The organism is Rothia sp. HMSC075F09 (genome assembly GCF_001810515.1).
Taxonomy (GTDB): domain Bacteria; phylum Actinomycetota; class Actinomycetes; order Actinomycetales; family Micrococcaceae; genus Rothia.
The window spans coordinates 383,514-427,834 of the sequence record NZ_KV801780.1; the positions used below are offsets into that span (position 1 = coordinate 383,514).

The window sequence follows — 44,321 nt, forward strand, 5'->3', positions numbered from 1 at the left end:
TATTGAGAACGTCCGCCAGCACGACCCTGCTGCGCGCGGCGCTGTCGAGATTGCGCTGAACTATTCGGGTATGCACGCGATTTGGGTTCACCGTCTGACCCATAAGCTCTGGCAGAAGGATGAGACGAAGGCTCTGGCTCGTACTCTCTCGCAGTTTGCTCGTTTTCTGACCGGTGTGGAGATTCACCCCGGTGCGACCATTGGCCGCCGTTTCTTCATTGATCACGGCATGGGCATTGTCATTGGTGAGACCGCTGAGGTTGGTGACGACGTGATGCTGTACCACGGCGTGACCTTGGGCGGTCGCTCCCTGGAGAAGGTGAAGCGTCACCCCACCATTGGTGACCGTGTGACCATTGGTGCAGGTGCTAAGGTGCTGGGCCCGGTGGAGATTGGTGCCGATAGCGCTATTGGTGCGAACGCCGTGGTCGTCAACGATCACCCCGCCGATTCGATTATTACCGGCATTCCGGCGAAGCACCGCCCGCGTACCCCGGAGAAGAAGAAGCCGCTGGTGGACGCTGTGGAGTACATTGACCCCGCCATGTGGATTTAGCGCTTGGCAAGCGTTTTGACCCCGTAGAGGCGCACCTGGCGGCTCCTCATGAGGCTCCAAGCTCCTCACCGGGCTCCGCAGGTCTTCTCCCCTGCTATACGCCCCTCAAGATACCCCTGAGGCATCTCGGGGGTGCCCCATCAAGACATAACGAAAGCCCGCCTTCGACCGGATTCTCATCCAGCCGAAGGCGGGCTTTGACGTATTCAGCTACGTGAGCTTAGTGAACGTGAATGTCCGCTGCGTTCACCTCGGAGCGGTCACCACTCCACATGGTGTGGAAGGCGCCCTCTTCGTCAATACGACCGTAGGTGTGCGCACCGAAGAAGTCACGCTGGCCCTGAATCAGGGATGCGGGCAGGCGGTCGCGGCGCAGACCGTCGTAGTAGGACAGTGCGGAAGCAAACACCGGCACGGGGATGCCCAGTGCGGTCGCCTTAGCCACCACGCGACGCCAGGAAGGAACGAGCTCCTCCATGAGGTTCTTGAAGGCGGGTGCCAGCAGCATGTTCGCGGGTGCTTCGCCTGCGTAGGCAGCCATGATGTCGCCCAGCAGCTCGGCGCGGATGATGCAACCTGCACGCCACAGCGATGCGATGGTGTCCAGCTTCAGGTCCCAACCATATTCCTTGCCTGCGCGGGTGAGCAGGTCCATGCCCTGTGCGTACGCAACGAGCTTGGATGCGAAGAGTGCACGGCGCACATCCTCAACGAACTCGGGGTCACCTGCACCGATGCCGGTGGTTGCAATCAGACCTGCGGGCAGTTCGCGCTGTGCCTGCTCGCGCTGCTCACGCTCAGAGGAGGAGAGGGCGCGTGCGAACACGGACTCTGCGATAGCGGAGACGGGGGAACCGAGGTCCAGGCCAGCCTTAGCGGTCCACAGGCCGGTACCCTTCTGGCCCGCTGCGTCAACGATAACGTCGACCAGGGGCTTGCCGGTCTTTGCGTCTACCTGTGCGAGCACCTCTGCGGTGATTTCGATCAGGTAGGAGCTCAGGTCGCCTTCGTTCCAGGTCTTGAAGATTTCTGCCTGCTCGGCGGGCTCAATGCCTGCCACGGAGCGGAGAATGTCGTAGGCCTCGCCGATCACCTGCATGTCGGCGTACTCGATGCCGTTGTGGACCATCTTCACGAAGTGACCCGCACCGTCGGTGGAGATCCATGCGCAGCAGGGTGCGCCGTCCTGCGGTGCCTTCGCTGCGATCTTTTCGAGCAGCGGGCCCAGGTGCTTGTAGGACTCTGCGGAGCCGCCGGGCATCATGGAGGGGCCCCAGAGAGCGCCCTCTTCGCCGCCGGAGACGCCAACGCCCACGAAGTGCAGGCCCTTTTCAGCCAGGGCGTGCTCGCGACGGATGGTGTCGGGGAAGTGGGAGTTACCGCCGTCAATAATGATGTCGCCCTCATCGAGCATGGGGGTGAGCTGCTCGATAACAGCGTCGACGGGTGCGCCCGCCTTGACCATAATCAGGATGCGGCGGGGAGACTCGAGGGAGTCGACGAGTTCCTGCAGGGACTCGGTGCGGATGAAGTCGCCGTCTGCGCCGTGCTCAGCCAGCAGTGCGTCGGTCTTCTCTACGGAACGGTTGTGCAGTGCCACGGTGTAGCCGTTACGTGCCAGGTTGCGGGCGAGGTTTGCGCCCATGACAGCAAGGCCGGTGACACCAATCTGTGCCTTCTTGTTTTCAGTCATGTATATAAGGATACGCGCTGAGGACAGGCTATATACAGGTAGAGTGTACTTTTATACCCTGATGGACTGTTCTTCTCACTCTTGGAGAAATGCACCGGGACACGCATCGGGATACTCGCGGGGGAATACGGCCCGGGTGGGTAAACCGCTGAGGGTAAACAAAAACCCCGGTACCGTGCGGTACCGGGGTAATCGGTGGGTCCTACCGGGATCGAACCGATGACATCCACGGTGTAAACGTGGCGCTCTACCAGCTGAGCTAAAGACCCGTAGTTCTCACTGTTTCGTTTCCATTCCAGTGACGAACACAAGAAACAACTATACGGGCTTTTGAGGTGCCACGCAAATCCAGAACACGTGTTCTATGTCTCAATATTTTTTTCATTTTCCCACCGCACCCAACATCAAGCCACACCAAGCCACAGCTACCCTCCCCCTCAGAAACAAGCCACACCCTCTCATTCCGCGCCATTCCGCCAACCCCGCCATTCCGCGCCATTTAGGTGCAAAAAGACCCTAACTAGTACTTTTGATGCGCATTTTTTCCACTCAGATAGTCACAATGCGAAACCCACATCACAAAAACCCCCATTTGAGACCAAGAGAGGCACCTTTAGGTCTAAGATAGTAGAGATAAGAAGCGAAGTGGGTCTTACAGACCTATAGCGCTTAAACACAAAGATTGTTCGACAACGCAACAACGCGCGGCGGGCGATCTCACAACCGCACAGAAGAGAGGTTGGATTAGTTTGGCTAACGTACCGAACGAGCACTCCCTGAGCACCCTTCTCGATGGCTTCAAGGACATCGACGTAGAAGAGACCCAGGAGTGGGCCGAGTCCCTCGAGGACCTTATCAAGACTCACGGCACCGAGCGTGCAGAGTACATCCTTCGCGCACTGCTCAAGGAGGCTGGCGCAAAGGGTGTTAAGGTCCCGACTCTGGTCAAGACCGACTACATCAACACCATCCCCGTCGACCAGCAGCCCGAGTACCCCGGTGATGAGGAACTCGAGCGCCAGTACCGCGCATGGATTCGTTGGAACGCAGCAATCATGGTTCAGCGTGCCCAGAAGAAGGGCATCGGCGTTGGCGGTCACATCTCCACCTTCGCAGGTGTGGCTGACCTCTACGAAATGGGCCAGAACCACTTCTTCCGCGGCCGTAACCACCCCGGTGGCGGTGACCAGGTCTTCTTCCAGGGTCACTCCTCCCCCGGTGTCTACTCCCGCGCATTCGTTGAGGGCGTCCTGACCGAAGAGCAGATGGACGGCTTCCGCCAGGAGAAGACCAAGGGCGCAAACGGTATTCCTTCGTACCCGCACCCCCGTTGCATGCCCGAGTTCTGGCAGTTCCCGACCGTTTCCATGGGTCTGGGCCCCCTGAACGCAATCCACCAGGCATCCTTCAACAAGTACCTGCACAACCACAAGATCAAGGACACCTCCGAGCAGCACGTCTGGGCATTCCTGGGCGACGGCGAAATGGACGAGCCCGAGTCGCGTGGTGCACTGCAGCTGGCTGCAAACGAGCACCTGGACAACCTGACCTTCGTCGTCAACTGCAACCTGCAGCGTCTGGACGGCCCCGTTCGCGGTAACGGCAAGATCGTTCAGGAGCTCGAGGCATTCTTCCGCGGCGCAGGCTGGCACGTCATCAAGGTCCTGTGGGGCTCCGACTACGACGAGCTGCTCAAGAAGGACAAGAGCGGCAAGCTCATCCAGCTGATGAACGAGACCCTCGACGGTGACTACCAGACCTTCCGTGGCGAAGACGGTGGCTACATCCGCGAGCACTTCTTCGGCAAGTACCCCGAAACCAAGGAACTGGTTGCAGACCTGACCGACGAGCAGATCTTCAACCTGCGCCTGGGTGGCCACGACGACAAGAAGCTCTACGCAGCCTACAAGGAAGCTATGGAGACCAAGGGCAAGCCCACCGTCATCCTGGCACAGTCCATTAAGGGTGCGGAGCTCGGCCCCTACTTCGAGGCACGTAACTCCACCCACCAGATCAAGAAGTTCACCATGGAAGCACTGAAGGGCTTCCGTGACCACCTGAACATCCCCATCTCCGACGAGGAGCTGGAGAAGGATCTGTACAACCCGCCGTACTACGTGCCCGAGGCAAGCCACCCGGCACTGCAGTACATGCACGCACGCCGTAAGGAACTCGGCGGTTACATCCCCGGCCGTGCAAACACCCAGCCTGAGATTATCCTGCCCGAGTCCAAGGTCTACGCACAGACCAAGAAGGGCTCCGGCAAGCAGACCGCTGCTACCACCATGGCGTTCGTCCGCCTGATGAAGGACCTCATGCGTGTGAAGGGCTTCGGTCACCGTATCGCTCCCATCACCCCCGATGAGGCACGTACCTTCGGTATGGACTCCTTCTTCCCCTCGGCTAAGCTGTACAACCCCAACGGCCAGAACTACGTGCCCGTTGACCACCAGCTCATGCTCACCTACACCGAGTCCCCCGAGGGCCAGATCGTTCACGTGGGTATTAACGAGGCAGGCGCAACCGCTGCGTTCATCGCACTGGGCTCCTCCTACGACACCCACGGCGAGCCGATGATCCCGATTTACATCTTCTACTCGATGTTCGGCTTCCAGCGCACTGGCGACGGCTTCTGGGCTGCTGCCGACCAGCTGTGCCGCGGCTTCGTCATCGGTGCAACCGCAGGTCGTACCACCCTGTCCGGTGAGGGTCTGCAGCACAACGATGGCCACTCCCCGATTCTGGCGTCCACCAACCCGGCGTTCAAGATCTACGACCCGGCTTACGGCTACGAGATCGCTCACATCGTGGAGCGCGGTATCGAGCAGATGTACGGTACCAAGGACGAAGACCACAACGTCATGTACTACCTGACCGTGTACAACGAGCCGATTCACCAGCCTGCTGAGCCGGCAAACGTTGACGTTGAGGGCATCATCAAGGGTATCCACAAGATTAGCGAGTCCCCGCTGACCTCCGGCCCCAAGGCACAGCTGCTGGCATCCGGCGTTGCTGTTCCGTGGGCTGAGAAGGCTCAGCAGCTGCTGGCTGAGGACTGGGGCGTCTCCGCAGACGTCTGGTCTGTCACCTCGTGGACCGAGCTGCGCCGCGACGGTATTGCCGCTGAGGAAGAGGCTCTGCTGAACCCGAACCAGCCCGCTCGCGTTCCTTACGTGACCCAGAAGCTGGCTGGCGCTGCTGGCCCGATCGTCGCGACCACCGACTTCGCTTCGGATGTTCCCGACCAGATCCGCCAGTTCGTTCCGAACGACTTCGCAACCCTGGGTGCTGACGGCTTCGGCTTCGCAGACACCCGCCCGGGTGCACGTCGCTTCTTCCACATCGATGCAGAGTCGGTTGTTGTCCGCACCCTGCAGATGCTGGCAAAGCGCGGCGAGGTTGCAGCAGACGTTCCCGCGAAGGCATTCGCTAAGTACGACCTGCTCAACGTGAACGCTAACTCCGAGCTGGAGCAGCACTAAGCATTTAGCTGTAGAACCCCGGTTCTGCGTTAGACGCTAAACGATGCCCCCGGTTGATGATTCATCAACCGGGGGCATTCGTGTTTTAACTGTGAAGGGGTGCAGGATACCCGAGCTGATTCCTGTCGATATGCTCGTTGACTATGCGTTTCTCATGTAATAAATCAGACGTGACCGGAGTTTTGGTTGCCTGGTGCGTCTAGCCGGCGAAGTGGCCGGTCACCTCCGCCAAACGCGCCGGATTCACCAAATCAGGGTGCGTACCCTCCAGCAGCACCGAACGGAACGACGACGCATGCGCCGCCCAACCCGCCGCATCCAGGTACGGCTGATCCTCATGCGGCACACCCACCAGCAACACGTCACCATCAAAGAACGCCTGCTCAGCACCACGCATCAACGCCGCCGAAGCACGCATACTACCCAAGCACACGCCCAACTTCTCCTCCGGTAGGTAACCCATCGCCGAGCCTGCCCTCTGCAGGCGTTCCAGGGTACCCGGCAGGTCAAGCTGCTCACCAGCCGCAGGCTCCGGCAAACCGCCCATACGCAGCAGCGCACGGAAGCTCTCCTGCTCATCCGGCGCAGGCACGCCCTGCCACTGCTCCGAAGGATACGCATCCAACAGGATGACACGCTCAACCTGCGCACCCGCAGCCTGCGCCAACGCCGCAACCTGCACCGCGGCAGTACCGCCCACAGACCAGCCCATCAGGGCAAAACGACGCGGCAGCGAACGCTCCGCCAGGGTCTTCTCAATCTGTGCCAGGTAGCCCTCAGCCAACTCCTGCAGGCTCGACGCAAACCCAGCCTGCGGGTCAGAGAACGCCTCAGCCTGCACAGCATACACACCCTGCTGAGCCGGAAGATGCGAAAGGTACCCCGCATAGCACCAGCCCAAACCACCCGCAGGCGGCAGGATAAACAGCGGCGCGGGGGCATCGGTAGCGTCATGCGCGGTAGGTTGTTCTCGCAGCGGCAGAACCGGCGCGAACTCCGCACCCTCGCCACGCTCGCCCGCAATAGACGCCGCCAAAGCCTGCACGGTCGGATGCGCAAAAAGCGCACCAATGCTCACGCTCAGACCCAGCTGCTCCTCAACCGCGGCAATCACCTCAAGAGCCGCCAGCGAATGACCACCCGAGGCAAAGAAATCCTCATCCACGCCGAAACGCTCACGACCCAGCACACCGGCAATAATCGAGCACAGCTGCTGCTCCAGCAGGCCGTGCGGACCCTCAGCATCAGAAGTCTGAGGGGTCAGGTCCAGGGACGCCAACAGCTTGCGATCAGCCTTACCGGAGGGGCTCACCGGCAGAGCAGGTAGAGTATGCCACAGGGTCGGCACCATGTAGTCCGGCAGAACCTGCGCACAATGCTCGCGCGCCGCCTCCACCAGCTGCTCGGCACGTTCAGCGGGCACGTCGCCGACCTCCAGCACCGCCGCCAGGGCAGGCTCACGCAGACCGCGGTACAGCAGAGCCACCGAAGCGCTCACGCCCTCAACCGCGGCAAGAGCCATCTCAATATCGCCCAGTTCCAAGCGCTGACCGCGCACCTTAATCTGGTAGTCCGTGCGGCCGCGGTAGCCAATGACGGCGCGACCATCGGGAAGAATCTCCCAGCACGCCAAATCGCCCGTGCGGTACAGGCGCTGACTCTCACCATTCAGCAGCGCGAGCGCACCGGCGGGAGCCTGCTCCACGAAAGCCGCCGCGGTCGCCTGCGGGTTGTTCTTGTAGCCGCGCGCCAGCTGCACACCCGACAGGTGCAACTCACCCGTCACGCCCACCGGCACGGGGTGGCCGGTCGGGTCAAGAATCAGGGTGCCGGTGTTCCAGACCGGCTCGCCAATGGGCACGCTCTCGCGCTGCGGGTCGTTGGACGTCTCCCAGAAGGTCACGTCCACCGCCGCCTCGGTCGGGCCGTAGAGGTTCAGCGGGTACACGCCCAGAACCTCGCCCGCAGCCTGCACCTGGTCCTTCTGCAGCGCCTCACCCGAGCAGACCACGTAGCGCAGGGGCTGCTCTCGGTCCTGACCGAAGCCGGCATCAGCCAGGATGCGGCGCGCCGCCGGCGAAGAGGTCAGCGCCGACAGCATGGTCGGCACAAAGTGCACCGCCGTGACGGACTGCTCGGCAATCACGCGCGCCAGGTAGGCGGGGTCGCGGTGACCCTCCGGGGCGGCAATGACCACGGCGGCACCCTCGGCGAGAGGCCAGTACAGCTCCCACACGTGCACGTCAAAGGAGATGGGAGTCTTGTGCAGAACGCGGTCGCCCTCCCCCACCGGAATCTGGTGCTGCTGCCAGCGCAGGCGGTTATCAATCGCGCGGTGGCTGATGGCAACGCCCTTAGGCCTGCCCGTGGAGCCGGAGGTGAAGAGCACGTAAGCGTCCTCGTCCAGGCCGGTTTTCATGCCCGGAAGCTCCTCTGCGGCGGGTGCTGAGGAGTGTTCCCCGTTGGGTTCCTCATCGCTCAGTAGGGGCAGAGTATGCTGGGGCAGGTTCGCGTGACGCTGCGGTTCCTGCGGGTTCAGCTCTTCCGCGCTCAGCGGCTGCAGACCGGGGCCGTGCAGAAGCAGGGAGCACTCGGCGTCCTCCATCATCACGCCCACACGCTCGGCGGGCAGATCAGGAAGCACCGGAACGTAGGTGGCGCCAGCGTACAGCAGGGCGTACAGCGCCACGTACTGCTCGGCGCCGCGGTGCACACGCAGACCCACTGCGTCGGAAGGGCGAACACCCCAGTCCAGCAGCTGCGCGGCAAGCGCACGGGCGCGCTCGTCCAGTTCGGCGTAGGTGAGGGCACGGTCAAAAGCGTAGGCGCGATCCGACTCAGGGGTGAGCACCTCACCGGGCGCGGGGGCAGAATCCAGCACCGCGAGCGCCTGCGGATGCGCCGCCACCGCGTCACGGAAGCGACCCAGCAGGGTCTTATACTCCATCGGATGCTCGGTAAGCGCCGGGGCGGTCAGCTCGCGCAGGGTCGCCAGTTCAGCCTCGGTCGCCAAGCCGAGATTGTTCAGGGAAGCGCCCTCGCGCTGCGCCTCCGCCGCGTAGGCGGGTAGCCACTCGCTCAGGCGGGCGGCGTGACGTTCCAGCTCCTCGGCGGTGTAGAGCGCCGGGTTCATGTCAATCTCGCAGGAGATGCTGTTGCCGCGGCCGGGCATGCCGCGCAGGGTGAAGGTCGCGTCGGCAACGGGACCGGCAGAGATATTGTGAATACGCGCGGTCGGTACCGCGGTTCCGGACTCGTCCTTGGAGGGTGCCGCCAGCGGCAGCACCGCGTCAAAGGGCACCACGTTAATCTGCGCACCAAACAGCCTTGACTGGGCGTTACGCGCGGTACGTTCGAGGTCTTCCTGACGAGCCAGCGGATGCTCGGCGTTACGGGCGTACTGCTCCTTCACCGAGTGCAGGGACTCCGCGATGGGGCCGGTCGCCGCAACCTGCACCGGCAGAACGTTCACCGCGGTACAGCCGGTCTGAGCGCTCACCGTGCCCAGGGCGCGGGTCGCCTCCGGCAGAGTGCGGGCGAACATGCGGTTCATCTGCGGCACGCCGAACGAAGCCTGCGGGTAGCCGCCCACACGCGCCAGGTACGAGCCGACGGCGGCGGTCGCCAGCACGGGCCAGGAGACGGCGTGCTGCTTTGCCGCATCCAGCAGGGCCTGCTGGGTGGGCACATCAATGCTGAACGCCAGGCGCACAGACTGCGCCGACGGGGAGGCGGTACGACCCGCCAGGGAGGTATCTTCCTGTTCCAGGGCGCCGCTCGCCTCCCAGAAGGCGACGTCTTCTTCACGGGCGGTGGAGGCGGCATCGTCGGCATCGAGCAGCTGCTGCAGGCTCATGCGGCGGGTTGCCGGAACCGGCTGACCGGCGGACAGGGCGCGGTATATCGCCGCCACGCGGGAGAGGCCGTTGAACGCGGCGAACCCGTCTGCAACCACGTGGGAGAAGGAGTGGTAGACCCAGAGGAAGCCGCCGTAACGCACCACTGCGCTGCGCACGGTCACGCCCTCATCGGTGGCGAGAGGCTGGGCAAGCAGGCGCTGTGCCCAGGCGCGTACCGGCGCGGGCAAATCAGAGTCAGGCAGGGCTGATTCAGGCAGGTCAGAGGCGTTCTCCTCCCCCGCCTCGGCAGTGTCGCTCAGCTCGTCCTCATCCACGAGCAGGTCAATACCCTCAAGGAACACCTCAAGCGGCAGAATCTGCTGGGATGCGGAACCATCGGCAATGCGGGTGCGCACGCGGAAGCCCTCGTTCTCGCGGTAGAGCTGTTCAAAAGCCTCGCGCAGCAGAGCGAGGTCGGTGTCTGCGGGGCATTGCAGAACCTCCGCGGTGTTGTAGCAGGGGTTCGTGGGGTCAATCGCGGCGGCAAAGTAGATACCGCGTGCGTTAGTGGTTAGCGGCAGCCAGGGGCTGTCAGCGCTGTGCTGTGCGGAGGGGTTCGCGGCGGTGCGAAGGTCGGAAGCAGTCCCGAAGCTAGCGGGTGCGGTAGTATCAGCTACGCCCATGGTGGCCTCTCTCAAGGTCTGGATCAGGGATCTGGATTAGGGATGAGGTGTGTGTGAAGGGTCGGGCTACTCCCCCGCCGTTTCGCGCTGGCAGAAGTGCACTAACAGAAGTGCGCTGACAAGTGCAAACGCAGCTACACAACACGGCGTAAAACCGGCGCACAGAAAAACGAGGCGAGTAGCAAACACCCCGGGCGCCCGTCTGCATTCGCGGCAGGCGGGCACTCGGGGTGCGGTAACGCTTAGCCCAGGCGGGAGGCGATGAACTCCACGGTCGGGTTCTCCACCAGCTCGGTAAACTCAATCACGGCGCCCTCAGCGGCAAGGTCGTCGAGCAGGGCGAATGCGCCCATAGAGTCCATGCCTAGGGAGAACAGGTCGGTGGTCGGCTCGTCAAAAGCGGTCTGCAGGGAGTCGGGCTCGACGATGTACTTCTCCATGATGGGGCGCAGGGTCTCAAATGCGGACATTTTTCTCCTCAATAGGGGTAGGAATAAGGGCGTACGGTTTAGCCGAAAATGGTCAGCTCAAAGGGTTTAGCCGAAAATTTCGGCAAGCTTGGCGCGCAGCTCGCGGCGGGAAATCTTACCCACGTTCGTGGTGGGCAGCTCCTGCAGAACCTGCACGCGCTCGGGGATCTTGAAGTCGGCGAGCTTCTTCGAGGTGAAGAACTCGTGCATCGTGCGGCGCGGGTTTTCGCCCAGGTCGGCGCCTTCCTTTGGCACAATGACCAGGCCCACGCGCTCGCCCACGGTTTCGTCCGGGATACCCAGAACCACGGCGTCAAAAACGTCGGGGTGGGTCAGCGCCAGCTCTTCGATTTCGTCCACGGCAATCTTCTCGCCGTTGCGGTTAATCTGGTCCTTCGCGCGGCCGGTCACCTCAAGGTACTTGCCTGCGACCAGTCGCACAATGTCGCCGGTGCGGTAGAAGCCGTCCTCGGTGAATCCGTAACGGTTTGCGTTCTCCTCCAGGTAGTAGCCGCGAATCGTGTACGGGCCGCGGGTGAGCAGGTGGCCGCTCTCGCCGCGCTTGACCGGCTGATCCTGATCATCAACAATCAGGATTTCGTCGTCGGGGCTGATCGGGTAGCCCTGAGTCCTCAGACGCATCTCAATCGGGTCGGTCGAGCGGGTGTAGTTCACCAGACCCTCAGCCATGCCGAACACCTGCTGAACGGTGCAACCGAGCACCGACTCAATCTTGCCCGCAACCGCCGGGGCCAGCTTCGAACCGCCCACCTGCAGGGTCTGCAGGGACGGCAGGGACACGCCGCGCTTCTCCGCGGAGGCGACCCACGCCTGAGCCAGCGGCGGCACCAGCGCGGAAGTGGTCACACCCTCCATCTCAATGAGGTGGAACGCAGTCTGCGGGGACGGATCCGCCGCAAACACGAGCTTGCCGGAGGCACACATGACGCCCAGAATACCGGGCGAGCTCATCGTGAAGTTGTGGGCGGCGGGCAGCACCACGAGCATGGTCGTGTTGTTGTTCAGCTTGCAGATGTCGACCGAGCCGCGCACCGAGTACAGGTAGGCGGCGTGGGTGCGAGGAATCAGCTTCGAAATGCCGGTGGTACCGCCGGAGAGCTGCAGGAACGCCACCTGCTCGCTCGCGCGGGTCTTCTCGGTGTTCTGGATGACGCCGGGCACGAACTCTTCAGCGAGCTCTTCTTCGGTCAGCGGGGTCAGCGGCTCCGCAACATCAATAGCAACCGGCGGCTCCAGGGAGTTCTTGCGCAGCTCGGCGGCAACGTCCTCGTGCAGGGCGGCGAAATCTGCGCCGGGGGTCAGCGAAGAGAACACGTGCGCCGCAGCGTCGGTGCGGGTCGCAAAGTGAACCAGCTCGGTGGTGCGGTGCTGCGGCAGGCAGAACACCGGCAGAGCCGCCGCCCAGAAAATACCCAGCAGGTACACCAAGTACTCGGCGGTGTTACCCAGCTGCAGCAGCACGCGGTCACCGGGCTGCACACCAGCCTGAACGAGGCGCGCCGCAGCGGCACGACCTGCCGCCTCCAGCTCACCGTAGGAGAGGCGAATCTGCTGGGGCTTGCCGTCCTCATCGAGCTGCGCGTGCGAAAGCGCCACCAGCGCCGGGAAGTGCGGCTTTGCGCGGCAGGCATCCAGCAGGAACTCGGGGATGGTCTGGTCAATCCAGTAGCCGGCTTCGCGGTACTTCGAGGCAAAAGACTCGGGGATGAGCGGCGTGGGGGCCAGGGGGCTACGTTCTACGGTCATCTTCTCTCGATTTCTGTGTCGTTTGCGGTTTCTATAGCGCTCACGTTGTGTTCGCAGCGTGATGCCATCTCGTCAATGAGGGCGGGTGCGCAGCCTACGCCGGGTACCCTTCGGTACCCCTCGCGGCGCGGTAGTGTTGCACTTCTCTTAGGCTGTACTTCTCTAGGATACGGGCGCGGCGGTGTTTACCCTAACGGGAACCCCGCACGCCCACCATGCGGGGCGTGCTCTACCGTGCGGGAGCCCTAAGCAGCCTCTCGCAGGTCCTCTGCAAAGCCCAGCTCAGTGCGTTCAGCCTCCCGGCTGGCAGCAATAATACGCTCCAGGGTCGGCACAATCGCACCGCGCCAGCACGCATAATCATGACCGCCGTTGAAGGTCGTGCAGCGCGCTCTCTCCAGGCCCAGCTTTTCCAGGCGCTCCTTCAGCTCACGGTGAGGAGGCACCAGAACCCACTCCTGCTCCCCCACCTCAATCTCAAGGTACAGGTGGCGCAGACGGTCAATCTCGCCCGCCGCCTCCAGCTCGTCCAGGCGGTCCATGACCTGCGGTTGCCACAGCGACGAAGACTGCGCAATCGCGCCACCAAACGCCTCCGGACGGCTCAGCACCGCCAGCAGGGAGGACAGGCCACCCAGCGACTGACCGTTAATCACAATGTTCTGCGGGTCGGTCTTAATGCCGTGCACCGCTTCCAGGTGCGGGAACGCAATCTCCACCAGGTAGTCGGCAATCGGATTGTCGCCGTTCAGTTCCTTCCAGCGGTTCTCGCGGCCGCCGGAGTGCAGGAAGAACACGTGCATCGCCGGAATACGGCCCGCCTCATGGGCGCGGTTGAGGGTCTGCTCCATACCCTGGCTGAACCACATCTCACCGTCGAACTGGATGAACAGCGGCGCATCCGGGGCGGGGTCACCCACGCGGCCAAGCACGTACTGGTGACCGTCAGAGGTCTGCATCCACTCGGGGGCGGGCAGCGCGTCAATCTCTTCCTGAGTCAGGATGAACTCCTGCACCGGCGCGTGCTCAAGCTGCACCACACCCATGCAACGACCGATGCGGTTGCACACGGTCTCGGGGTTCAGCGGGTCACCCTCGCCAGAATCCAGGGCGGCGCGCAGGCGCACCTGGTCGTCATCGCCCAACCAGGCGGGGCGCTCGCCGGGCAGCGCCGGCAAGAAGTTGTAGGAGGCACGCCAGGTGGTTTCCATCTGTATGCTCAGCTGCCACCAGCCAGTGCCCTCGATGCGGGCCATAAGGGAACGGTCAAGGTTCTTCTCATCGGTCAGGCGGTTGATGAACATGAGCACCTGCTCCGCCTGCTCGTTGCGGTAGAGGAAGGTGACGATGCGCTCGTTCTCACTGATGCTACCGTCTTCGCGGTGCACCGGCTCGATAATGGGGGTGCCTTCGGAGACGATCTCAAGGATGCGGGCGTTCAGCTCTTCGGGGCTGACCGCATCGGCGATAATGGCGCTGATGAGGGGGCTGTCCACGCGCGGTGCCGGTACGGGGCGCGGGATCTTGGGAGGGGCCGGGCGCACGGCTGGCGCAACGGTACGCGGCTGCGCCGAAATAGCCTGTTCAAACGCAACCTGTTCAGAAGTGTTCTGTGCAGAAATACTCTGCGCGGGAACGGTCGCGGTGGGTTCGTGCTCGCCCAACGGTTCCTCCTTGGTCTGTGGAAACACTCAATCGGTGAGAATCGGTGAGGAGGCGCATTATTGTTAGTTAGCCTCTACTACCTCACTCTATGGTATCCCTTACCCAAACTCCAGCCAAAGGGAAAAACGAAAGAACCAAAAGATGACATTCATGACAGCGAACACACGCTGCTAAAACCCAAGCACGAAGCCGCCGCAGCCCCGCCCAGACCGGCACAGCCCCGCCCAGACCGGCTCAGAGCAACCCAGCCCAGCCCCGCCCAGACCAGCTCATCCCAGCCCGGCTCAGAAGTTAAAAGAGATGAGGCACCGAGACCGTGCATCAAACCTCTCAAGTCGCAACTTTCAAAGTCTCATGCGGCAGTCTCGGTGCCTCATCTACGGGTTCCCAAAATGGAACCTACCCAGTGCTCGGATCCGTTCATGCGTCAAAGACGGGCGAGCACCGGGTAGGCGCCCTACGCGCAGGGGATCCTGGGTCCCTCAGATCCTAACGTTCGCTGCTCGGCGCAATGCCAAACTTTTCCACCCGTACTGAGACGGTTGGTGCAAACTCCCACGCGGCTTAGGGGCGAAAACTATTCGCTTTCGCGGGCCGCCGAAATAGCGTCAGCGGCAATATGAATTGTTTGGTTCTCCTTCGGAATAACCAAAGGGGTACCAGTGCATGGATCAGGAATAATGACCGATTGCAGGTCAAAAACTTCCTGAATGAGTTCCGGTGTAATTATCGCACGCGGATCGCCCTGAGCGATAATCCGGCCCTGCTTCATTAACACAACATGAGTAGCATACCTGAAAGCGAGGTTCAGGTCATGCAAAACCACGGCTACCGTTCGCCCTTCGGAATGCAATTTCTTCGTCAGGTTCAGCACCTCAATCTGGTGCGTGATATCCAGGTAAGTGGTCGGCTCATCCAGCAGAATCAGCGGGGTCTGCTGCGCCAGGGTCATGGCAATCCACACACGCTGACGCTGACCGCCCGAGAGCGCCTCAATGGGACGCTCAGCAAGCTCCAGCACGTTCGCCGCCTGCATCGCCTCCACGCAGGCGCGCTCGTCCTCATCAGACCAGGAACGCAGCAGCGACTGGTGCGGGTAGCGGCCGCGCGCCACCACATCCGCCACGGTCACGCCGCTAGGCGCCTCCGGGGTCTGCGGCAGCATCGCCAGGATCTTGGCGATAGCGCGGGACTTCATCTGCGGCAGCGGGGTGCCGTCCAGGCGAACCTCACCCTCCTTGAGCGGGTTCACGCGGGCAAGAGCCTTCAAGGTGGTCGACTTACCGCAGGCGTTCGGGCCCAGGATAACGGTCAGCTCCCCCTCCGGCACCTGAAAATCTACCCCGTTGAGCACCGTATGCTCACCGTAGGCAACCACCATGTTCTCGCCTTCAAGGCGGGTCGTCACACTAGCGTTCACTAGCTCTTCTTCCTTTCGAGGTAAATCAGGTAAATCAGGTACAGGCCGCCAATCGCGCCGGTCACCACACCCACCTGAATGATGCGTCCGGGAACAGCGAATCGGCCAATCAGGTCAGAGCCGAGCACCATGAGCGCACCCATAAGTGCCGCGGAGGTGAAACCCACCCCGCCACTGCGAGACAGGGTCTTCGCGATGTGCGGTGCCGCCAAGGCGACAAAAGCAATCGGGCCGGTCGTCGCGGTCGCCAGCGAAACCAGAAGCACACCAATAAACAGAGCCGCCACACGGTACGCATTCACGCTCACACCCAAACCGGATGCCACCTGGTCACCAAAACGAATCGCGCCCAGCGGGCGGACCAGCATCAGCAGCAGCGGAGTCACCACGAGCAGCAGACCCAGCAGTGCGTAGGTGCGCTCCCACGTGATGTCGTTCAGCGAACCGGCAAGCCAAGACGCCGCGGTCTGCGCCTGAGTCAGCGAAGCACGCACCACCAGCAGCGCATTGAACGCCGCCAGGGTCGAACCCACACCAATACCGACCAGCACCAGGCGGAAGCCATGCAAACCCGTACGGCGCGTCAACAACCACACCAGCACCGAAGTCGCCAAGCCACCAACCACAGCGCCCAGAGCAACCTCAACGGGACCGGAATTGAAGACAATAATCTGCAACAGCGCACCGGTCGCGGCACCATTCGTGAAACCGATAATATCCGGCGAACCCAGGGCATTACCCGAAATCACCTGGAAAATCGCACCCGACAGACCAAGCGCCGCACCCACCAGAAGCGCCGCCACAATACGCGCCGCACGCTGCTGAGCGAAAGTCACAGCAATCTGCTTACCCTCACCCATCAACGCCGGAATGACCTTCTCCGGGGCGATCTTGTAGTCACCCTGCAACATGCCCCAAAACGCCAGCGCCGCAATCAGCACCACCAACGCCACATTCAGGATCAGCACACGCCACGGCACCTGAGCACTCAGCGGACCGCGCACAGTCAACACCGGGCGGCCGCCCAAATCGCGGCCGCGACGACGTGCAGAACGATTAGCGGGGCTGGTGGCAGTTGCCGTCGAAAGAGCGGAAGAATTCGACATTAGAGAGCCTCCACCTTACGACGAGTCATCAAGAACAAGAACACCGGGGCACCGGCAAGAGTCGCCACAATACCCACCTGAGTCTCCTGCGGAGCCACCAGCACACGCGCCAACACGTCAGCACACAGCAGCCACACCGGACCCAACAGTGCCGAACCATAATTCACCCAGCGCACATCATTACCGAGCAAAGCACGCACCACAAACGGCACCGCCAAACCCACAAAACCAATCGGACCCACCGCAGCAGTCGCCGCACCGGCAAGCACCGTCACCGCCAGCAACGTCAAGTTCTGGGTCGTACGCACGCTCACGCCGAGGCTGGTCGCCGCCTCCTCGCCCATACTCAGAGCATTAATCGCAGGAGCCACAAAGAACGCCACCAGCATACCCAGCAGAATCACCGGACCCACCGTCGACGCGATATCCATACCGCGGCCCTCCAGCGAACCGGCAACCCACACACGGAACTCGTTATATGCATCCTGATCAGCCAAAATCAGGCCCTGCGCAATCGCCGACAGCGCCGCAGAAATCGCCACACCCGCCAGAGCGAGCTTCACAATCGACCCGTCACGACCACGACCCAGCGTGTACACCAGCACCGCAGCCAACGCGCCACCAATCGTCGCAGCAACCATGTACTGCCAAATACCCATCACGCCAAAAACCACCACGGAAGCAATCACAGCCACCGCAGCACCGGCATTCACACCCATCAGGCCGGGCTCAGCCAGCGGGTTACGAGTCAACGACTGCATCAAAGAACCGGCAACCGCCAACGCCGCACCCGCCGCAAGACCCACCAAGGTACGCGGAATGCGCTGCTCCATCACAATCGTCTGCGCCTGCTCAGAAGCAGTGCCATTGAAAACAGCCAGAACCTGATCCGGCGGAAGATTATTCGACCCGAACAGCAAAGAAGCAGCCACAGCCCCCACCAAAAGCACCGCAAACAAGAACAGAAAAGCCAGGCGCTTACCCAACTTCTGCCCCTGAATCACAGAACCCTGACGGGACGTACTCTCCTGCTGAACATCTCGGGACAATGAGCTCGTGAAGGCCACTATGCTCCTTATGCTCGATACAAGAAAACAGGGAGGCACACCCGGCGCACCCACACCACACGAGGGGCACCCGGCACACCGGTAGATAATGAGAGAAACGCCGGAGCGGGCGGGTTACTCCCCCACCCGCATCCGACGTTAAGTCTTAGCGCTTACGGGTCAGCAGCAGCGCAGCGGCACCCACAATGCTTACGCCCAGAACCACCACGCCAATCCACGGGAACGCAGCACCGTAAGTCACGGTCTGAACGGTGGATGCGGTGTTAGCCGCGCCCGAAGCTGAAGCGCTCGGGTTCGACGCAGTACCGCGCGCAGAAGACGAAGAAGATGCGCTCGCCGAAGCGGTCGCCTTCTTCTGGGCATTTGCAGAAGCCGAAGCAGCAGGCGCAGCGGAAGAGCCAGAGGTACCGGAGGTACCGGAAGAGTCAGCTGCCGCGTTCAGGCGGTCGTACTCCTCCTTGGTGATGGTGTTGCCGTCAGCATCGGTGTACACGGTCTCAGCCTCAGCCGCGCCACCTGCAGAACCATTCGAGGAGCCGTTCGAACCACCATTGGACGAGGACTCGTTGGAATCGTTAGAGCCCTGAGCCTCGTCTGCAGAGTCTGAGTTGTTAGAGTTCGAGCCGCCATTCGAGGAACCACCGTTGCTCTTCGAGCTGGAAGAGCCGCGGTTCGAGGAAGAACCCGAAGAATTCGAGGAGGAATTATCCGAACCGCCCTCGCCCACCACGGTGAACTCGGGGCTACGGTTGCTGTACGCCTCGGTGCCCAGGTACTTGCCGTCCTTGTCACGCTTCTCACCAGTTGCAAGGAAACGCAGAGTGTGAGTGCCAGCGCCAACATCCGGCAGAACGAAGGAACCGGAGACGTTACCGTTGCCATCGGTCTTCTGCTGGTGCACCACGCAAGCGCCCTGTGCCGCATCGGAGGGGCACAGGTTACCGTCGTCCACCTTCACGGACACCACAGTGTTTGCGGGGAAGCCGCTCACGCTAAAGGAAATCACGCCGTGCTCGCTCACAGAGGAGGAAACAGTCGAAGAGGTGCCGGGGGTAGATGCCTTCGCACCGCCCGGAGGCAGAGCGGATGCAGTGCCAACGCCCAAGCCCAGCGCCAGGGTTGCGGCAGCACAGGCGGTCAGCGCCTTAGAGGTCAGGGATGCCTTCGGGGCTCCCGAAAAAGGTGCACGCATGGTGGTCCTTTCAAAATTACCGGGGTCGAAGCTGAACGCTACCGGGTTCGTGGAGGTGCAGTTCAGTAGGTCGGTGCAGTTCAGTAGGTTGCGACCCGAGTGGTTAGTGGGGCATCCGGCCCACGCCCCTGTTCAAGGGTGCGGGGCCAAGAGTGGGGGGCGTGAGCCGGTGCCGATATGAATGTGTGGTCAGAGCTTACTTCTTGAGAGAGCTTACTTCTTGGAGGTGCGCAGCAGCAGAGCCGCAGCCAAAACCACCAGGCCAGCCGCCGAAAGCAGCAGGTTATTGGCGTTGTTGACCAGCCACTTGGTCAGACCGGTCAGCTCAGTACCCTCAATGACCGGGCCCTGCGCCTTCGTACCTGCGGCGGATTTCTGCGAGTTCTGCGTGTTCTGCGAGTTCTGCGAACCGGCGGCAGCCTTCACTGCCTTCTTTGCGTTAGCTTCGGTCTTCTGCAGGTTGGATGCCAAGGTCTTCTGCGCGCTCTGAACCTTCGCCTTAGCCTGCACGCGGTTCACGACCGGAGCGGTGCTCTGCGAGAGCGCGGCGAGGGATGCGTCCACGTCGGTGGCGCGGGTGCTGATGCGGCCGCCCGCGTTACGCATGGGAACCGGCGCTGTAGAGGTGCTGGTTGCGGGGTTCTCGTTCAGCTCTTCAACCAGCTGGTCGGTGGCGTCCTGCTCATCACGGGAAACGTCCTGACGAGGGGTAACAGCACGTTCCACGGTCATGTCAGCAAAACCGAGCACCGCATTGTCAGCGCCCTGGTTGCCGTTGTGCACAACCACACGGTAGGTGGCGGCGGGCATGCTCACGCTGGTTTCGTAGCTGAAGCTACGGTTACCGTCCAGACGCTTCCAGCCGGAGCCGTAGAGGGTCTGCGGGGAGTTGCCCAGGTAGGTCGCGGCGTACACCCAAGTGCCCGGTTCAGCATTCGGCACGGTCACGGTCACGGTGGAACCGTCACGGCTCACCTGCACGCCATTACCCGCGGTCAGCTCGGAGGCGTTGACCGGCTCGGGCGCGTCACCGGGGGCGTACTCACCGATGGTGAAGGTGGTGTTGATGCCGCCCTGGCTGTTGGCGCCGCCGTAGGTTCCGGATCGGTCGCCCTCACGCAGGCTACCGGTCAGCAGGCGCAGGGTGTGCTCACCGGAGGCGTACTTGGCGGCGTCTTCGTCATTCTTGAAGGCTGCGTTGTCGCGGGTGGGCAGGTCAATCCAGGCGTCGATATGGCCGTTCTCATCGGGGGTGATGACAGCCCAGATGGTGCGGTTGTCGTTGACCGCGGTGGCGTCGTTACGGGATACCTTGCCGTCGTCAATCTTCAGACCGATAACGGATGCCTTCTTGTCTTCAGGGTTGCACCAGCCGTCACCGGTCAGGTGCAGCTTGCCGCCCTGAACCGCCTTGGGGTTCTCGATGCTCAGGCGCGGGGTGAAGGAGCCGTCAGCGGGGGTGCAGGTTTTCGAGTCTTCGCTGGGTGCCGGGGTGGGGTCTGCAGTAGGTGCCGGGGTGGGTTCTGCGGTAGCAGAGGGATCCGCGGTAGGCTCGGCAGTCGCAGAAGGCTCAGCGGTAGCAGAGGGCTCCGCAGTAGGCTCGGCAGTCGCAGAAGGCTCTACAGTTGCGCTGGGCTCAGCGGTAGCAGAGGGATCCGCGGTCGGTGCCGGGCTCGGAGCCGGGTCGCTCAACGTAATATTCTGCGACACAGATGCACGACGGTCGTAGGTGTTGCCGTCCGCATCCGTACCGCCCAGGGAACCGGAAAGCACCTGAATACGGTGGCTGGTGCCTTCCACGGTCCAGCCCTTGTTCTTGAGCTGTTCAGCGGTCAGACCAGTGTTTTCGGGGGTCGGCAGGGAGACCTCAACCTCGAAGGTGCCGTCCTCCTTGGCGATTGCCATGAAGTTCGCGGGCGAGTTGCCGCCCTGCTTGGTGAGCGGGTTAATCGCCTGGTGCGCTTCATCCGGCAGGGCGTCGAGGAACTTCACTGCGAACACTGCGCCGCGACCGGGTGCGGTGCTGGTAAAGCCGGTGCCGCGCAGCACGAGCTTACCTTCGCGCCACTTCTCGGTGGAGATGGTCACGGCAGCCTTAGCTTCCTGCTGGGTGGCGGCGGGGGTATCCGCGAATGCGAGAGTGGTGCCGGTCAGCGCTGCTCCGGGGGTGATGAGCGCGCCGGCGAGAGCCACGACGGCACCGTAGCGGGCTGCGGTGCGCACGGGTCGAGTTTCGGTCATGGTGGTCCTTGAGGATGGTGTGGTGGGTCGTGCATCCCCTTCCCGCCGCGGTTTTTAGGTCGCGGTGGGAAGGGTGGCGGAAGCTTCAGCGGGTGATTGCTTCACAGGGTATTTAGAGCGGGGCGTTTAGAGCGGAAGCGCCTTCTTGACGTCTTCGATAATGCCCTCGAGCAGCAGCGGGCCGCCGGTGGAGGTCCACTTGGAGCCGTCCACGAGAATCACGTGGTCGTCCTTGACTGCCTTCAGGTTGGTGAAGCCGGAGGTTTCCTTCGCCTTATTCAGTGCTTCTTCAGCGCCCTGCAGACCTGCGGTACCCTGTGCGTTCGGGTTCTTCTGGCTTGCGCCGCCGAGGGTGCCGAGGAACATGTAGTCCGCGTCGATGGTTGCCAGGTTCTCCAGAGAGACCGGTTCGGAGTGGCCCTGGCCGTTGCGGTCCTGCGCCTCGGGGCGCTTGAGGCCCAGGTCGTTGAGTACCTGGCCGGCAGGCAGTTCCTTGAGGATCAGGGCGGGGCCGTTGCCTGCCCAGCGGACGATGGAGAAGGTCTTGTCGCCGTACTTGGGGGCGAGCTGATCCTTCAGCGCTGCGGCGTTTGACTCGTATGCCTTGATGACTTCTTCGCCCTTGTCGACCATGTTCATAGCGTTGGCGACGTTGCGGAAGTTGATGCGCCAGTCGCCGCCCGCGTAGCCGCAGTAGACGACGGGAGCGATCTTCTTGAGGGTTTCGAAGGCCTCAGAGCGCTTGTCTACGCCGGTGGAGTCGACCAGAATCAGGTCGGGATCAAGGTTGCCAATCTGCTCGTAGTTGACCTGGGCGACGGTGCCGATAATCTGCACGCCCTTGGCGCGGTCGGCAAGGTAGTTGGGCACGCCGGACTGGCCGCGACCGGAGACGGAACCGACGGGGGTCACGCCGAGGGCGAGCAGGCCGTCGAGGGTGGGCTCAGAGAGGACGATAACCTTCTGCGGGTTGGCGGGAACTTCTACGTTCTCCTCGTCAATGTCCTTGATGGTGCGGGTACCGCTGTTGCCACCGGAGGTGGAACCGCCGGAAGTGGTGGTCGTGGTGGTCTCGCTGCTGCATGCCGCGAGGGCGAGAGCAGCCGAGGAGGCGAGCGCCAGGCCGAAGAATGCGCGGCGGTTAACGCCCGATGCGCCGTGGTTTTCGGCGTCGGTCAGCTCGGTTCGGTTGAAAGACATAGTTCCCCCTAGATATGACTAAACTATACCTAACCTTACAGATATCTGAGTGTTACATCAAGATGTGTTCTGTTTGCCTTCTCTGACCGCCAGGATACCCGGTTTTGCCGCGGAATTGCGCGGGGTAACATATATCACGCTTTGTCATAGTCTTGCTGACACTATGTCATTTAAACAGGCCCTCTCCCCTGCTGTTACCTTGCTATAAATCTGCGGCGGTTGAGAACGCCTGGTACGCAAAACGCCCCGCCGCGAAGAGCCGCGACGGGGCGCAGACTTCACAACGGGGCGTTGAGGTTTTATAGATGCGGGCAGTGACTGGGCACTGTTACCGGCGGGGCACCGCTAGTGGCCGCAACCGCAACCGGCGCCGGAACGCTTGACCGATGCGGCCGCCGCACGCAGGGAGGCGATTGCCGCCTCCGGACCGCCGAGCGCCTCGTCCACACCGTAGACCGAGCTACCGGCAACAAAGCAAGTTGCGCCCGCCTCCGCGGCACGCAGGATGGTCTCTTCGGTGATGCCGCCGTCCACCTGCACGGTCACCGGCAGGTTCGCGCCCTCAATCGCCTTGGCGGCGCGGGCAATCTTCGGCAGGGTCACGTCCAGGAACGCCTGGCCGCCGAAGCCGGGTTCCACGGTCATGATCAGCAGCATGTCCAGTTCGCTGAGCATGTCCAGGTAGGGTTCCACGGCGGTTGCCGGACGCAGCGCCATACCCGCCTTCGCACCCTCAGCACGCAGGGTGCGCGCCAGCTTGATGGGGGCGATAGCCGCCTCCGCGTGGAAGGTCACCGATTCGCAGCCCATGCTGGCATATTCGGGTGCCCAACGGTCGGCGTCCTCAATCATCAGGTGCACATCGAACGGCACCGGGGAGATTTCGCGCAGACGCTTGACCACCGGCGGGCCCCAGGTGAGGTTGGGGACGAAGTGGTTGTCCATCACGTCAATATGCGCGGCGTCTGCGGTGGAAATGCGCTCCAGCTCGCGCTGCAGGTTCGCGAAATCCGCCGAGAGAATCGACGGGTTAATGGCAATACCCATGGGGTTCCTTTCAAATCCGTGCCGTATGGCCAGTGATGCTAGGCGGTGAAGCGGCTAGTTCTTACGCAGCAGGGCGAGGAACATGGCGTCGGTTCCGTGCACGTGCGGCCACAGCTGCGCGGTGGTCGGGTTCTCCGAAGCCTTCACGACCGGCGCACCCTTCTTGACCTTGATCTCGGGGGTGTGGCCGGGGTCCTTCTCCCCCGCCAGCACGCTCACGGGTTCGCCGTTCGCGCCTTCGGTGTGCAGGGCAACTTCGCGCAGTGCTGCGGCGGAGTCGAGCAGGCTGACCGCGCCGCTTTCGAGCACCTCGGCAACAATGTTCTGGGTTTCTGCCGCGTGCGGGGAGCAGGTCACGTAGGCGATGACGCCGCCGGGGCGGGTCGCCTCAATGGCTGCGTCCAGGAGCTGACGCTGCAGGGGCAGCAGCTCGGCAATATCGCGCGGGGACTTGCGCCAACGCGCCTCGGGGCGGCGGCGCAGGGCACCCAGACCGGAGCAGGGCACATCCACCATGACGCGGTCGAAAAGCTGACCGGGTTCAATGAATCCGGGCAGGTCGGAGGCATTCTTGCGCAGGGTTTCGCGGATCTGGCGGCCGTCGCCGGTGAGTACCGTGTAGCTGTCCTCGGGCAGGGGGCGCATGGAGGATTCCACGAGCTGCGCGCGGTGCGGTGCCGCCTCGTTGGCGACCAGGGATGCGCCGCGCTGAATACCGAGCGCGCCGAGGAGCGCCGCCTTACCGCCGGGGCCTGCGCACAGGTCGAGCCATGCGGTGTCGGTGCCGTCCAGGGGTGCTGCGGCGAGCGCGCGTGCCACCAGCTGGGAGCCAGCATCCTGCGCGCGGACGGTGCCTTCACGCACGGATTCCAGGCGCGCCAAGTCGCCGGAGGCGTACAGCGCCGAACCTTCAACCAGCTCGCCGTCGACGGCGCCCTGTTCGCGTGCCTCGTCGAGGCTACCCAGGCCGGGCAGCGCAACCAGGTTCACCACGGGGGCGAGGTTGTCCGCTTCGAGCAGCTGCTCAATTTCGGAGGCGGGGCGGCCGTGCGCGACGAGTGCCTGGCGCATGGAACGCACAATCCAGCCGGGGTGCGAGGCGAGCAGCGCCATGCGTTCGGTGTCGTCCTTCGCGTCCTCGATGATGAGTTCGTACCACTCTTCGGGGGTGCGCTCGGAGACACGGCGCAGCACCGCGTTGATGAAGCTTGCCGGGCCCGCACCGATCTTTTCGCGTGCTAGGGACACGCTCTGGTTCAGTGCCGCGTGGGCGGGAACGCGCATGTTCAGCAGCTGGTGCACGCCCATGCGCAGCACAATCAGGGTGGTGGTGCCGACCTTCTCGATGGGGCGGTCTACGCAGCGGCTGAGGATTGCGTCGTAGGTGCCCTGGTGGCGCAGCGTGCCGTAGGTCAGCTCGGTTGCAAAGCCTGCGTCGCGGTGGTCGAGGCGGTGGCTACGAATCGCCTTGGGCAGCACGAGGTTCGCGTAGGCGTCAGATTCCGCCACGGAGCGCAGTACGTCGAAGACGGTTGCGCGTGCGGTGTCTGCGGTACGCGAGCGTGCGGAGGGTGCCGCCGCGGAGAATTCGCGGGCGGACATGGAGCGGCGGTTGCGTTCGTGGCCGCTCTTATTGCGCTGGGAGGTGCCGCCGCCACCGCGTTTGGTGTCGTCGTGCTCGGTCTTGGCGCGGCGTGCGGCGCGTTCGACGCTGGTCAGGCCGTCAAAGCGGCGGCCGGTACGCGATTCGCTGCGGGAGTTGTCGTCCCACTTCTGCGGGCGGCCCTGCGAGCTTTGATTCTGCGAGCGCTGGTTCTGAGCGCGCTGGGAATTCTGGGACTGCTGGCGGTTCTGCTCGCTCACACCAGAACTCGAGCCGTTGCCAGCGCCGGAGCGGCGACGACGCTTACGCTTCGCACCGCCCTCACCCTGACCGCCGCCCTGATTGAACTTACCCTGACCGCTACCCTGGCTGAACTTGCCGTTGCCGGGCTTGCCATTGCCAGCGTGACCGGGCTTGCCGTGTCCTCCCTTGTAGGGGCGCTTTTCGTTGCTCATGCGAGTACCACCAGGCCTTCCGCCATGTCCTTGCCAGCGCCGCGAGCCCACGCGGGCGCATCCATCATTTTCTTGCCGGCAGGCTGAACCTGCAGCAGCATCAGGGGTTCGGTACCGGTGCCGACCAGTACCTTCTTTGCGTGCAGACGCACCGCACCGGGTGCGAGGGGGCCGCCGTTTGCCTCGGTCAGGGACTGCACCAGGCGCTCGTCGGCAACCGCCAGGCCACCGATCTTGAAGCGGTTTTCGCCCAGTTCGCACCATGCACCGGGTTCGGGGGTCACGCCGCGGAAGCGTGCCAGGATTTGCTCGGCGGGTTCGGTCCAGGTGAGGCGGCCGTCGGCAATGCTCATCTTGGAGGCGTAGCTGACCGATTCGTCCTCGATCTGCACGGTGCCGTTCTCGCCCGCTTCGAGGCGTTCGAAGGTGCGTTCAAGCAGTGCGCCGCCGCTGGTTGCGAGGCGCATCAGCACGGTGCCTGCGGTGTCGTCGGCGGCTACGGGGGTGGATTCCTGTTCGAAGGTGGGGCCGGTGTCCAGGCCTTCTTCGAGCAGGAAGGTGGTGGAGAAAATTTCCTGCTCACCTGCGATGAGGGCGCGCTGCACGGGGGCGGCGCCGCGCCATGCGGGCAGCTTGGAGAAGTGCAGGTTGACCCAGCCGTAGCGCAGGGATTCGAGCGCGGGCAGCGGCAGCAGGGCACCGTAGGCGACCACGGCGGCTGCGTCAGCGTTCAGTTCGGCGATGGCTGCGGCGGCTTCGTCGTTCCAGCGGTTTGCCTTCACGATGGGCAGGCCGAGCTCTTCGGCGCGCTGCGCGACCGGGGAGGGGGTGAGCACGCGCTTGCGGCCCACGGGGGCGTCTTCGCGGGTGAGCACGCCGACCACGCGCACCTTATCGGAGTTAGCCAGGTAGTCGAGCGGGGGCACGGCAACGTCGGGGGTGCCTGCGTAAATGATGTTGAGCATGTGAGCCTACTTTCCGAAGCTACCGAAGGAGGAACCAGCAGAGCCTGCACCGAACGCACCGCCGCCGCCGAAGGCGCCGCCCACGCGGGTTGCACGCTCGGTCACGGTCTTCGCGGCGACAGCGTTGTAGTCTGCGGCACGCAGGGCACGCATCACGCGCTGGCGGTCTTCACCCACGAGACGGTCGATGAACAGCTTGCCGTGCAGGTGGTCGGTTTCGTGCTGCAGCATGCGCGCAAACAGGCCCTCACCCTCCAGCACGAGGGGTTCGCCGTGGCGGTCCACGCCGGTCACGCGCGCCCAGTTCTTGCGCGGGGTCGCGGACTTCTGACCGGGCACGGACAGGCAGCCTTCGCCGCCTTCCTGGTCTTCTTCGCCGACTTCGAGCACGGGGTTGATGATGTAGCCTTCGCGGTCGTCAATGCCGCCGAAGGTGAAGATCTGCTTGGAGATGCCAACCTGCGGGCCCGCGAGGCCCACGCCGCCCACGTCGTACATGGTTTCTAGCATGTCGTCGATGAGTCGTGCCAGGTCGTCGTCAAAGACGGTGATGGGGTCGCAGACGCTACGCAGCACCGGGTCGCCCACGGTGCGGATGCTCAGGATGGTCATGGTTCTCCTCTGCCGGCAGGTGCCGGGAATGTGCTTACGGATTTCAATATGGCGGCAGAACTGCGCTGGTAGAACCTCGCGGGTGAAACCGCGCTGGCGGACTCTCTCGGCAGGAGGGTTCTCCCAGTAGCGGGTTCTTCACAGCAGGTGCGCGGGCGCCGTTCTGCCTATTTGTTCTATTGTCGCCGATTCGGTAGCGCGAATCTAGAACGAATCGAGGCGCTGGGGGTGGAGGCGGCAGGGTGAGGGCTGAGCCTCACCTCCCCACACTCATCTCCCCGCGCTCACCTCCTCAGGGGTTTGAGCCTCTCCCCTACGCCCGCTACTGCCCTATGCCGCCCAGTCTTCTAGTCGGCGGGGGTACTGGTCTATACCGCGGGCAGGGGTACTGGTTTATGCCGCGGGCGGCGGCACTACGGGCATGAGCGCGGGGTCTTCAAATTCTTGAACCTGGCGGTCGAATTCCCAGACGCGGCGCAGGGCGCAGAACTTGTACCAGTTGCGTTCGAGCACGGCGGGGTTCGCCTGCTGCGGCAGCACCTGCGTTTCGCCGAGTGCCACGCCCATGAGGACGGGCGCGTCGCCGTATTTCCAGGGTTCCCAGGTGCCTTCGTCGGGGTCAACGATGGATTCTTCAGCTTTGAGTCCGGCGACGAGCTGCATGACGACTTTCTCGTCGAGTGCTTTGACGCGGCCGCGTTTGTCGGTGCCTTTGGTTTTGTAGTCGATAATGCAGGTTCGGCCCGCGATTTCTGCGACGAGGTCGAGGGTGCCCGCGTAGCCGACGGTGTCGTTCCAGATGGTGACTTCGGCGGCGAGGGGGCGGGGTTTGAAGGCTTCCCACCATTCGTCGAAGCGGTCGGCGTAGGCTTGTTCGCCGTTGATGATGAGCTGTTCGCGGCTTTCGTCGAGGTTGTGTTCGCGTCCCATGGCGCGTAGGGCGACGGCTTCGGCGTAGTTGTGGACGCGGTCTCCTCGGGCGGCGGCTGCGTCGCGGTATCGTTCGGAGGCGCTGGCTGCGTCGCGGATGATGGCAAATTTGAGGCCGTGGGATCCGGTGGCGCGGTAGGCGCGCTGGTCTTCGAGGGCGGCCTTGGCGGCCATGTACCCGTGCCAGCCGCTGAGGTCGTTGGCGTGCTGTCCGATGACGGTGGTGATAGAGGGGACGAGGGGGTCTCCTCCGCGGACGCGCGCGTACATGCGTCCGTAGTCGGTGGCGGTGGCGAGTTCGGGCGTTGTCACGGGGTACCTCATTCTCGGGTGGTTGTGTCCGCTGCGGTGGACTGTTGCCGGTGGGTTTGACCCGGTGGGCATAATAAAACCCCCGTTCCTTGAAACGGGGGTTATTGGTGCGTGATACTGGGTTCGAACCAGTGACCTCTTCGGTGTGAACGAAGCGCGCTACCACTGCGCCAATCACGCTTACGGATAAGACTATACCGAGGCTTGGCGTGAAGGTCAAATTTTGCGCTCCCCTTTTTTCTTCCTGTTTCTTTCCCGCCGAGAAGCCACTTGTGTTTCGAAAAGCCACAAAAATGGTGGCTTTTCGAAACACTTGTGGCTTTTCGCTGAGTATGCGGCGGCACCATAGAATCTGGGCTCAGTTTTGCCCAATAAACAAATAAACCCTCAGCCAGAAGACTGAGGGTTTATTTCTAGTGTGACCCCAACCGGATTTGAACCGGTGTTGCCGCCGTGAGAGGGCGGAGTACTAGGCCGCTATACGATGGGGCCGCAACCTCCGTTAGGAGGTTAGCTGGGATACCAGGACTCGAACCTAGAACAAAGGAACCAGAAACCTTCGTGTTGCCAATTACACCATATCCCATTACTCTATTGAGTTACCGTTCCGTTTTTTACCTTTCGGCTTTTCACCGGAACGAGTAATAACTATACGGGTCTTCCTGGAGGCGTGCAAGCCGAAATCTGGAGAGCCGCCTCACATTCACGGTTTTACACCCGCTACTTCCGCGTGTTTCCGGGGTTTTTGGAGTTAAAAAGTTTTTTAAATTTCTTCAAAAAGAGGGTTTTGGGGCCGATTTTCACCCCACAAAGCAGCTCCGAGGTGGCTCAGAGAGCAGTTTTATCCTCGCCCCTGCACGCTTTGTGTCCCAAATTTTTTGAAGATTTTTTCCTGCACTACCTCCTGGCTGCCAGATGACCAGACAGTCAGGTCGTTAGATAGCCCGGCAGTCAGATAATCAGATAGCCAAAGCAGTCCGGCGGCCAACCCACCCAAGCAACCACCTCGGGAAAGCCCCCCTGCCCTGCACCTCCAAAAACTAAAACCCCGGAGACAACAAAAACCAGAGACAACGAAAAAGCCCCGAGGCGAACCTCGGGGCTTGAGTGGAGCGGTTGACGAGACTTGAACTCGCGACATCCACCTTGGCAAGGTGGTGCTCTACCAACTGAGCTACAACCGCATGTTTTCGCTTTGAACTTTTCAGTTCGTCGCAACAACAGGTACTACTATACGAGCCTTTGCCGGGGTGTGCAAACCAAATTCTTGCCATATTCCCCAAAATGGAACCAGATTTACCCCCATAAAACATACTGACTAGTAGTTTTACAGGAAGCACCCATCACAAAAAATATTCTCAAATTTATGAAAAATCCCCTTATCCGCCGGGTTTCCTTCAGGCCTTTCGGCCGTCTGATTCCCGCTGGATAAGGGGATTCTCTAGAGCTTAGTCGCTACTACCGCCAGAGTCGCCTCCACCGGAATCGCCGCCGCCAGAGTAGTCGGAGCTGCTGTAGCTGCTGTAGTCCGAGCTGCTGGAGCTTCCGGCGTCGAAGTCGCCTGCGTCCGGGTCGGGGCCCGGGTCCACGAAGTCGTCTTCGTCGTCCTCTTCACGCGAAGAGTCCGAGGTGTCTACGCCGTCAGACGAACTGCTGACGTCGCCGCCGCGGGCGTGCCGTGCCTGAGCTTCTTGAGCGTTCAGGGCGGCGCGCGCCTCGAAGTAGGCAGTCACGTATCCGAAGGCTGCCGCAACGACAACAGCGACCACCATCAAGACGGACTTGTCCATGTTGGCGATGTACAGAATCAGCCAGATAATGCAGGCGTTGGTAAGCGCCATGAGGGTGCCCTTGAGTAGCGCCTTCCCCATAATCGATTGATTCATGGCTAGCTCAGTTCAGCGGCAAGCTTGCGCAGGCGTGCGAGGGAGGATTCCTTGCCCAGGATTTCCATGGATTCGAACAGGGGCGGGGAGATACGCTCACCGGACACTGCGATACGCACGGGGCCGAATGCGAGGCGCGGCTTGATTTCCAGGCCATCGACGATTGCGGCGCGCAGGGCTGCCTCGATGTTGGCTGCGGTGAAGTCCTCGAGGGGCTCCAGAGCTTCGATTGCGGCGGCGAGGACCTGCGGTGCGGATTCCTTGAGCTGCTTGCGTGCGTCGTCTGCGGTGCTGATTTCTTCGTCAGCCTTGAAGAGGAATGCGAGCAGGCCGGGTGCTTCGCCGAGCAGCTGCATACGCTCCTGGACGAGGGGTGCAGCTTCGGTGAGGACCTGCTCTTCACGCTCGGTGAGGGTTTCGCCGAGTACGCCTGCTGCCTGCAGGTACGGGATGAGGCGGTCGCGGAAGTCCTTGGGGTCGAGCGCACGGATGTGGTCGCCGTTGATGGACTCGGCCTTCTTCACGTCGAAGCGTGCGGGGTTGGCGACAACGTCGTGTACGTCGAAGTGCTCGACGAGCTCGTCGATACTGAAGACGTCCTGGTCTGCGGAGAGGGACCAGCCCAGCAGGGACAGGTAGTTCAGCAGGCCTTCCTTGATGAAGCCGGAGTCGCGCAGCAGGAAGAGGTTCGACTCGGGGTCGCGCTTGGAGAGCTTCTTGTTGCCCTGGCCCATGACGTAGGGCAGGTGACCAAATTCGGGGATGAAGGTGGTCACGCCGGTGTCAATGAGTGCGCGGTAGAGCGCAATCTGACGCGGGGTGGAGGAGAGCAGGTCCTCACCGCGCAGCACGTGGGTGACGCCCATGAGCGCGTCGTCGACGGGGTTCACAAAGGGGTACAGCGGGTCGCCGTTGGAGCGGACGACCACGTAGTCGGGTACGGTGCCTGCCTTGAAGGTGATTTCACCGCGAACGAGGTCGTTGAAGGTGATGTCTTCGTCGGGCATGCGCAGACGCCAGACGGGCTTACGGCCCTCGGCGCGGTAGGCTTCCTTCTGCTCTTCGGTGAGGTTGCGGTCGTAGTTGTCGTAGCCGAGCTGCGGGTCCTGACCGGCTGCCTTGCGGCGTTCCTTCACCTCGTCGGGGGTGGAGAAGTCTTCGTACACGTAGCCGCCTTCAACGAGCTTTTCGAAGATCTCGTTGTAGATGCCTGCGGTCTTACGCTCGGACTGGCGGTAGGGCTCGTGGGGACCACCGACGCCAACGCCTTCGTCCCAGTTGATGCCGAGCCAGTGCAGGGATTCGAGCACCTGGTTGAACGACTCTTCGGAGTCGCGTGCCGCGTCGGTGTCTTCGATGCGGAAGATCAGCTTGCCGCCGGTGTGGCGTGCGTACGCCCAGTTGAAGAGGGCGGTGCGGACCATGCCCACGTGCGGGGTGCCGGTGGGCGAGGGGCAGAAGCGGACGCGGGTGTCTGCGGGGCTGTTGAGTACGGGACCGTGGTATTCGGTCATGATGTCTCCTTGACGGTGTGTTTCAGGATGTACGTTACGTTTTTGGGTGCGGGCTGTTTAGTCGCGCACGCGGGTGACGAGGGAGCCGATGCCTTCGACTTCGACCTCTACTTCGTTGCCGTCGCGCAGTACGCTGATGCCGGCGGGGGTGCCGGTGAGCAGTACGTCGCCGGGCAGCAGGGTGAAGATTTCGGAGGCTGCGGCAACCTGCTCGGCTACGGAGTAGTGCATTTCGGAGGTGTTGCCTTCCTGCACGACGTCGCCGTCAACCCAGGTGGTGATGTTCAGCGAGTCGGTGTCCAGGTCGGTTTCAATCCAGGGGCCGAGCGGGGTGGATCCGTCGAAGCCCTTCGCGCGGGTCCACTGGCGGTCTTCGAGCAGGTCGCGGGCGGTGAGGTCGTTGGCTACGGTGTAGCCGAAGATGACCTCGTGCACGCGCTCGAGCGGCACGGACTTGGCGATACGACCGATAATGACGGCGAGTTCACCTTCTGCGCTGACGGCTTCGGAGTACTCGGGCAGGGTCACGGGGTCGCCGGGGCCAATCACGGTGGTGTTGGGCTTGAGGAAGAACTGCGGGGAGGCGGGCGCCTCGGTTCCAGCCCAGTTTGCGATCGCTCCAATCACCTTGGAGCGGGGAATAATCGGGGCGAGCAGACGCACCTGGTCGATGGGGTAGGTGGTGCCGGTCGGTTCGATACCCGAGTAGAAGGGGTCGCCGGCGAGTACGCGCAGGGTTTCTTCGCCTGCGTCGCCTTCTACCAGCCCGAAGTGGAGCTCATTATTTACGGTAAATCGTGCAATACGCATACTTTCTAGGGTACCAGCCTTCGAGGGCGGAATTGGCGGGGCAGGTTTTAGCGGGCACAGCGAATCCCCGCGGGTGTGCGTTCCGGGTGGGAGCGCATCCTACGGGGATTTCGCGTGAAAGATTAGATGAGGCGGGTCATCCAGCCGTGGCGGTCCTCAACGGTGCCGAGCTGAATACCGACGAGCTCTTCGCGCAGGCTCTTGGAGATTTCACCGAAGTGCTCGGTGGGTGCCGGGATTTCGAAGTCTTCTGCCTTGAGCTTGCCGATGGGTGCGACCACTGCTGCGGTGCCGCAGGCGAAGATTTCGGTAATGTCGCCGTTTGCCACGCCTTCACGCCATTCGGTGAGGGTGATTGCGCGCTCTTCGACGGTCATGCCGCGGTCCTTGGCGAGCTGAATCAGCGAGGAGCGGGTCACGCCCTCCAGGATGGTGCCGGTCAGTTCGGGGGTGACGATCTTGTTTTCCTTGCCGAAGACGAAGAAGACGTTCATGCCGCCGAGCTCTTCGATGGCGTCGCCGCGGTGCGGGTCCTTGAAGATGACCTGCTTGCAGCCGTGCTTTTCGCCTTCGGTCTGGGCGATCATCGATGCCGCGTAGTTGCCGCCGCACTTTGCCGCACCGGTGCCGCCTTCGCCTGCGCGGGCGTAGGTGGTGGAGAGCCAGATGTCTACGGGTTCGGGGGTACCGAAGTAGTTACCTGCGGGCGAGCCGATGACGTGGTACTGCACGTGCTTTGCGGGGCGCACGCCGAGGTACGCCTCGGTTGCGATCATGAAGGGGCGGAAGTAGAAGGCTTCACCGTCGCCGGTGGGTACCCATGCTTCGTCTGCCTTGACGAGTTCGCGCAGGGATTCGACGAACAGTTCTGCGGGCAGTTCGGGCAGGGAGAGGCGGTGTGCGGAGCGTGCGAAACGTTCTGCGTTCTTTTCGGGGCGGAAGGTCCATACGGAGCCGTCAGCGTGGCGGTAGCCCTTGACGCCTTCGAAGATTTCCTGGCCGTAGTGGAAGACAGCGGAGGCGGGATCGAGGGTCAGCGGGCCGTAGGGGTGAACTCGTGCGTCGTACCAGGTGCCGCCGGTCTTGTAGTCACCCTCCCAGTCGATGGTGACCATGTGGTCGCTGAAGTAGTCACCGAAGCCGGGGTTTGCGAGGATTTCGGCGCGGCGTTCGGCGGTGGCGGGTGACTGGTTTGCTTCGTGGCTGAATTCGGTTGCCATCGTTCTGCGTTCCTCTTCGTCTAGTTGCCTCTGTGGGCGTTCTTTGAGTGGCGGTTCTCGCGGCGGGGCGAGGGACCGGTGTGTGCCGCCGGGCGCGTTGTCGTGCGGGGCAGATGGTGCATCTAGCGGTCTGTGCTAGTCGGATGCATCAAAGCTAGTGGTGGAGGGTGTCCACCGCCGAAGTGCCGGGCGGGTGTGCCTGACCTGTTTTAGAGTACCGGAAAGATGAGTTTGCCGCATGCGCACCTTTTCTGCCATTCAAGATGTGAACAAGTGGGATTCGTGCGGGCTTGTTGGAGGTTAGGCATCGGAGATCTCCTCCCCCATCTTTTGTAGCTAGGTACAGGTGAAGCCCGGAAGGTGTGTTCCTTCCGGGCTTCCCTAGCGTTTTTATTCAGCGCTCATGCTGTCATGAGCGAGTTTTAGCCAGCTGAGCTTAGCCGAGGCGTGCGAGCACGTCCGCGCCCACCTGATCGGTTCCGCGTACGCTCGCACCGTTTTCGCGCATATCTGCTTCGACGGCGTCCTCAATGCGGGCTGCGGCTGCATCGTGGCCGAGGTGGCGCAGCAACATCGCACCGGCGAGGATTGCGGCGGTGGGGTTTGCCTTGTTCTGGCGGGCGATGTCCGGTGCGGAGCCGTGAACGGGCTCGAACATGGAGGGGAACTCGCCGACGGCGTTGATGTTGCCGCTTGCCGCGTAGCCGATACCGCCGGTCACTGCACCTGCGAGGTCAGTGATGATGTCACCGAAGAGGTTGTCGGTGACGATCACGTCGAAGCGTGCGGGGTCGGTGACCATGAAGATGGTGGTCGCGTCAATGTGCAGGTAGTCGGTCTCAACCTCGGGGAATTCAGCCGCAATTTCGGTGAAGTAGCGGTTGTAGAGGCGACCCGCGTGGGTGAGCACGTTGGTCTTGTGCACGAGGGTGACCTTCTTGCGGCGGGTGGACGCCAGCTCGAAAGCGTAGCGCACCAGGCGCTCCACACCGTGCGCGGTGTTGAGGGAGACTTCGGTGGCAATTTCGTGCGGGGTGCCCTGGCGAATCACGCCGCCGTTGCCAATGTAGGGGCCTTCGGTGCCTTCACGCACGACGACGAAGTCGATGTTGCCGGGGTTGGCGAGCGGGGAGACTGCACCGGGGTACAGGCGGGAGGGGCGCAGGTTGATGTAGTGGTCGAAGGCGAAGCGCAACTTCAGGAGCATTTCGCGTTCGATGAGACCGGAGGGAATCTTGCCGCTGCGCGGGTCTGCACCGATGGCGCCGAAGAGGATCGCGTCGTGCTTCTTGAGGGCGTCCATGGTGGAGTCGGGCAGGGTTTCACCGGTTTCCAGCCAGTGCTCGGCGCCGAGCTTGTAGTGGGTGGGGGTTACGGTGATGTTTTCGAGCTCGCAGGCGCGGGTGAGGATGCGCTGGGCTTCGGTAATGATTTCGGGGCCGATGCCGTCGCCGGGGATGACGGCGAGGTCGATGCTACGTGCTTCAGTCATGCCTCTACCGTAATACGCGCCGCGGGTGGGCGGTAGAGTGCGCGGGCGGGTTCTCAGACTCTGGGCTAGACGACGTCTGACTAGCTGTAGCTCCTGCCGTGCCACTCCCCTACCCTTCTGGTTCGACCCGGTGCCCACTGGCTTCTGAGGTTCTGGATTCTGGGGTGTTCAGCTCCTGCCGGTTAAAACAATATTCCCCGGCTGATAATTCAGCCGGGGAATATTGTTATGAGTTCTCACTCAGCGTGAGGACCCTATGCGCTACTGCTATTAGGAGCGGGTGCAGAGGGTAACCTTCACGTAACCGGGGTTACGAACGCCGGACTGCTTTGCAGCGTTGTTAGCGGAGGAAATCTCACCATTGGGAACGGTGGGGGAAACGTAGGAGCCACCTGCGCCACCTGCGCCTGCCTGCAGCAGTGCGCTAACGTTCTGGCGGTATCGAGTGGGTTCTTCGTTAGCGTTCCACTTCTGGGAGGTAATGATAGCGGAGAGACCGCGAGCAGCACCGGAGCCACCGCCACCGTAACCTGCACCACCGCCTGCGGAGACAACGGTCTGGTAACCGTTGAAGGACTTGCGGGTGTCGCTTTCGCTGTAGGGGCGCTTTTCGTTGAGGTTAACAGGGTTGGTCTGGTGAACGATTTCCAGCTTGGAAATGTCGTTGTTGTCAATCTGGTAGGAGTATGCGAAGACGCCGTCTGCACCCTTACCGTCGAAGCCGGAGCCACCCTTGTCGCCAGCAACGGAGGAGCTGAAGAGCTCCTGCTTGTTCTGGCTGGTGAAGCCCAGAACACCGTAGACGTTAGCCTTGTCGTTGTACAGCAGGGGCTGCTCGCCACCTGCGCCACCAACGCCGCCGTTACCACCCTTACCACCGGCAACCTTCATAGCGGTACGCTCAGAGGCGTGCGGCTTCAGAACGGTGTAGTGAGAGACGGAGGTCTCAGCGTCGCCACCGGCTGCTGCGGATGCGCTTGCACCTGCGGGCAGAACGGACTTAACCGCGGTGTCACCCAGGCTGGTGGTGGAAGCGTTGACTGCCTTGGGGTTGTAGAACGGGCTATTTGCGGGCATGTTGTTGGTACCGGGCTGGGTACGGATACCCGCACCGCCACCGCCACCTGCAACAGCAATCGGGGTGCCATCAATAACCAGAGCGGAGGAGCCACCGCCGGAACCACCGTAGAGGTAACGCTTCATATCGGAAGGCATGGGCGCGATAGCTTCAACACGAGCCTTAGCGTCTGCGGGAACGGGCTGTTCGTTGACGTCACCACCGTTACCGTAACCCTTACCACCGGTTGCGGGGCGGGTCTGCCAAATAGCCGCGCTGTCAACGCCGGGCTCGGACGCCAGGTAAGCTACACCACCGGCAGCTGCGACCAGCTCAACAACCTGGCCTGCCTTGACGGGGATTTCACCGGTCACGAGAGCGCCGGAACCACCAGCAACCTGAGCGGAGCCGCCACCTGCGCCACCAGCAACCTCGAAGCGGAGCTTGTCGACCTTAGCGGGAATAGTAATCTTCAGAGTGTCGCGTGCACCGGAGGGCTGACCGGAGATGCTGTAGTTTTCGGTGGAGTTCCACTCACACTCGGTGGAGGAAGCAAAAGCGGGAACTGCAGCGGAAGCTGCGACAACCGGAGCAGCCCATGCTGCGCCAGCTACAACCTTGCGGCGAGAAATGTTAGTAGACATGTATGTCCTTCGAGAGTGATGTCATTTTGAGGAATAAAAGTTATCACCCGCCGTCGTGCGCGGCGAAGAACGTCACCTGATGAGATTCGAGTGAGTGAAGTAGGCTTGCGCCTAACCTCTGGTGATAACGACATAATGCTGTAACCGGTCCCCTATCATAGGGACTTTCGCGCTTCAGAGCTCTTGGTGTTCGCTCTGCGAGGTCTTGCCTCATGGACGCAGAATTTCGGTACGGCTAAAACTATACCCACCAAGGACCCGTACCGCAATGGTTCCAAAAATGGTTTGATGAGGGGGTTTCCCTTAAACTCTCCGCCTTGATTGAAGGTTTTTCAACCAAAATCGGTTACTTAAGGGAGTTTCAAGTCTCTTAAACCTAAATTCGAACCCCATATAACCCCAAACTCTCAAGTTTTAGTTGAGGGAATATTTTTCGAAAAAGTAACCAAGGTCACTAAAAATAGGTGTTTTCGGCGTGTCATACTCACTCAAGCACACAACTCCACACACAAACCCACAGAATATTCCTGCACGTGAGAGCAAAAAAGAGGCTCACAATCCCTCACAAACACCCCCGATACACTAGAACTATGCCCCTCAAGCACACCGAACCCCAGAAGAACCCACAACACAGCACAGCAACAGCCGAACCCGGCTACGCCGTAACGCATACCCTCGGCATCTCAGAAAGCAGCGACCTGCCCGCCGACGCAATCACCGCCTCCAGCCGCGTGCAAAGCTACCTCCGAGACAAACGCAGCTGGATGAACGTTATCGTCGTTGCACACATGCAGCTCTTCTGCTGCGTGCTCTCCGTTGCCTTCGTCAACAGCTACGGTTGGATCCCGGTCATCTCCGCGGTCTGCAGCACCACCGCACTCTACTTCCGCTACCGCTTCCCCTACGGAAGCATCTACGTGGTCATCGCGGCGCTCTGCCTCACCTTCCTGTCGCCCTTCCCCGATTCACTCGCCCTCACCTGTTACCCGCCGGTCAGCCTCGCCGCCTACCACACCGGCAGGCACTGGACCCGCCACGCCCGCTTCCGCGCCCTCATTCTCGGCTGGGTCGGCGCACTCGCCGTCACCGTACAGGCCTCACTCTCACTCCTCTACCACTGGGACGACGTACCCGCCCGCATCTTCATCTCCCTGATGCTCGGCGTGCTCTGCGGATCCATCTTCACCGTCTTCTGGTTCCTCGGCGACTCCCGTCGCATGCGCGAACTGCGCAGCGAAGAATTCGAAGAACGCGCCCGCCGCCTCGAATACGAGCAGGAACAGGAACGCCGCCTTGCCGCGCAGGACGAACGCACCCGCATCGCCCGCGAAATGCACGATATTGTGGCGCACTCGCTCTCCAGCATTATTTCCCAGGCGGATGGGGCACGCTACGCCGCCGCGAGCGCCCGCACCGCACGCGCACAGCAGGCAGAGCAACCGGGTCAGGCTCAGCAGAGCGAACCGGATATTGCCGAGCAGACCCTCGAGCTCATCGCAGACACGGCACGAGACTCCCTCACCCAGATGCGCTCCCTGCTCGGGCTACTCCGCACGGACGAGGCAACCGCCTACGCACCCGTGCCCACCCTCAGCGATGTGCCCGCCCTCGTGGAGCAGAGCCGCCGCGCCGGGCTACCCGTCACCTTCACCGGAATCACTGGCACCATGGCGCGCACCCTGCCGCAGGGTGCCGAGCTGGCGGCGTACCGCACCGTGCAGGAGGCGCTCACCAACGCGCTCAAGCACTCCCCCGGCGCCGCAACCACCGTCACTATTCACTGGGGCGAGGACGGTCTGCACTTGTGGGTACATAACGGCCCGGTTTCCTCTGCCGCGGCTCAGCACATTGCCCGCCCTGTACCCGGTAGCGGCAACGGTCTGCGCGGCATGAGCGAGCGCATCGCCCTCTACCACGGCTCACTCACCTACGGTCTGCAGCCTGACGGCGGCTGGCTCGTTGAGGCGGCGCTGCCCTACCGCGACCTCTAATACCCGTGCCCTCTACTACCTCGTGATCTAGGATTGAAACTATGTACTCTTCTGCACCACAGACCACCCAGCCAATCCGCGTGATGCTCGTTGACGACCAGCGCCTGGTTCGCGGCGGCCTGAGCATGCTCGTCAACTCCCAGCCAGACCTGCAGGTCGTTATGGAGGCTGATGACGGTCTGGCGGCGATTGACGTTTTTGACCGCATGGTGTCTGAGGGGCAGGCGCCGCAGGTCATCCTCATGGATGTGCGCATGCCGCACTGCGACGGGCTGGAGGCGGCGCGCCGCATTCTGGAGCGTGACGGCGAGCGTGAAGTTTCCGAGGATGAGCGGGTGCGCATTATTATGCTCACGACCTTCGATATTGATGAGTACGTGTATTCGGCGGTGCGTGCGGGTGCGAGTGGTTTCTTGTTGAAGGACACTCCGCCGGAGCAGCTGCTGGAGGCGATTCGTACGGTGCACCGCGGCGATGCGGTGATTGCGCCGTCTGCGACTCGCCGTCTGTTGGAGCAGATGATTCCGGTGCTGGACTCCCCTGCCGGTGTTCCTTCCGGTGTTCCTGCCGCGCCTGTTGCTGAGTCTGTTCCTGCTATTCCCTCGGCTACGGGTTCTGAGCTTCCTAAGGCGACGTTCATTCCGGCTGAGCATGCAAGCCCGGCTAATTCTTCTTATCAGAGCGAGCCTGTGCAGGATTATCCGCATCGTGAGTTGATTGAGCAGTTGTCGCCGCGTGAGTTTGAGGTGCTGGGTTTGATTGCGCGCGGCTTGTCGAATGCGGAGATTACGCGGGAGTTGGTGCTTTCGGAGGCGACGGTGAAGACGCATGTGTCGCATGTGTTGGCGAAGTTGGGTGCGCGTGATCGTGTGCAGGCGGTCATTATGGCGTATGAGGCGGGTATCGCCCACTAGCACTCTCCTGCGTTTGCTCCCCTTATATAGGGCACAACAGACTAGAGGACACAGTGAAGTCCCGGCGGGCGCCTCCTGATCGAGGCACCCTCCGGGGCTCTTTAGTTAAGTAGTTTCTTGTATCTCGTCGATGATTTGTTCAAAGTCGCTCATCAGCTCAGGCAACTTCTTATAGCGGTAGCTCCACCATGTCAGGTTCTGCCTCCGCATAGATGCGAGGGCGCAACCGGGTGACCATATCAACGCTACGGCCGGTCAACTGTTCAATGCGGTGCTGAGCATCCACCATCTGCATGAACTCGTCAAAAGGGGCTACACCCGGCATCTGCACCAAAAAATCCAGGTCGCTGGTTTCGGTCAGCTTACCGCGGGCGGCGCTGCCGAAGAGTCGGGCACGGCGCACACCAGCGTCACGGAGGATCTGAAGAACCTCCGCTTCATGGGGTAGCGTGTACCCGCGACGCAGATTGGGGTGGCTAGTGCTCATACACCCATCATACGCGCAAAGCCATGCTACAGGTCAGCTCCAAGAATCTGAGAGCACAAGCACGGCAGACTAGAGGACACAGTGAAGCCCCGGAGGGCGCCTCCCTTATCGGGGCACCCTTCCGGGGCTTTCTCACGCCGAGTATCCGGGTTTGCCGGGTACTGTGACTATGCCAGGTACAGCGGGTTAGCCGCGCATACCCTCAACCGGGGACATGCGAGCCGAACGAGCCGCCGGCAAAGCCGAAGCCAGCATCGCGGCGAGCACACCCACAACGAGGATGACCACGTACCAGACGTACGGCAGGTCAAGCACCAGCGGGGCGGAAGCACTCATGGAAGACATAATAATCTGCGCCGAGAGGCTACCAATCACCGCACCGGAAACCATACCGAGCACCACAGCGGCGAGCGTAATCAGAATCGCCTCAATGGAGATCATGCGGCGCAGCTGCTTGCGGGACAGACCCAGCGAGCGGAGCATCGCGTTCTCGCGGCGGCGTTCGTTGACCGACAGGGTCATCGTGTTCGCCACACCAATGATGGAGATGACCACTGCGAGCATGAGCATCACCAGGGTGAAGGTCAGCATAACGGTCAGCAGCTGGTCGTAGGTCTGACGTTCCTGCAAGCCACCGGTGAAGGAGCTGTCAGGGCTGGCTCGGTTCAGGTCAGCCTGCAGGGTCGCGTTCTCGCTACTGGTCAGCGGGGAGGCGGCGCGCACCAGAACGACGGTGTCGTTACCGGTTGCCTGGCTGGTGACGGTCAGGTGAGCTGCCTTCGTCTGAGCTTCCTTGTCACCGCTGGCGATTGCTTCTTCCAGGCGCTTCTGAGCTTCCTCAGCGGCAGGGTTAGCAACCTTTTGCGGGTTCTTGGCGTCCTGCAGCTTGGCGGCGGTGGCAGGGTTGACAATCAGCAGGTTCTGCTTGGTTGCGGACTTGACGGGCTTGAGTTCCACTTCGCCGAGCGGGCCGTGTGCCTTCAGACGGCTGGACTCATTCAAACCAGCGGACTTCCAGAGGCCCTGCGGTACGAGCACGGTGTCGTCGGCAAGGTTCGAGTTTTCGCCCGGCAAGATTGCCTTCAAATCGGAGGAGCTCAGCGCCACCAGGTCGGAATTCTGGTTGGCGGTCTGGCCTTCGTACTCGACGGTGTAGTCAACCACACCGGCTGCGTAACCGACGGCGGATGCCTGAACGTTCTTAATACCCTTGACCTTGGAGGCGATTTCCTCCGCCTTGGTCACGGTGGAGGCAGCCTCGGACTGGTCGTACGAGCTGTACTTTGCCTGCGCAGAAATCGGGTACTGCTGATCCAAGGCTTTGGTCAGCGAGGCGCTCAGCACCGAGTAACCGGTCAGCACAGTCGATACGACCAGGGTACCCACCAGCACGGCACGACCGGTGGAGACGGTGCGCTTGGGCGAACGCAGCGCGTTGGCGAGCGCCAGCTTGCCGGTCTGGGTGCGGGTGACCGTGCCGAGGGCACGTACCAGCGGCGGCAGTACCAGCGGGGTGAGGAGGAAGACCGCAATACCGAGCAGCAGCGCGGCCCCCATCATGAGAAGGATGGCCTTATTGCCGGCGCCCTCACCGGAACCCTGGTTCTGAGCCAGCATAACCAGGCCGATACCTGCGGCACCGAAGACCAGACCCAGGATTGGGCCAACCTTGCCGGGCTTGCGCACCTCAAGGTTGGTGTGCTCGCTCATCGCGCTGATGGGCGAGATGCGCAGGGCGCTTCGTGCCGGGGAGAGCGACGCCAGAACCGTCACGATGGTGCAGAGGAGCACACTCACCAGGATCGGGGTAATCGAGTACGAAATCATGATGGTGGTGAGGTTTGCACCAACCAGCGCGCCAACCGGGTAGGTCAGCAGTGCACCGATGAGGGAGAACACCACGCCCACGGTAATGGATTCGATGAGTAGCATCCGTACGAGGGAGCCGCCGCGGGCACCGAGGGTGCGCAACAGAGCCAGTTCACGGATGCGCTGGCCGACCAGCACCGCAAAGGTGTTGGAGATGACGAAGGAGGAAACCAGCAGAGCCAGTGCCGCGAAGGCACCCAGGACCACGCTAATGGAGGTGAAGACCGTGGAGAGGGTCTTCTGGTAGTCCTCCAGCAGCTTCTGACCGGTCATGACGCGCGGGTCGTTCTTGGTGTCGCCGCTGCTGAGGGTATCCTGCAGGCTCTTGAGCTTGGCGTCGGTTACGCCGTCCTTGAACTTGAGGTAGATGAGGTTCGCGCCAGCCATGCTTCGGTAGCCTGCCGCGGAGCTCTTGTTTTCTGCCTCGGATGCCTTCAGGGCGGCTTCGCCGAGGCTGGTACCGCCAATGAAGACAGCCTGGTTGGTGGTGGAGCCTTCAAAGCCGGGGTCGAACAGGCCGACGACGGTGTATTCGGCGGTCTTATCAGTACCGGGAGCACTAACGGATTCCACAACGTCGGTGCTGGTGACCTTGCCATTCAGCGAGAGGTTGTGCTTCTTCGCAAAGTAGGTAGAGACCATGATTTCGTGGTCGCTACTGGGGATTTTGCCCTGCACCTTGTACGGGAAGAGGCTCGAGTCGGCGGGCAGCTGGTTGTACTGCACGGGGGTTTTCTGGTCGCCGGTACCGATCGAACCCGTGACGGCGTACTGCACCCAGTAGCCGGAGAGCAGGTCGCTCTGCTCTACCTTCTGGATCTGGTCGCGCGTCAGGTAGATGGCGGTGCTGTCTTTACCATCGTAGGTGGTAGCGGCGGAGGCGACGACCGCCTCGGCGCGGGAGAGCACGTCACCGACGGAGGAGTTGACGGTCGCCTGCAGCGAGTTGGTGAGCATCATAATGGCGGCGATAAAGAAGGATGAGATCGCGATGCCTATGCCCGTGAGAATGTATTTTCCTTTGGAGGCGCGCAGATTGGAGCGCGCCACCGTGTTCAGTGTGGTTGCCACGGCTTATCGACCTTCCAGCTGTGCCATTGCGCCGAGCACGGCGTCGTAGGTGGGTTCGATCATTTCGCCGGCGACCATGCCGTCCTTGATGAAGACCACGCGGTCTGCGTAGGAGGCGGCGTTTGCGTCGTGGGTGACCATGAGGATGGTCTGTGCGTGGTCGGTTGCGGCGGCACGTAGCAGGCGCAGCACCTCGGCGCCGGAGTTGGAGTCGAGGTTACCGGTCGGTTCGTCGGCGAAGACCACTTCGGGGCGTGCGAGCAGGGCGCGCACGATGGCGACGCGCTGCTGCTGACCGCCGGAGAGCTGTTCGGGGCGGTGGTCGAGGCGGGTTTCCAGGCCGAGGGTCTTAACTAGGTAGTCGCGCCACTGCGGGTCCGGCTTCTTACCGGCAAGGCCCAGGGGCAGGTCAATGTTCTGGCCCGCGGTGAGGGTGGGCACCAGGTTGAACGCCTGGAAGATGAAGCCGATGTGTTCGCGGCGGAATTCGGTGAGGGCGTTGTCCTTCAGACCGAAGAGCTCGGTACCGCCAATACGGATGGAGGTTGCCGGGTTCGGGTCGGGGGTGTCCAGGGTTGCGATGGTCTGCATCAGCGTGGACTTACCCGAGCCGGAGGGACCCATAATGGCGGTGAACTTGCCCTGCTCAAAGTCGACGGAGACGTTGTTGAGGGCGTGGACGGTGGCTTCACCCATGCCGTAGGTTTTGGAAAGGTTTCGTGCGGAGACGGCGGGCTGTGCCGTCTGTGCGTGAGGAGTTGTAGTAGTCATAGTTCAATTATTTCACGCAATGTGGCGCTGACTACTGGGTTTTTATCATCCTCGAGGCTGATTTTGGCAGGTGTTCACCGACTCTTGACCTGCAGACGCAGGGGCTATTGCTAAGCCCACGGGCTGAGATGCGTCTGAGGCGGCAGGAACGGGAATCCGGCCTCATCCTTAAGTATGAGTGGCGGTTCAGCCAGGGCTACTACCCCACGCGCAAACCTACCCCTACGTACATACAGAAAGCCCCCGGCTCCTCCCCCATTGAACTGCCTCCCGTTTCTTGGACAACAAAA

Annotated in this window: 29 protein-coding genes and 5 tRNA genes (1 of these 34 only partly in view); 4 read left to right on the forward strand and 30 right to left on the reverse strand. The window is 62.1% G+C overall.

From position 1 onward, the window contains the following. Nucleotides 1-556, forward strand: the 3' portion of a protein-coding gene (gene epsC / locus HMPREF2749_RS03385) for a serine O-acetyltransferase EpsC (RefSeq protein ID WP_005505599.1). It extends 29 nt beyond the left edge of the window; the window shows 556 of its 585 coding nt (coding positions 30-585); its start codon lies beyond the left edge, outside the window; its stop codon occupies nt 554-556. A gap of 220 nt (nt 557-776) precedes the next feature. Here the strand turns inward: epsC and gndA are convergent, their stop codons facing one another. Both gndA and HMPREF2749_RS03395 read right to left on the reverse strand, forming a co-directional pair. Next, a complete protein-coding gene (gene gndA / locus HMPREF2749_RS03390) occupies nt 777-2,249 on the reverse strand; it encodes an NADP-dependent phosphogluconate dehydrogenase (RefSeq protein WP_070593429.1) in 1,473 nt (490 codons plus the stop codon). Nucleotides 2,250-2,445: 196 nt separating this feature from the next. Continuing rightward, nucleotides 2,446-2,518 (reverse strand) — tRNA-Val (locus tag HMPREF2749_RS03395). A gap of 480 nt (nt 2,519-2,998) precedes the next feature. Between HMPREF2749_RS03395 and aceE the strand changes: the two genes are divergently transcribed. Further along, complete coding sequence (aceE, locus tag HMPREF2749_RS03400) at nt 2,999-5,731, forward strand: pyruvate dehydrogenase (acetyl-transferring), homodimeric type (protein ID WP_049352774.1); 2,733 nt, start codon at nt 2,999-3,001, stop codon at nt 5,729-5,731. Nucleotides 5,732-5,930: 199 nt separating this feature from the next. Here aceE and HMPREF2749_RS03405 read toward each other — a convergent pair whose 3' ends face one another. From HMPREF2749_RS03405 to HMPREF2749_RS03530, 25 genes are all read right to left on the reverse strand, one after another. Further along, the gene (locus tag HMPREF2749_RS03405) at nt 5,931-10,253 is read right to left on the reverse strand and encodes a non-ribosomal peptide synthetase (protein WP_210395313.1); all 4,323 of its coding nucleotides are present in this window, start codon (nt 10,251-10,253) and stop codon (nt 5,931-5,933) included. A gap of 242 nt (nt 10,254-10,495) precedes the next feature. After that, entirely contained in the window at nt 10,496-10,723 is a 228-nt protein-coding gene (locus tag HMPREF2749_RS03410) for a phosphopantetheine-binding protein (RefSeq protein ID WP_005507422.1), read from the reverse strand. A gap of 66 nt (nt 10,724-10,789) precedes the next feature. Continuing rightward, nucleotides 10,790-12,490: a (2,3-dihydroxybenzoyl)adenylate synthase gene (locus HMPREF2749_RS03415; RefSeq protein ID WP_070593430.1), complete on the reverse strand. Its 1,701-nt coding sequence runs from the start codon at nt 12,488-12,490 to the stop codon at nt 10,790-10,792. A 245-nt stretch (nt 12,491-12,735) separates the two neighbouring features. Next, complete coding sequence (locus HMPREF2749_RS03420) at nt 12,736-14,154, reverse strand: enterochelin esterase domain-containing protein (protein WP_070593431.1); 1,419 nt, start codon at nt 14,152-14,154, stop codon at nt 12,736-12,738. Nucleotides 14,155-14,732: 578 nt separating this feature from the next. Next, on the reverse strand, nt 14,733-15,575 hold the full coding sequence (locus tag HMPREF2749_RS03425) for an ABC transporter ATP-binding protein (RefSeq protein WP_049349016.1): 843 nt from the start codon (nt 15,573-15,575) through the stop codon (nt 14,733-14,735). Beyond that, entirely contained in the window at nt 15,575-16,681 is a 1,107-nt protein-coding gene (locus HMPREF2749_RS03430; protein WP_049337913.1) for a FecCD family ABC transporter permease, read from the reverse strand. Before HMPREF2749_RS03430 ends, HMPREF2749_RS03425 begins: the two co-directional genes overlap by 1 nt. Next, on the reverse strand, nt 16,681-17,748 hold the full coding sequence (locus tag HMPREF2749_RS03435) for a FecCD family ABC transporter permease (RefSeq protein WP_080974537.1): 1,068 nt from the start codon (nt 17,746-17,748) through the stop codon (nt 16,681-16,683). Before HMPREF2749_RS03435 ends, HMPREF2749_RS03430 begins: the two co-directional genes overlap by 1 nt. A gap of 145 nt (nt 17,749-17,893) precedes the next feature. Beyond that, the gene (locus HMPREF2749_RS03440; RefSeq protein ID WP_070593432.1) at nt 17,894-18,940 is read right to left on the reverse strand and encodes a plasmid partitioning protein; all 1,047 of its coding nucleotides are present in this window, start codon (nt 18,938-18,940) and stop codon (nt 17,894-17,896) included. Between the two features lie 213 nt (nt 18,941-19,153). After that, nucleotides 19,154-21,181, reverse strand: coding sequence for a peptidase (locus HMPREF2749_RS03450; protein ID WP_070593434.1), 2,028 nt, complete (start codon nt 21,179-21,181; stop codon nt 19,154-19,156). Nucleotides 21,182-21,307: 126 nt separating this feature from the next. Next, nucleotides 21,308-22,381, reverse strand: coding sequence for an ABC transporter substrate-binding protein (locus HMPREF2749_RS03455; protein ID WP_070593435.1), 1,074 nt, complete (start codon nt 22,379-22,381; stop codon nt 21,308-21,310). A gap of 345 nt (nt 22,382-22,726) precedes the next feature. Further along, complete coding sequence (gene rpe, locus HMPREF2749_RS03460; RefSeq protein WP_070593436.1) at nt 22,727-23,428, reverse strand: ribulose-phosphate 3-epimerase; 702 nt, start codon at nt 23,426-23,428, stop codon at nt 22,727-22,729. A 54-nt stretch (nt 23,429-23,482) separates the two neighbouring features. After that, the gene (locus tag HMPREF2749_RS03465; RefSeq protein WP_070593437.1) at nt 23,483-25,486 is read right to left on the reverse strand and encodes an RsmB/NOP family class I SAM-dependent RNA methyltransferase; all 2,004 of its coding nucleotides are present in this window, start codon (nt 25,484-25,486) and stop codon (nt 23,483-23,485) included. Continuing rightward, nucleotides 25,483-26,451, reverse strand: a complete 969-nt coding sequence (gene fmt / locus HMPREF2749_RS03470) for a methionyl-tRNA formyltransferase (protein ID WP_070593438.1) — start codon at nt 26,449-26,451, stop codon at nt 25,483-25,485. The genes HMPREF2749_RS03465 and fmt overlap by 4 nt, the downstream gene beginning before the upstream one ends. A gap of 6 nt (nt 26,452-26,457) precedes the next feature. Then, on the reverse strand, nt 26,458-27,063 hold the full coding sequence (gene def, locus HMPREF2749_RS03475) for a peptide deformylase (protein ID WP_070593439.1): 606 nt from the start codon (nt 27,061-27,063) through the stop codon (nt 26,458-26,460). 393 nt (nt 27,064-27,456) lie between these two features. Beyond that, entirely contained in the window at nt 27,457-28,305 is an 849-nt protein-coding gene (locus tag HMPREF2749_RS03480; protein WP_070593440.1) for a PD-(D/E)XK nuclease family protein, read from the reverse strand. 105 nt (nt 28,306-28,410) lie between these two features. Further along, nucleotides 28,411-28,485: transfer RNA gene (locus tag HMPREF2749_RS03485), tRNA-Val, on the reverse strand. Between the two features lie 239 nt (nt 28,486-28,724). After that, nucleotides 28,725-28,797 (reverse strand) — tRNA-Glu (locus HMPREF2749_RS03490). 22 nt (nt 28,798-28,819) lie between these two features. Then, nucleotides 28,820-28,891, reverse strand: a tRNA-Gln gene (locus HMPREF2749_RS03495). Between the two features lie 522 nt (nt 28,892-29,413). After that, nucleotides 29,414-29,489 (reverse strand) — tRNA-Gly (locus tag HMPREF2749_RS03500). Nucleotides 29,490-29,753: 264 nt separating this feature from the next. Further along, entirely contained in the window at nt 29,754-30,191 is a 438-nt protein-coding gene (locus tag HMPREF2749_RS03505; RefSeq protein WP_070593441.1) for a hypothetical protein, read from the reverse strand. Nucleotides 30,192-30,193: 2 nt separating this feature from the next. After that, on the reverse strand, nt 30,194-31,705 hold the full coding sequence (gltX, locus tag HMPREF2749_RS03510; RefSeq protein WP_070593442.1) for a glutamate--tRNA ligase: 1,512 nt from the start codon (nt 31,703-31,705) through the stop codon (nt 30,194-30,196). A gap of 57 nt (nt 31,706-31,762) precedes the next feature. Then, nucleotides 31,763-32,515 (reverse strand): fumarylacetoacetate hydrolase family protein, encoded by a 753-nt coding sequence (locus HMPREF2749_RS03515; protein ID WP_005507404.1) that lies wholly within the window; start codon nt 32,513-32,515, stop codon nt 31,763-31,765. A 122-nt stretch (nt 32,516-32,637) separates the two neighbouring features. Next, nucleotides 32,638-33,735 (reverse strand): branched-chain amino acid aminotransferase, encoded by a 1,098-nt coding sequence (locus tag HMPREF2749_RS03520; RefSeq protein WP_070593443.1) that lies wholly within the window; start codon nt 33,733-33,735, stop codon nt 32,638-32,640. Nucleotides 33,736-34,171: 436 nt separating this feature from the next. After that, complete coding sequence (locus HMPREF2749_RS03525) at nt 34,172-35,227, reverse strand: 3-isopropylmalate dehydrogenase (protein WP_070593444.1); 1,056 nt, start codon at nt 35,225-35,227, stop codon at nt 34,172-34,174. A gap of 270 nt (nt 35,228-35,497) precedes the next feature. Further along, nucleotides 35,498-36,928: a hypothetical protein gene (locus HMPREF2749_RS03530; RefSeq protein WP_049342141.1), complete on the reverse strand. Its 1,431-nt coding sequence runs from the start codon at nt 36,926-36,928 to the stop codon at nt 35,498-35,500. Nucleotides 36,929-37,518: 590 nt separating this feature from the next. Between HMPREF2749_RS03530 and HMPREF2749_RS03535 the strand changes: the two genes are divergently transcribed. Then, entirely contained in the window at nt 37,519-38,919 is a 1,401-nt protein-coding gene (locus HMPREF2749_RS03535) for a sensor histidine kinase (RefSeq protein WP_210395315.1), read from the forward strand. A gap of 41 nt (nt 38,920-38,960) precedes the next feature. Further along, the gene (locus tag HMPREF2749_RS03540; protein WP_070593446.1) at nt 38,961-39,833 is read left to right on the forward strand and encodes a response regulator; all 873 of its coding nucleotides are present in this window, start codon (nt 38,961-38,963) and stop codon (nt 39,831-39,833) included. A gap of 169 nt (nt 39,834-40,002) precedes the next feature. Here HMPREF2749_RS03540 and HMPREF2749_RS03545 read toward each other — a convergent pair whose 3' ends face one another. From HMPREF2749_RS03545 to HMPREF2749_RS03555, 3 genes are all read right to left on the reverse strand, one after another. Beyond that, entirely contained in the window at nt 40,003-40,320 is a 318-nt protein-coding gene (locus HMPREF2749_RS03545) for a nucleotidyltransferase family protein (protein WP_070593447.1), read from the reverse strand. Between the two features lie 186 nt (nt 40,321-40,506). Continuing rightward, the gene (locus HMPREF2749_RS03550) at nt 40,507-43,260 is read right to left on the reverse strand and encodes an ABC transporter permease (RefSeq protein WP_070593448.1); all 2,754 of its coding nucleotides are present in this window, start codon (nt 43,258-43,260) and stop codon (nt 40,507-40,509) included. Between the two features lie 3 nt (nt 43,261-43,263). Further along, complete coding sequence (locus HMPREF2749_RS03555; protein WP_012903286.1) at nt 43,264-44,031, reverse strand: ABC transporter ATP-binding protein; 768 nt, start codon at nt 44,029-44,031, stop codon at nt 43,264-43,266. Nucleotides 44,032-44,321 lie beyond the last annotated feature (290 nt).

Bases quoted from the DNA above. Each gene is read 5' to 3' on its own strand.
- gndA (WP_070593429.1), bottom strand. From the start codon at position 2,249: ATGACTGAAAACAAGAAGGCACAGATTGGTGTCACCGGCCTTGCTGTC.
- HMPREF2749_RS03405 (WP_210395313.1), bottom strand. From the start codon at position 10,253: ATGGGCGTAGCTGATACTACCGCACCCGCTAGCTTCGGGACTGCTTCC.
- HMPREF2749_RS03410 (WP_005507422.1), bottom strand. From the start codon at position 10,723: ATGTCCGCATTTGAGACCCTGCGCCCCATCATGGAGAAGTACATCGTC.
- HMPREF2749_RS03415 (WP_070593430.1), bottom strand. From the start codon at position 12,490: ATGACCGTAGAACGTAGCCCCCTGGCCCCCACGCCGCTCATCCCCGAG.
- HMPREF2749_RS03430 (WP_049337913.1), bottom strand. From the start codon at position 16,681: ATGTCGAATTCTTCCGCTCTTTCGACGGCAACTGCCACCAGCCCCGCT.
- HMPREF2749_RS03440 (WP_070593432.1), bottom strand. From the start codon at position 18,940: ATGCGTGCACCTTTTTCGGGAGCCCCGAAGGCATCCCTGACCTCTAAG.
- HMPREF2749_RS03450 (WP_070593434.1), bottom strand. From the start codon at position 21,181: ATGACCGAAACTCGACCCGTGCGCACCGCAGCCCGCTACGGTGCCGTC.
- HMPREF2749_RS03455 (WP_070593435.1), bottom strand. From the start codon at position 22,381: ATGTCTTTCAACCGAACCGAGCTGACCGACGCCGAAAACCACGGCGCA.
- rpe (WP_070593436.1), bottom strand. From the start codon at position 23,428: ATGGGTATTGCCATTAACCCGTCGATTCTCTCGGCGGATTTCGCGAAC.
- HMPREF2749_RS03465 (WP_070593437.1), bottom strand. From the start codon at position 25,486: ATGAGCAACGAAAAGCGCCCCTACAAGGGAGGACACGGCAAGCCCGGT.
- fmt (WP_070593438.1), bottom strand. From the start codon at position 26,451: ATGCTCAACATCATTTACGCAGGCACCCCCGACGTTGCCGTGCCCCCG.
- def (WP_070593439.1), bottom strand. From the start codon at position 27,063: ATGACCATCCTGAGCATCCGCACCGTGGGCGACCCGGTGCTGCGTAGC.
- HMPREF2749_RS03505 (WP_070593441.1), bottom strand. From the start codon at position 30,191: ATGAATCAATCGATTATGGGGAAGGCGCTACTCAAGGGCACCCTCATG.
- gltX (WP_070593442.1), bottom strand. From the start codon at position 31,705: ATGACCGAATACCACGGTCCCGTACTCAACAGCCCCGCAGACACCCGC.
- HMPREF2749_RS03515 (WP_005507404.1), bottom strand. From the start codon at position 32,515: ATGCGTATTGCACGATTTACCGTAAATAATGAGCTCCACTTCGGGCTG.
- HMPREF2749_RS03520 (WP_070593443.1), bottom strand. From the start codon at position 33,735: ATGGCAACCGAATTCAGCCACGAAGCAAACCAGTCACCCGCCACCGCC.
- HMPREF2749_RS03525 (WP_070593444.1), bottom strand. From the start codon at position 35,227: ATGACTGAAGCACGTAGCATCGACCTCGCCGTCATCCCCGGCGACGGC.
- HMPREF2749_RS03530 (WP_049342141.1), bottom strand. From the start codon at position 36,928: ATGTCTACTAACATTTCTCGCCGCAAGGTTGTAGCTGGCGCAGCATGG.
- HMPREF2749_RS03535 (WP_210395315.1), top strand. From the start codon at position 37,519: ATGCCCCTCAAGCACACCGAACCCCAGAAGAACCCACAACACAGCACA.
- HMPREF2749_RS03540 (WP_070593446.1), top strand. From the start codon at position 38,961: ATGTACTCTTCTGCACCACAGACCACCCAGCCAATCCGCGTGATGCTC.
- HMPREF2749_RS03545 (WP_070593447.1), bottom strand. From the start codon at position 40,320: ATGAGCACTAGCCACCCCAATCTGCGTCGCGGGTACACGCTACCCCAT.
- HMPREF2749_RS03555 (WP_012903286.1), bottom strand. From the start codon at position 44,031: ATGACTACTACAACTCCTCACGCACAGACGGCACAGCCCGCCGTCTCC.